The following is a 44,636-nucleotide window of genomic DNA, read 5'->3' as shown; positions in this document are numbered from 1 at the left end:
CGCTAGTGCATATGGCATAAAAAACAAAAAGGAGGTCCGCCGGCATGGCTGGACCTCCTTTTCTAGTTTTCACTTATTGTCCTGGCTCTCCCTAAACAAAAATGATCTCTTCAGTAGCCCTGTAGTCCCTTGGTGACAGACCAACATATTTTTTGAAGGTCCCGCTGAAATAGTTGGGGGTGTTGTATCCCAGTTCTTCTGCGATGGCTTCTACTGTGTGGTCGGTATGGCGCAAAAGCCAGACACCGCGCTGCATACGGACGAAGGTGACATACTCGACAAAGCTGCGTCCGGTTTCTTGTTTAAAGATGCGGCTGAAGTATGGCACGCTCAGATTGATCTGGTCGGCAACCTGCTTGATTGACAAGTCCTCCGTACAGTACTGGGAAATATACTCGACACACTTTTGGATTTGCATGTCCATCGTGATTTCCTCAAAATAACGGAGCTGAAGTCTTTCGTATGGCGATGTCCGCCTTGCTTTACAAGCTTCTTTATATGAATGGTGCAGCAGCAGCGGCTCACGATATACCGAGCCTACACCGATATAAAGCTGAATACCGTATTCATTTTCCAAAGACTCAATCGCCTCAAGTATGTGCCCTTCCCCCTCTTTCCAATGCTTCAATGAAACATACTCCGACGGCAATTGGAGCAGCATGAGCAGGTGTTTCCTGTAGGACAGGAAGGTGAGCTGATATCCTTCAAACTGCTTTTTCAAAAACTCCTGGATGACCATCGACGCCTGCCAGCCCTCTTGCATTCGTTTAGCCGGACAGCGTACGAACCCCTGGATAAAACAGACCACATTCGGAACAGCTTCTCCCGGCAGGAAAAAGCGGGATTGCAGCAGCTCCTCCTCTGTCTTCACATCCCCTGACAGCAATTTCCGTAAAAAAGCTTCCTTAAAAGGCAAGGTATTACTTCCGAGAGCTTGCTCTGTATGGAAATGATGGAATACTTCCTCGGTTTCTGTGAATCTGGCATTCTCACTCTCAATCTCATCGATCGCGCGTTTCAATGTACGTAAAAAAATCCGTTGTTTCACCGATTTTACCAGCAGGTATGTCAGTTTGAACTCGATTGCCAGCGGAGAGGTGTGCAAAAGTGACGGGTCCAGCAGCGGAATGATCCGGCAGCCTTTATTCCGTTTGCGGAACCGGTGTATTTTTACCCAATCATGCCATTTGTTCACCTCTATGATCGCGATATGTATATCACTCTCTTCGTCTACTAGCTTACAATTCTCCTGGCACTCTTCCAGTATCCATGCAGCCAGCTTCTCATACTCCTCTTCATCCTCCACCGCAAGCCAGATGGAATGCAACCAAACCACCCCCTTTTAATATTCACAACAGTGAATAAAAATTTAAATTATATTAAATATTTGTATATTTCTGATAATTTATTGTAAGGTATTGGACAATTCTCTATCGTACAATCAATTTAATCATATCATGGCTTGCATAAAGGAGGGAAATCTTGATAACGGGAAAGCCAAAATATTAACTAGGGGGAATCATAATTGGCAGGGGAGTATCGGGAGTATAATTATGTAGCGGCTGATACAATTGACGTCAGCGAGCTAGAGCCGCTTGATCCGGAAACAAAGCAAATCATGAAAAGTGAATTCAGTACTGGCATTAAACTTACGCTCTTTTATTATGTATTCATTCTTTCCATTCCTATTTTGAACTGGTATGCCGGAGAGTTCATGTTTTCCCGGATGTGGGGCGGCATGACCTACAGCTGGTTCTTCACAAGCATTGTCGCGATGGCGATGGCGTTCGTCATCGCCTTAATCCATACGACTTTATATGAAAAGCGTCTGAAGAAAAGTGGAGCCGAGCAATCTTCGAGTCCTGCTGACGGAAGGAGGATTGGCTGATGTCGACATTCCTTGAGCCGAAATTCCTGTTAACATTGATCCTGATGGGAACCATTGTCTATATCACCTATCTTACAAAAAGAAACGCGACAGCTTCTGACTACTTCGTCGGGGGACGCAGCTTCGGCTGGTTCACCAACGGCTCGGCAATTGGCGGCGACTATTTGAGCGCAGCCACCTTCCTTGGGATTGCCGGCCTGACCTATCAGCTTGGCTATGACGGTGCTTACTATGCATTTTGCTTCTCGATTGGCTTGACACTCCTGGCGATTTTCGTCGCTGGACCGCTTCGCAAGTTCGGAGCCTATACAGTCGCAGACTTTTTGGCCTACCGGTTCCACAGCCGGCGCGCCCGCCTTGCAGCCGTTGCTGTCGTTCTCGCTATTTCCGGTTTCTATGCAGCCCCTCAGCTGCTTGGCGCTGCTCAAATTCTAAGCATGTTTTTTGGCACCAGCTATGAATTCGGAATCATTTTTACATGCTCCGTGATGATTTTCTATGTAGGAATCGGCGGCATGAAGGGTACTACCCTCAACCAGGCGCTTGAACTATGGATTCGCCTTGGCGCGTTCCTCCTTATGGTCGGCGCGGCCATCTGGGGCGGACTTCATTATCAGGATATCCTGGCATCAATTAATGAATTCAAAGGAACAATCACAGGTACATCAAGCTTCACTGCTGATGGAAAAGACATTCCGTTCGACGGTTCGGTCTGGACAGGAACAGGCAACTACTTCCCGTCCTTCTGGCAGACGATATCAATGACAATCGGGCTTTCACTCGGTACAATCGGGCTTCCGCATATCCTGTTGCGCTTCTACACAAACCCAAGCGCGAAAGCAGCCCGCAGATCCGCCCTGATGGCGATCGGAATCGCAAGCGCATTCTTCCTGTTCGCTGTTTATCTTGGAGTTGTCGGACGCTCAATCTTCTTGACTGGCAACGCTGATCCGGCTGTTGTGAAAGATCTGATTGCCGGCGGGAATAACATGGTTGTTCCGTCAACAGCACAGGCCCTTGGCGGAGAATGGCTGCTTGGCCTTGTCATCGCCGGCGCATTCGCAGCCGTGTTCTCGAACCTTTCCGGGCTGTTCATCGCAAGCTCTGGTGCACTTGCACATGATTTGTACGCAACCTTCTTCCGTAAAAACATTACTGAAAAAGAGCGCGTAATCGCTGGAAAAGCCTCTATTATCGTACTTGGTGTTTTATATGGAATCCTTGGTCTGATGGTAAAGGAAGCCTCCATCGGCCACCTTGTTGCACTGGCATTCACCGTGGCGGCCAGTACGTTCACACCAATCTTCATCCTTGGGATCTGGTGGAGAGGAATGACGGAGAAAGGAGCCATCGCCGGCCTGGTACTCGGTCTCGTTGCTTCCATGTACATGATTTTCTTCAAAACGACACTGCCAGAGTTCCTGCAGTTCAACGTACCAGGAATCATCACCGTGCCAATCGGATTCCTGTCTGTCTACATCGTCTCAAAGCTCGACCGCAAAGTACCATCTGATGTAAATGAATTTATGAAACAAGTCCACTCAAAAGAGTCGGAAGCAGCTTAATAATATAGAGAAGCCTGGGATTTTTCCCAGGCTTCTCTTTTTCTGCTATATAGACTCCGCAACCCTCCCAGCAGTCTCTCCCTGTGTATCCACATAAAGTGTCCGGCTTGGAAACGCAACGGATACGCCTTCTTCTTCGAGGATTTCCATGATCGCGAAATTGATTTCTTCCTTCACTGACAGGTATTCCGCCCAGACTGTCGTTTTCGTGAAGAAATAAAGGAAGATATCGAGGCTGCTGTCATTGTACTCATCAAACTTAACAAAAATCGTATCCGGATGGATGTCATCGTTTGACCTCAACATTTCTTCAATCCTGTGGATCGTATTTTGCAGCTTCATTCTCGGCGTGTCATATGTAACACCAAGTTTGAAGGTAATTTGTCTTTTCCCCATCTTGCTCCAATTTGTGATTGATTCATTTGCTGAAATTGCATTCGGAACCGTGACAACGGCCTGAGCGAAGGTGCGGACTCTCGTGCTTCTGAAGGAAATATCCTCAACCGTCCCCTCGACACTCGGCGTCTTGATCCAATCACCTATCGTAAATGGTTTTTCGGTAATAATGATGATCCCGCCGAACAGATTCCCGATTGCGTCCTTTGCAGCCAGCGCGAACGCCAAGCCGCACAATCCAAGGCCAGCAATAAATCCATTTACATCATATTCAAATACCTGCGCAATAATACTGAGGCTGATGGCGACAATGATAAACCGAATCGCCTTCGAAAAAAACAGAATCAAAATCTGGTCGATCTCCATATTAAAACGATCATTAATTTTCATAAATAATAGCGATGAACCCGAAGATAGGTTGTATAGCCCCCATGCAATCAGCATGATGATTGAAGCTCTGATAATCTTTAAAAATAGCGGACTCGATTGCTCCATGAACGGAAAATAATCCGCAGCCACATAGATTCCTATAATGATAAACAACCATCGGATCGGCTGCTCAAATGCCACGGTCATACTGGTGAAAAGCTCAGTCGGCGTTTTCTGGCCCAGCTTTAACATCAGCCTGAACACATATTTTGTGAAAAGCTTCCTGAACAAAAGGAATAAGAAGAAGATTCCTATGGAGATTCCCAGATTTTTCAGCACTTCATAAGACAAAAGATATTCCCGTCAGGTCATTTCGTCATTCCCCTCTCTATTTTTTGCTCGTTCCATCATAACAATGAATTTCTTTTAAAAAAACGCCAAGGAATGATTTGTATCACTTCTTTGTGTTTGGATAAGTGTTATTTTTAGCATGAGAAACATTATCAGTTATAACCTATACACACTCTAGGAGGAAATATAATCATGAGTGAAATGATAAATAACCGTGAATTGAAAGCAATGGATCCAGCAAGGCGAAAGGCAACTTTAAAGCAGCTCTTCAAAGATCTGCATGATGGGAAAAACGTGAATGAGGTCAAGGCTCACTTTGATGCTTTTATTGGAAAAATAACCATCGAAGAAATAGCCGGCCTACAGCATGTCGAGCTGATTGAAGGCGATATATCCGTTACGGAAATGCAGCGTATTTATGCAGCACACGCCGACCTTTTTAAAGGAGCAATCGAGGAGAAAGACTCAGTGTACGGACCTGAAAACCAGCCTGGACATCCGGTCCATACATTCGAACTGGAAAACCGTGAGATTGAACAGCTTTTACAAAATAGGCTTCGCGTTCACCTTGAACAGTTTGCTATGGAAGACAGCGCTGAAAATATCAACCTTTTGCTAGAAGATTGCAACCTGCTTTATGACATTGACAAGCACTACAGCCGCAAGGAAAACTTGATCTTTCCTTACCTTGAAAAGTACGGGATTTACGGACCGACGACGAATATGTGGCGCATCGATGATTTCATCCGCGACGGAATCAAGCTGGCTAAGAAAAAGCTGGCAAATTATGATGGCGATAAAAATGGCGTCATTGAAGAGGTGCAGTTTGTCCTCAGAGAAGTGAGCGACATGATTTACAGGGAGGAAAACATCCTCTTCCCGATGGCCTTGCAGAATTTTACGGAAGATGAATGGGTAAAAATAGCCCATGAAAGCGACGAGATCGGTTACTGTCTGACAGCACCTGCCCAGGAATGGAAGCCTGCGCGGAATCCACTTGATGCTGATGCGATTTCGGAAGGCTATATTAAAATGGAGACAGGCATCCTGTCATTGAAGCAGCTAGAATTGCTGCTGAATCATCTGCCTGTTGATATTACTTTCATTGATCAGGACGATGTCGTTCGCTATTTTTCACACGGAAAAGAAGGATCTTCGCGCGCACAAAGGCAGTCATTGGCCGCACTGTCCAGAATTGCCACCCGCCGAGAAGCGTCCATGTCGTCGAGGATTTGCTGCGCGACTTCAAAGCTGGCAAAAAAGACACCGAAGACTTCTGGATCAAGGTCCGCGACAAATTTGTGTACATCCGTTACTTTGCAGTCCGGGATGAGGATAATCAATATATCGGTACCCTTGAATTCACACAAAACATCAACCCGATTCAGGCGCTTGAAGGAGAAAAACGGATATTGTCCTAAACCGACACTAGGCAACAGCCCCACGGCTGTTGCTTTTTTCTCCTTCACCATCTTTATCATTTCCTTTATAAGACCCTGAAAAAAGAAAAAGATTTAGATTGTTCGGCAGGTATTCCCAATTATATACAGAATATCAGATGAGAAATAGTATATTGGGAGGTTATGAAGATGGTTGCAACACAAGCGATTTTAGCGTGGACGTTTATCTCTGAATGCCCGATTCCAAATGATGTGAATGAACTGTTAGTAGAAGGTGAAAAGGCGATCGCCGCTTATAAAACCGTTCGTGACAGCGCGATTTTCACTAATAAACGACTGATTGTCCGGGACGCACAGGGTCTCACTGGCAAAAAAGTGGAGATTTACTCCCTTCCTTACTCATCCATCAATATGTGGTCCACCGAGAATGCCGGCAGCTTGTTTGATGTTAACGCCGAGGTCGAATTATGGACCAGGGCCGGCCATATTAAGGTAAACCTGAAGAAAGGTGTAGATATTCGTAAGTTTGATAAGCTGATAGCTGAAGCGATATTGTAATTTCCATAAGCATTCCTCGTCATGACGGGGAATGCTTATGTTTTATTTGCATGCCCATCCACAGAACAAATGCGTCAGAAAGATAATTTCTATCGGACAATTTTCCCTTCTTGCCCGCGCAGTTTGTCCGATAGAGCACATTTGGCGGCCCACTTGATTAAATATTTTCTCCCACCCTGTCCTTTTCCCCTCCCCGCCTGTATATAGAAGGTGAAAGGAGGTGAGGCAAATGGCAATGGCGATGTTGAAGGATTCTAATATCAGGCTGATGTTTGAGGCCGGTGTTGATGAGAAAGGCGAGCCGATCTTCAAGGCTAAGACTTACCGCTATGTGAGAAAGGAAGCTACTGCTGACCAGGTTCAGCAGGCGGCTGTGGCTCTTGGCGGCCTTAGCGCGAACTTGTTAAGCTCTGTGGAGCGTAACGACAGCTTCGATATCATCTAATCTGGCAAGCTACTAATTCTATAGGAGGTGAAAAACATGGCTAAAACACTTGAGTTGCAATTCGCTACGGCTCTTGGCAAATACGCCAAGCTAACGGTTGATAACCCCACGGAACCAGTTGATCCAGCAGCAGTCAAGCTGGCAATGGAGCAAATTATCGCTTCCAACGCATTCCTGCCAACGAATGGAACCCTTGTTTCCGTTCACAGCGCACGCGTAGTCGAACGCAATATAACCGAATACGAACTAATCTAATGAAAGTGAGCCGGTCTTCTTCTAGAGACCGGCTCTTGTTTTAAAAATCCCAGGAAGGAGGAAACGCACATGGAGCAGCTGATTCCGTTCATCAGCGATGTTGGGTTCCCGATCGTCGTGACACTGTACTTGCTTCACCGAATCGAAGCAAAGCTGGATACAGTCGTCCATTCGATCCAGACCCTGCCCGCGCGATTGCAGGAACGGCAAGACCCAGAGCCGGTTTATACCCAAAAGGCAATCCGGGAAATCAATCACTAAACATCTCAAACCATCACTCTTTTAAAAAGAGGATGGTTTTTTCATTTGATCAAACGTTTGATTAAATTTTTTAACATAATCACGAAAGAATTATTGGAATTTTATGTTAAATATAATCAATGATTATTCGGCTTGCTTTGCTTGGCTGACTGACATGAGGGCTTAAGGGGGGGCAAAAATGGCATCTATTATTTATAATGTCATATTAATTGCTAGTTTCATATTTTTATTACGAAAAAAAGAAGATACAGAATCCTAAAAGCTTCAACCCAGACAGAATGAAGCTTCCAAACGACAAAGAAAGCGGCCTATCGCCGCTCTCTTTTTTCACCATTGGCAGTACCCACGCTTACTTAACCTGAATCCACACTTCAGTAGACTGTAAGCAAGGCTCAAGACACCGTAATAAGTCCCATCAACTGCTATTCTGACATTTGAACAATTTTGCAAAGATGCACCTTGAACAAATCTACTTATGATACATCCCAACCAGCCGTCTTCGGTTCTCTCTCTTAATCAGCTGCCACATCGGGACATATGTGATGCTAAATACGATCAGTGCCGCAACTTCTAGATTCAGATAATACATGATGCCGCTGCCAAAGAAGGATAGGATGGTTTTCGCTTCTGTCGGACTCGCCAAATAGAAGAAGTTCGTATCGAACAGGAAATTGAAAATGAAGATTGGAACGGCAATTATGTTCACGACAACATAAGTGAAAAGAATGGCTTTACGGGGAACTCTGTAGTCTTCAAAAAGGATGAAATACAATGCGGCAATCGGAATGGCTGAGTGGTTGAGGAAGTATTCAATATAGTCGAAATGAGGAAAGGTGTAAGACATTTCAGGTGTAACCATGCTAAAACTGCCGGCAAGGTGCCAATGAAGTAGAGTACATAAAATCCTTTCACACTCTTTCTTAAAAACAAATATATCGCCAGGAAGGAGCTGAGCGAACACATGTGTAAAGGAAGGTCACCGATTTGCCATTGCCCGGTCAGGATGAGCCACAGCTGATGAGAAACCTGGCATGCCACCAGAGTCCAAAATATGATCCATTTCAAAACATTCTTATGCGGCCTGATTTGGTTTCTGAATCGCACCAATCCCAGACAAACCGCAAAGAAAATCCCCAGAGTAATCAAATGCTCGGCAGAAAACAATTCAAAACCCTGCATTCCCGTAACAGAAAACATGATGTCATCACCTCGCTGTACATTAAAATGCTGTTAACTATATATGTATGCGCGTAAACATCGGATGAACACCGGATTTTGTACAAAAACCGTGTAAGCGTGTATACAAAAAAGAAGCACAGAGTACGTTCCATGCTTCACTCCTGTCTCAGATATAAAGGCAATCTTAAGTAAATTTGCTGCCTGCTTCTCTTATTTACCATGCTTCAAATATAAAGGCAATGTAAAAGTAAACTCGCTCCCTTTGCCCGACTCGCTTACAGCCCGGATCTCGCCACCGTGCGCTTCGACGATATATTTTACGATCGCAAGCCCGAGCCCGGTACCGCCGGATTCCCTGGATCGGGATTTTTCGCCGCGGTAAAATGGATTGAAGATGTATGGCAGATCTTCTTCTGTGATTCCTTGTCCATTATCCCTTATGCTTACCTCGACAAAACCGCCCTGTTTCTCGATTTTCATGACCAGTTTCGTTCCACCGTACTTCACCGCATTATCAATCAAGTTCGCCATTACCTGCCTGACCCTACCGCTATCAATTTTTAAACTGACAGACGGCAGCGGATCAGCAAGCACGAAATCTACCCGCTGATAGTCCAATTGCGCACTATGAAAGACCTCCTGGAAAAACTCGCGGCTGTTCACAAGATTCTTATCAATTGAAAGCTGCTCGAGCTCAAACTTGGAGAACTCAAACAGGTCTTCGATCAATCTATCCAGCTGGTCTGTCTTTGATTTGATGACTGAATAATATTTCTTCTGCATCTCCTCATTCTTGGCAATTCCGTCTCCCAATCCTTCCACATAGCCCTTTATCGAGCGAGCGGTGTCCTTAAGTCATGGGAAATGCTGGCGATCAGTTGCTTTCGTGCCCGTTCATATTGCTGCTGCTGCTCAATTGACTTTTTCAAGTGGTCACGCATCAAGTTGAATCCCTGGATAAACCGGCCGATTTCATCCTTTTTTCCATACCTGATCGGATAATCCAGATTCCCTTCAACCACTTCCTCTGTCGCATGATATATTTCCTTCAGAGGCAGAAGGATCGTCTTGGAAATATACCATGTCCATATTAAAATCAGCGCAAGCAGTACCATCAGGCCAATCGCAATCGCTCCGAGGATGGCATAAATCATTTCTTTGAACTGACTAAATGGAGGTGCGGAGAGAGAATTAGCCTGGATTTCCGCTGACAACTCGCCATGTTCCTCGGTCAGTATGTCCACATTGAATTTCCCGAGCCTATCCGGCCATATGGATGCTTCGCCACTTCCTTGATGGGCTGCAGAATTAAATACCGTATCTTCTTCAGCAGAAAAAACGATCAGCTCAATATCATATTTTTCCAGAAGCGGCCTTGCCTTTTCGTAAAAAAGATCTGGTTCTGCAAGATACCCTGCATTCTCATCAACTGTTCTTTTGACCTCAGACAAGAGAATACCCAATTCATCCTCATTGCCTGCCTGCTCTTCCATACCGGCTGAATAAAAGGTCATGAACAAAATCGCTGCCGCAATCGGCACAATGATAATGCTGATAAAAGCGAGGACTAACCGCGGTTTCAACCCCCACCTCATTGGCTTCCACCATCAAATTTATAACCGATTCCCCAGACAGTCTTGATAAACCGCGGTTCTGAAGGGTTCGTTTCAATTTTTTCGCGAAGCTTCCTCACATAAACGGTGATTGTGTTCGTATCACCGACATGCTGATAGCCCCAAACGTTTTCCAGCAGCTGTTCTTTTGTGAATACCTGGCCTTTATTGGCTGCCATGAATGCGAGCAGCTGGAATTCCTTTGCTGAAAGCTCGACAACCCTTCCGTCTCCATGAACGGTATATTCTTTTAAATTAATCTCAAGTCCTGGGAACCTGATTATACTTTCGGGCTCCTTCTGGACAGACAGATGTTTGAATCGCCTAAGCTGCGCCTTGATCCGGGCAACAAGCTCTCCCGGACTGAACGGTTTGGTGACATAATCATCTGCCCCAATCCCTAGACCGATAATCTTGTCGGTATCGCTCTTCTTCGCGCTCATGATGATGATCGGAATATTAGACTCAGCCTGATCCTCCGGCAAAGTTCTATTCCGTCCATTTTTGGCAGCATGACATCGAGCACTGCCACCGTGGGCCGATGTTCAATAAATTGATTCAATCCGTCAAGCCCGTCAAAGGCCAGAACACTGCGGTATCCCTCAGCTTCCAGATAATCACGGACAAGCTCGGCAATTTCACGTTCATCTTCCACAATTAAAATCAAATCTTCTTCCATGATAGGTACCGTCCTATTTTTAAAAATAAAGGAAACCACAAAATGCGGTTTCCTCTTTCATAACATAGTCCTGCTTAAGCTGCAACGTCACGCTTGTTAAAAATGAACAGTGATAGAAATGCAAAGAACGCAAAGTAAATCAACAGCATCACAATGGAGAATGTCATTGTCATTCCTTCAACGAGCGGTGTCCCCGTCGTGTACTGTTGTAAATCCGTGTTCGCAAACAGGATGTATTTCACCCAATCGTACTGGCTTAAAAGCTGGACGATCTGCGGGCCCGTGAACATCAGGAACAAAGAAATTCCGATGGCGAGTGAACTGCTGCGGAATACAGTCGATATCATGAAAGCCAGAGTAACCATCATAATCAAATCAATGCTCCTGAATCCAAACAGCTCAATAATATGTGTGACCATATTCTGCTCGATAACCCTGCCATTGCTATAAGAAAGATACGGAGTTTCCGCCCCGCTGAAGCCGAAAAAGATCATTCCAAACAGGAAAGAAGTGCTGAATAATAAAACGAGCATCAAAAGTGCGAACAACAAAGTCGAAGCATATTTGGCAAGAAGGACCTTCGTTCTGCTCACTGGGCGAATCAGCAGCAGTTTCACTGTCCCCCAGGAAAATTCACTTGCTACCATCCCCGCAGCAATGACAATCGTAAACAAGGCCGCAATCCCGGTGAATGTCGTCGCATCAACCATATAGCCCCAGAGTGAATCCCGTTCAATTGGCGCAAGATCATGTTCGATCCGGTATTCATTTAAGGCAATCCTTTCCTGCAACAAACGCTTTTGTGCTTCAAGCATCGGCGCTGATTCCAGGCTCTCTGTCAATTGAGTATTTTCAGTGGTCAGCTGTGCTTTCCAGTCAGCATTACTGTCAGGGTCTAATACAAACTTTGTAAAAATGCCAACGAGGGCAACGACAAAAACCAGGATTCCAATCATCACCCATGTTCCCATACGTTTATAGATTTTTATATTCTCATTATGAATCAGTCTAAAAAATGGCTCATTTACTTCCCCTCCGTCATTTCCAGGAATTTTTCCTCCAACGTACTATTTTCAGAAGAAACCTGATAAATCTCGAAATCATTTTCCGCCAGCACCTTAACCAGTGATGGAACCTTCTCACGGCTGGCTGAAACAAACATCTTAGCTCCATTTACCTTTGGATTGAGTTCAGGGAACGTTTGCTCAATAAACTCCCTGGCTTTTTCGATCGGCTCAATTTCAATTGCCGTACTTACTTTTTCCCCGACAAAGTCTCCCACCGTTTCCACGCTGACCAGACGACCATCCTGGATAATCCCAATCCGGTCACACATCATCTGCATTTCCGAAAGCATGTGACTGGATACAAAAACGGCAATCCCTTCTTCATGTGCGACCTTGCGGATGTAAGTGCGAATCTCCCTGATACCGGCAGGATCCAGGCCGTTTGTCGGCTCATCGAGAATCAATAAAGCAGGCGAATGCAATAAAGCCTGCGCCAGTCCCAGCCTTTGCCTCATCCCCAATGAATAGCCCTTAACTTTTTCTTGAATTCGTTTCTCAAGCCCGACAAGCTTCACGATTTCATCGATTCTTTCTTTTTTCACAGGATCCGGCAGCATCCGCGCATATTGAAGTAAATTATCGTAACCTGAGAGGAACTTGTACATCTCCGGATTTTCAATGATTCCGCCAACATGCGAAATCGCCTTCTCAAAGTTCTTTTCGATACTGAAACCATTGATCAGTACCTCGCCCTCAGTGATGCCCATCAACCCGACCATCATCCGGATCGTCGTCGTTTTGCCTGCCCCGTTAGGTCCAAGAAACCCAAATACCTCACCCGGAAAAACATCCATGCTGATCCCATGGATAATCGTTTTATCTCCAATCACTTTCTTTAAATTTTTAATCTCAACAATCGCTTTTTTCATAGATCATTGCCTCCCTTTCACAACCTCTATTCTGTCAGCGAATCCCTAAAATGCTCTTATGAAATTATTAATAAATTATTAAAATGACCGAAAACACACGCAAAAAAAGAGAGCGACATCTTGCAGTCACTCTCCATTCTCCACATTTTCAATAGCTTTTAACCTAAAACAAACCTCACTTCAACATCCTCCACAAACCCCAATTCACCGCAAACATCAAAATTGCATACCCACCAACGCCAAAGGGCAATTTCAATGCTAAAAAGTGAAGTCCCACAAAGATCGGGATGATGAAGAAAAGCAGAAACACTTTGATATCGCCACTCTGCTGGACGGCATCGAACGGCTGTGAAAAGGCGAGCTCCTTTCCTCCTGCCAGAAAGCACACCGCTGTATAAATCAACGCGGCGAATAATACCGCAGCCAGGTCATCCAAAATCCTCAGGCCAAACAAAAAGCTGAACATAACCGACACGAGCAGGAACAATGGCAAGAACAGCTGGAACAAAAAGGCCTTTAATGCCGCTTTATTGATCAAGCCCAGATTTTTTACCGGTGCGACCTGATAAATCCAGCTACCTTTATAGGAACCAGAATGCGCGAGCATGATGACTGATGTGGGGATGACCAGCATGATTGAATACATGCTCAAATAGGACCGACTGGCAGCGAATTCCTCAAAACTCATTATCGAGTAGCTATTGAACATAAACACGAACGGAACCACCACGGCAAACCCAAGTGAAGGGTAGACCTTCAGCTTGAAATCGCGCTCATTTTTCATCATGATCCTGGCGAACCGGAAAAATGGCAGCTCATCTTTGGAAACCAGCATGTGCATGGAACGGAAAACCTTCAACTTATTGCTGGTTTTCTTCTTGCCAGTCTGGCTCGAGAGTTTTTGGAGATTACGTTCGAAGTCCGGGATCATCTTCAAATACACAAGGATGGATACGACCGGTCCAAGCACAGCCAAACTCGCCAATATCATATTCCCGTTGCTTCTGCCTCCCCCAAGCAGCACATCGAACAAGCCGCCAAACCACATCGGCGGTAGCAATACCTGCCACCAGGCAAAATCAATTGTATAATCGAGATTCACCAGTTCAAAAGAACGCGCCACCACCTGGTAGCCAATCATCATCCCGACAGTGAGGGCAATCTGGACATAATTGATAATATCCTTAAGCTTTTCACCGTCAAAATAGCGCAAAATAAACAGGTATAACAACGCTGTGAAAGCAATGATAAAAATGTCGGCCAGCGCGAATGAGACAAGGAATAATAAAGTGAACAGGATGCCCTTGAAGAACAGGCTGACCAACAACGGAATAATCGTTGTTGCCAGGGTAATGTACAGCATGTAAATCGTCACATGCAGCAGCTTGGCCATGCTCACAGTTTTCAAGTTGACAGGTTTCGTAGCAAGGACACTTTTATCCCGTAAGTCGAGCAAGACCGATGAAAAATCGGAAATCAGCGTCGTCATGATGATGAACATGAAGATGCTGAACAAGATTGACACTTCAAACAGGTAATTATTATTCAAAAATAAAAACGGAATCAGCATCAATCCAAAAAAACCGTACATCCACAATGATTTGAAGAATTCATTCTTCTCAGGTTTATCCTTCTTTTTCCTTGACTGGTTGAACACCGTTGGCTTCCGGCGCTGATCCATCGTCAGCTTGACCTGGAGAATTCGCCGCATCGTCGTATAATCTACACCCATTTTTAAAAATAATGGCTTAAAAACATCCAGCAGCCTTAAAACGAAAAAATTGTCCATCGTCACCCCTCCTTAACGATGGATACAAATTCAGAGGCACGATCCTGATGCTCATGGAATCCGGTCATCTGATTGAAGATATTCTCAAGAGATCCCTCTTTGCTCTGACTCTTCAATTCTTCAAAACTGCCATTCGCCACGATATGGCCGCCATGCAGCAAAACGATCCGGTTGCTGATCTTCTCGACGACGTCCATGATATGGGACGAATAAAAAATCGTCTTCCCTTCAGCAGCGAAACGTGCAAGGATCTCCTTAAACACCATCACGCTATTCGCATCCAGACCCGTCAGCGGCTCATCAAGGAACAACAGGTCAGGGTTATGCAAGAAACTCGAAACAATCAGCGTCTTCTGCCTCATCCCTTTCGAAAAAGAAGAAATCCGGGATTGATAGACCTCAGCCAGCCCGAACACATCGAAAAGCTGCTTCGCTTTCCTGTCCGCATCGTCATAATCTATCCCATACAGCTCGGCAGCGAACGTTAAATATTCCTGGGCCGTAAGCGAATCATACATTTCAGACGTCTCGGGAATATAACCGATCCTCCGCTTGTAGCTTTCACCCTGCTTCGCAATATCCTCTCCAAAGATCTCAATTTTTCCAGAATACCCTTCTTCAAGGCCAAGCATCAGTTTTACCGTCGTACTTTTACCCGCACCATTTGGCCCTATGTATCCAATGATTTCACCTTTATCAACTTTTAAATCTATCCCTTTCAGCACCTCGTTGCTGCCATACGACTTTGTCAGGCCGGTGATTGATAATACTTCCGAAGACATGACTCTCCCCCTTTTAAAAATGGTTCAAAATACCATATTCTCATTCTAACATAGTAGTAAAATACTGGAATGGCTTGTGGGGTATTACGCAAATAACCCCCTTATCAATAAAATAAGGGGGCATTCTGCTACACCACTTTTTCGAAAAAAATCTGTACGACAAGTGCAACTGTCATCACCCGCAGAATTGGTTTGACATAATTCGGGTTCAGCTTGCTGGCAATCCTGACGCCAATTTGCGCTCCTGTCACCGAACCCAGCATCAAGGCAATCGTCAGCGGCCAGATAACAGCCCCGGTAGAAATATAGGTAATCGCTGCACCTAAACAGCTCGAAAACGTGGCAAGACGGACATACCCGACTGCCCGAATGTAGGCGATGTTCAAATAACCAAACAAATAAAGCATAAGCGTCCCTTGTCCCGGCCCGAAAAGCCCATCATAAATTCCGATTGCATATAAACCTGGAATACTTTTACCAGAAGGCTTTAATGGCTGATCTCCAGACATGCTCCCTTTCCCCATGAATGAGGCGAAGAAAGCAAAAATCAGCAAGCCAATCGCCACTACATACATATCATCACTTGAGATTTTCGCAGCAATGAAGCTGCCGCTGACTCCGCCAATCAGGCTGACAGGGATAATCCAAAATGATTCCTTAAAAGTGATTTTCTTTTCTTTATAAAGATGGTAAAAGCTGGAGAAGGAGCTGATCGTATTCGAAACTTTATTGGCAGCAATCGCAGAATGGACCGGCATGCCAAGAACAAGCATCGCTGGCAAACTGATCAATCCCCCACCTCCAGCCAGAGTTCCAACCGTCGTCGCAAAAATCCCAATGAAAAAGAGAATGATATAATCCATTTTCTTACACCTCCCGAATTTATTATATTCCCGAGAGATTGATTAGAAAATTTAATGTTTTGAATAAAAAGGCATAAGAAATTATTATGTTAGGTAGAAGCAAAGGAACGAACTATTTGTTTCTTTCATGCAGTTTCATCCCCTATACTACAGATATCGATTATGTGACCGTTAGCTCGCTAATCCTCCAAGTTGGGGCACATAAATCCTGTTTATGTTCCCGTAAGCCCGCAAATCTATCGAGTTGGGGCACAAGAACAAGTATTCACTTAATGTTTTACCAAAATCTCCATTCGCATTCTCACCTCATCCTAATTCCTTTGAATTATCAGTAAAGTCTTATATGATTGAAATACAATATATTCAATTGGAGGGTGTTACGATGGAATTAACTGTTTATTTGGCAGGGCAGATTCACGATGATTGGCGCGAACAGGTGGCAAAAAAGGCGAAGGAAATGAACTTGCCTTTGGTCTTTGTCGGACCGCAGACAGACCATGATCGCTCGGACAATATTGGCGAGGACATCCTCGGAGAGCAGCCAGGCAATGTGTATAAGGATGACGCTGCATCTGATATCAACAACTTCAGGACACAGGTATTAATGCAAAAATCGGATATCGTCATCGCCCTGTTCGGCGAAAAGTACAAACAATGGAACACAGCAATGGATGCCAGCGCTGCGATCACAATGAACAAACCAACCATCATTGTCCGTCCAGAATCCTTGATTCATCCATTGAAAGAACTATCCAATAAAGCGAACGTAACAGTAGAAACCGTTGACCAGGCACTGAATGTCATCAGTTATATTTATGAATAGAATTGAATCATAGGGTGTGTGCCCTATGATTCTGCTATGCTTCTTCCTTTTATACATCGAACTCCAAACCATCAACTTTCCATTGGTCATTGTATAATTTGAATTTCAGATTCAAGAATGTTGGGGGACTGACTGGCTCACCGTTTGCATCACTGAAAAATTCTCTTATATGGACAGTATAAGTATCGTTTTCAGGATTATACTGAAACCCTTGAATGACCCAGTCATCCAACTGATGATTATCAGCTGAATATAGCAGCCATTCGACATTATCGTTATTTTTAACAAATAAATTATTGTCCCTTTCCTCCATTATAAGTTCTTCAGACAGCAGAGCCTGCAGGGTTTCTTTGTCACCTGTAGTATGTGCTTTTACAAACTCCATTGATAGGTAACTCATTTGGGAAAACAGGTCGTTTTCTTTTTGATTCGTTTCAAGTTGTCCCTCCATTTCTGATATTTTTTCGTTTAACCTATCAATTTCCGCTTTATTCTCAGCAAGATCCATGGTTAATGTTTCTTTCTCACTCTCGAGCTGGTTGACTATTTCTGTATCGGTACAAGCTGTAATGATTGGAATGCAACAAACAATCAATAACATTCCTTTTTTAAACATATTCTTCCCCTCCTCTTCGCATTTGTATATTTCTATCAAAACATTACAAAATCCTTCTACAGCCATTCCTGCCATGATTAAGTTGTGTTAATCAACAATGATTACGAATAAAGCCATATATTAAAGAGAAGGTCCCTCGTTTTCATAAAACGAGTGAACCTTCTCTCGGACTAATTTATCTCAATAAATTCCTAAACTGATGTTCGAGGTTACGCACTCTGCGTCTGTCCCTTTTCCTTCGACATGAACCAGCCAGCTGCTGCTATCCCAATGAGTACCGTATAGAAGAACAGCTTCCATTCTACAGAATGGGCGAATTCGTAGGAGATGACTCCGATATCCTTATGCCCAAGCGTCAACACTGCAAGTTTTACGCCTACCCAGCCAACAATCGCAAAAGCGGCGATTTCTAGACCAGGTCTTGATTGGAGCAATTTCACAAAGAGGTTCGCAGCAAAACGCATGATAATCAATCCGATTAATCCACCAGCAAAAATGACAAGGAACTTGCCGCCATCCATGCCGCCGATCTTTGGCAGATTGGTGTTCGGGAGCGTCATCGCCAGGGCTACAGCTGCAAGAATTGAATCAACTGCAAATGCGATATCTGCCAGCTCTACCTTAAAAACAGTTGCCCAGAAACCAGATTTCTTTTTCTCAGCAGCATGGTTTTCATTCTCTACTTTCTTGAAATAAAGCTTCCTGACTATGTGGTTAATGGCGATGAACAACAAGTATAGAGCCCAATCGCCTGTACCTGCCAGACATCGACCAGGAAAGAAATGATGAACAATGAAGCAAAGCGAAAAACAAATGCTCCTGCCAAACCATAAAATAGTGCCTTTTTCCGCTCTTCTTCCGGAAGATGCTTTACCATAATCGCCAATACCAATGCATTATCAGCTGCAAGCAATCCTTCAAGAGCGATTAACAGCAGCAATACCCAACCGTATTCAAATAAAATCGACAGTTCCAATCACTTTTCCCCCTTTTAAAATTAAGATGCGTTCCCGCTTTTTTGAGCCAAGCGCCTGGATTCAATCCGCTCGTCGATTTTTTCAAGCAGCTTCTGATCCTCCAAAAGCTCACGCCTGTTCTCCTTCAGCAATTCCTCAAAAGACACCTTTTTCTTTTTCACTTGATCAGCTCCTTTTCAATAGTTTCATATTATTGAAAGTTCCAATTCGTCTGCGGCCGGCCTGAACATAGAAAAAGACCTTTACCAGACATGGTAAAGGTCTACAAAACATAAAAACACCCTTACCAAAATAGGCAAAGGTCTTGCTAACAACGACAACGTTGCCAACAAAGCCGGGAGATGCGTGACCTCCGAAATGACGACTCTGTTGTAAAAGCTACTCCCCTTTAGGAGAACTATTCAATTAATGTAAGTACAATATAATTCATGTACTAGCACTGTGTCAATAAGTAATTGAGAGTCTGAAAATTTATCCCCTGTGAATCCAGGCCCACTGTGATAAAATCAAAATAAAACTCTTTCCGGGGGTTTAACATGCAAACCGAATCAACAAATAAAAAACCTTTACGATATAAAATCGGCATGTTCCTTATTATTTCATCCTTCATTATATGGGTGACTCCACTTGGCATTCCCTTTCTTCCGCTTTCCAGCAAGATGAAGGTTATCAGTATCACAAGCTGTTTAGTCCTTGCTGAAGTTGCCTTCTGGCTTGGAGCGATTATGGTCGGAAAAGAAGTCGCAGGTAAAATCAGAAAGTACTTTAACCCTAAAAATTGGAGAAAACAACACGAAGAAAAACAAGAGGATGAAAAGGAAGCATAGGGACGTACCCTATGCTTCGTTTTGAGTCAGTCCCTTATTTGCGTCTAACCGGAATCCATATTTCACTCCGATACTTCGGTGAGGCCATATCTTTATTTTCATTCCACAGAATTTCCGGTTCTTCTACTTGTTCATAACTCGAGGAAGGAAACCACTCGGAGTAAATCCGCCCCCAGACATTTTGAAGAGTCTCAGGGAATGGGCCGACTGCTTCAAATACCGCCCATGTGGTTGGTGCAACTTCAAGTGAAGCTAGATGCCCCGGACACTCCTTCGTTGTCGCAGCGCCAATATAATGATCCAGGTCTCCCTTCCCCTCCATCCGGCCCTCGGAAAAATTTGTGGACGCACTGATTAATCCGTAAGGCTCAATATTCGAAAGGTCCTTCAGTTCCTGGATTTTTTCCATACTCAAGCTCTTCCACATCTCGGCAATCTCTGGGTTCACTCCATGATAAATAAGCGGCACTCTTTTCGCGATGCCGACAATGCGGAATGATTCCTTCTCGACGATTCGATAATTCATTTCAGTTCCTCCCTTCCTCCCTTTATTGATAACTGGAAGGTCATCGGCGGATAGGCCTTCAAGGATTGACCATGATTCCTCGCTTCCGAGGGAGTGATCCCATGCATGGCATGAAAGGCTCTGGCAAAAGAATCAGGAGAAGTGTAACCATACTTCATCGCAACATCGATCACCTTCATATTGCTGTCCTCTAAATCAAATGCTGCTAATGTCAGCCTCATTCATACTCTGCAGCAAATCCATACCACGACCTCCTTCTACGTTAACAATAACAGGACCAAAACCATCCCACCCGACAATTCGTGCACAGCTTTTGCAGGAAGAAACCTGCACTTCTAGCGTCTGAAGCATGCTTCATAAGCAACATTGGAAACGTGAGAAACGGCCCTACATAACCTCAGAAGCAAGAGAACATCCCCTGTGGTTCTCAATCTTTTTCAACTATGACTTCACCTGTGATAGCATCAATATAACGGATTTGGGTTCGGCTACTTTTTTCACATGGTGTGTATATGAGTTTTTGTGATTCTTGATCATAGTCATACTCCCAGGCCAGTTCAAAATCAAGATGGTCAAGATAGCTTGCAACCGCCTCTTCCTCGGAGATTTCCGCTTCTTTTGGGAGCTGTTTCAACTCTTCTAATTCAATCGTTGGACCGCTGTAATAATCGACAAAGCCGGTACTGCGGTTCACAGCGACCATGATGATTTCTGATTCAACCGAAATTCCATGTCCATTATGGATGCTGAATACGAACGATTCCTTTTTAGAAAGCTCACCCTCATCGTCACGAACGACTTGCTGTAAATAGGGGTAAAACTCTGGTATGACATCTCGCAGGAAGCGAATCGCTATTGGATAACATTCATTACGGCTCAGATTAAGGCTGCCTGTCCTTTCATAAAACCAGGCAAACCTAAGCACCTTCCCAGTGGCTTTAGAAATGAACGATTTTACCGTAGATTCAGTCTGCTGCTTGAAGAAATCGTTCATTGTCTTCCCTTTTTTCGGAACGTCCCATCCTTGATCCCGCCAGACAATTCCCAGCTCCTCTCCCATATCCACTTCACGAATGATTTCCATTCCAGGAGTGATTCCGATGATTTCCTCATTCGGAATGTGTTCAGCGTTTAACTTGAAAACTGGCAGCGGTTGATACGTCTCCGGAACCTCATCATCTTCACGCTGGAACTTAAATGTCGGCTGCATTTCGTCCGCCTTGTATTTTTCGTTGCCAGATACCGGCTCATACACAAGGCGCAGACCTTCTTTTTCTATATCAAACAAGAAATTGGCGACATGTGTAACTGTAAGTTCAAAATCCAGCTTGCTCTGTACATCCCTCCTCAAAGCTTCAACCGGAATGATGCCAGCAGGAATATCAGGTAACGGCTTGACGCCTTCATATGTAAAAGTAAGGATTTTGCCGGTGGCGTCCACGTCAATATAGCAGCCAGAATTGTCCAAAGGCAGCTCCATCACCAATTGTTTATAATAAAAACGGTCACGGTTATCCATTTTCTTGTTCAAATGGTAGGTAAAATCCTTCAGCGCGTCAGGATAATGCTCCAAAAGGAATTGCTCGGCACGCTTCTTTTTTCCGTCAAAACCATTGGCTCATCAACGACAGTAGCGAGATTTAAGTCAAGAATCATCGCAGTCAAATTGCCTGCTGAATCCAGTTTCACCGTAATGGAGCTGTCTTCCTCTTCATTTATCCAGACAAAAATAGCCTCACCCTCTCCATTTCCATCCTCACTAAAATCCTCGATAAACACTTCGAAGGTGTCCGGAACATCTACAATTTGCTGTGCCCTAGCCTTCAAATACTCTTTTCTCATTCAAGCAACCTCCGTTAGAAGCAAAGTGACCTAGCCTTTGCTTTGGTAGTGCGACTAATTATTCATAGGCACGGGAAGAATTCCCCTGCACCGTACTGTTCGTTCTTTTCTTCATTTTACCAGATAGAAGATTACCCTTGCTGCCAGCATGATAAAGTTAATTGAAATATTTTACTATATTTTAAAAATTTCCAATGTTAACCTTATAGTAGAGATGGTTAGGGGGATAAAAATGAAAAACTTAGAAGAAGTTATTGAAGAGCTTCAGTCCAAGGTTGATTTTTCAGGAGCGGTCATGCTTCAGAATGGGGACGGCCATGCCGAAACTGCAAGCTTTGGCTATGCAAATCGGGCTGACCTATTAAAAAACAACCTCGAAACCCGTTTCGGAATCGCTTCTGGCTGTAAGCTTTTCACGGCGATCGCCATTTGTCAGCTCGTCGAGGAAGGCCGGCTAACCTATAATACAAGATTGAAAGATTGTCTTGATATAGAGTTTCCTAGTTTCAGTGAAGGAATCACCATCCACCATTTGCTGACTCATACTTCCGGTATTCCTGATTACTTTGACGAGGATATCATGGATGATTTTGAGGAGCTGTGGATTAAGCGACCGATGTATCATATCAGGAGCCTTAAGGATTTCCTGCCAATGTTCCAGAATGAGCAAATGAAGTTCTCGCCAGGAGAATCCTTTTACTACAATAACGCAGGTTATATTTTACTGGGCTTGATTGTGGAGCAAGCCTCCGGGATGGAATTTACTGAGTATGTACAGGAAAAAATCTTCAAAAAAGCAGGAATGAATGATTCTGGCTACTTCTCCTTTGACGCTCTTCCATCAAACACAGCTTTAGGCTATATTGACCTTCCTGACGGGAGCTGGAAAACCAATATCTACTCAGTGCCGGTAAAAGGCGGCTCTGACGGGGGCGCGTATGTCACAGTAGAAGACATGACCAAACTGTGGAAGGCGCTTTTTGGCGAACTTTTACTAAGTGAAGATACCTTGCACAAACTACTCATTCCTCATGCTCAAGTCAATGAAACAGGCTATTACGGGTATGGTGTCTGGATCAAGAATCATGACAATCAAATTTTGAAATACCATGTAATGGCTATGACCCAGGAGTTAGTTTCCATTCCGCCTATTATCCAGCTTCGCAAGCCATTGCCGTAGTTTGCTCCAACAAGTCAAGTGGTGCATTCGATATCATGAAGACAATTGAAGATAGTTTAGGATAAACAACAGACTACAGGGACGATTTCTGAAATGAAACCGTCCCTCTGTTGTTCTGATGGCTCTATGGATTCAAGTGTGTAAATCCTATTGTGACCCACATATCTGGTGTTCTTTATCAATCTCCTTCATTTGCTCTCTGTGTATCTCTAATATTCTTCTGAACGGTTATCCTCTTTAAAATAAAGGGCATGTGTGACGAGGAGTACAACTGGCAGCGTCGATGGCCAAACACCAACATACACCGTTTGATCCACAACCATAATAACCAAAAAAATAACCAAAGAAATGCCCCAGCCTAAAATAGATTTATCGATCCCCTTCAACATCCTCTATCCTCTCAAGCCGCTGCCCATCCTGCGTACGGCTAATTTTTAACTCCTCAATCTTCTATAAGCAGTGATCAGCACTTCGAAGAAAACAGTTACTCCAAGGAATGTAAAAAGGAAGAAAAACGGAGAACCGGTCATACCGAAAGCTACTTCGGTTTGAAGAGTATCAACGCTTTTCCAGGAGTCTTCGATAACCGGTGTGTAATTGAGCGTTTTGATGTAACCAATTACCAGTATGCCAACAAAATAGATAACATGAATGGCGATCGAAGCAATTGCTGCCTGAATAAATAGCTTCATATTTTGGCCTCCAATGCGACTCATGTAAAAAACAGAAACCTTCTCTATGACGCTTATCAATCAAGCGAAATCTTCACAACATCATCCAAATACTTCATCGAACTATACCCGTAAAGATCCAGTCTTTTAGGGATGACGTTGTCTCCATCTAACATCAAGGTCTCAACGGTAATAAAATGGCGTGGCTGTTCAATTTTTTCATAATCGAATGTGGGTGACTTCATATCGTATTGAACACCATTCTTATCCACGATCACTCCCTCATGGTCCATCCCCATTGAAATTGATTCATGATCACCTTCACCTACAACATTAAAGTGCAATCTTTCAAATTCCCGGTTTTCAACTTCATGGTTGCTGATGACAATGATTGTAGGCTGGCCAATTTCAATTTTATCAATGCTGATGGTACTTCCGGCATATTCAAACGTCTGGGGAAACGACTGGTTTAAATCAAGCTCGATGCTTTTTTTGTCATCGAATGAAAAATAGGCTGATTCGAATTGAACTGTTATGTCTTTCGGTTTTTCCCCATAAAACGGATCATAATACATTTGGTATCTTTGCCAATTGGCATCAGGCTGTAAATAATTATAACCACTAAAATGGTCCGGTTTTATTTTTACATTGTTCACTTCTAAATTGCCAAATTGAATCCTATCAATTCTCTTTTCCATCTCTCCCATAGGATGGCCATATTCCAAAAGCGTTGCAGTTGGAGCCATGATCAATTTATCCAGGCGAATTGGGACCCCTTCGATTTCTGCTTTTTCATTCAATTCAAATTCAATGGATGGCTGCTTAGTTACCGGGACTTCGAATTTCCATTCACCCGTTTTAAATCCATTGTTCTGGTAACTAAACCCCCACCTTGCCTCTTGTTCGTCGAGAGCCAGCTCCTGAATCCTTTCAATATTCAGTTTAAGAACACCCCTATTTTCCTCGAGCGGCCGCAGTCCAACCACTCCATAAAACACATTCTTTTTCTTTTTATTCATCTTCGCTTTTGGGTTCGGAGGATAATGACGTGGATATGTATCGTGGTTCTTGAGTTCACTCTCGTTTTCTATAAAAACCCCGTCTTCCGGAAAAATAACATATTGTTTATCCTCATTTGTATCTTCAATTTTATAAAAAACAAGCGTCTGATAATCATCAGCAACCACGCCCTTGATTTTAATTTTCACACCGTCGCTTTCCGCTTCCAGATTGAGCCTTTGCCCCAGATCATTTTGCAAAAAGGGACGTAATTGCTCGTTTTCTTCTGTCCATCCATAGTAAACATTGGCAAATGCTCCAGTAAGGAAACCGATGCCGAGAACGAATGCAAATACACTTGCAAAAACAAGGGCAACTTTCTTATGCTTCTTACTCCTTTGCTTCCTGGATTTCTCTTTTTCTGTCAGTCTCCCTTTAATATTCGAGATAAAATGCTCCGGCACTGGCAAGTCACTCATCCACTCAGCATAATGTAACATCAAGGTGATATCCTGAAAGGCAGCCAAATCCTCCTGGCATTCCCGGCAATTATAGAGATGCATCTCAAACTCTATTTTTTCCGGACGTCCATGGACTTTTCCAGATAATCAATGTAGTTACTCTGATATTCGTTACAGCCGTTATAAGTTGACCCATCGAGTTGTTTTCTTACCGACATTGCTCCGGAAAACATAAGCTCCTTCAGTTTCCCCATAGAAACCCGCAGAATTTGCGCAGTTTCCTCTTGGGAAAACCCTGTTCCATATGTAAGGATCATCGCTTCCTTTTCATCGCCCTCAAGTTGATCGAGTGCTTTAAGTAAGTCCTGATGAGGTGTAATTTCCCCCGACGCTTGTAAAACTTTATCTTGAGAAAGCTCCCGGCAATTATCAATGAATATTGAGGTAACCCACAATTCGAATGAGATTTCCCTTTTAAATCGAGGCAATTCCTTATGCACCTTTATAATCGACCGGTAAAATAACTCTTCCATTTGCTGCTGGTTCTGAAGATAAAACCACCCCAGTGCATAAAAGGATTGCTTATGCCGATCGAACCAGTCAACGACAGAATGAATCCCTTTTTCCTGTATAGTGGCAATCGTAATCGATTCCATTTCTGGGACCATACTTGTTCCCCCCCTTTTAACACGCTCTATCTCTTATTCTATTTTACCTTTAATTTCCTGTTATGCTAGATGTCTTTTGCCTTTTTGGAGTGATCGGTACCCTTACGGAGGGGAAGTTGATTGCATAAGGGTATCTTTCCGCTTGATTGGTACCCTTATGGAGCTGAAGGTGCTTGTATAAGGGAATCTTTCGGATTATAATTCCTTATTCAACCAAAAAAGCACAGGGTACGTCCCCGTGCTTTTGCTCTAGTAGAATGCATATGTAAAATCAATATGGTTGGAGTACGGCTTTGGAAAAGCAAAACTACTTGTCATTTGTAGTGACTTACTTTACTGGACTGGGTATAATAAATTCATAAAGAAGGAGGTGAAATGAGATGGAGAAAATATTGAATAAGATTTTAGATCGTTTGGATTCTATGGACAAGCGCTTTGATTCTGTTGATGCACGTTTTGAGTCTATGGAGGATCGATTTGAGTCTTCAGAGAATCGGTTTGACAATTTAGAAAAAGGCCAGCAAACTATACTATCTGAACAGAGCGAAATGCGGAGGGAAATGGGCTTTTACTATGGCAGCTTAATGAAAAAGCTTGATGAAACGAAAATAGAACTATCTAGTGAAATCAAGCATGTTTCCAATGTTCAGAAGCAGCATCAGGATGTTTTAGAGATATTGAATGAAAAACAGCAGTAAGATTAATTAATTTATACACTCTCTTTAATATCCCTCTCACATAATACTTCTTAGGAATCCTCGTGAATATATTAGCTTCCCTTAATTTATCCAAAACCAAAAGTGCCTGTTCCCAGGTGCAACATTACTCCGGGAACAGGCACTATTTTTGTGTTTACTACTCTAATCCTTGTATCACTAACTCTTTCACTGGCAGGAAGGTTTCGCCGGTATCCATGTATTTGAGATTAACCTGGTCGCCCTCTTTTACATAGATCGCCATTGGGTTCGTTTCTGATGAAATGATGTAGTTCTTTTTGTTGTCCAGCAGAATTGAAACGATTGTGAAGTCTCCTGTTTTTTCTTTGTAGACGCGCAGCACGGTTCCACTCGTTTGCTTTTCCTCTGCCTTCGAACTTCCATCCACCGTTCCACCGCCATGCTGCAGTGCCGTTTTATACTTTTTCAATGCTTCATTAGGCGTATTGCCATACACTGAAATTTCCGGGTTAGCAGCTGATACAATAAAGTAATTTTGCAGGAAGCCATTCGAATCAAGAACAGGCGTCAGCCAGCTGGCTTCTCCATAGAAATTGTAGAGAATCGGCATTTCGCCATGCCACTTTTTCTCGATGAATTTCTTTTCAATAATCTGCAGCGTGCCTTCGGAATCCATATAGGACTCTTCAAGATTGCCAGTATAGAAGGTCGCTTTCCCAGTCCTTGCGTTCGTCAAGGCATACCCAAGCATGGAGTCGACCCCTTCTTTCGGGCTGGTAAAATCGGTGAAATAATACATATCGCCATTTTCATCGAAAATTGGGCTGACCTGCGCTTCGGTTCCTTCATCTGAAGGCAGTTTTATATCCGTCTTGCCAAACACGCTGTTCCAATAACCATGAATGTAATTACCATAATAGCTGTTTTGCAGCTTACTGCTTCCGGCGAAACAGCGCCATCAATGAATTCTGGAACATCGGCCAGCGCATAGGATTCCGTCTTTCCTGAATCAGGATCGACTACGACAACCCCTTTAACATCAAAACCGTTCCTGGCTGAGATGAACTCACCGAAGGTCCTGATATAATAAGGCTTTCCTTCATCATCAATCTCCAGCTGCGTGTCTCCGTAGAAAATCGCCTCAGGATACTGCAAACGGATATGGCGTTCGACATTTTTATTGAAGAATGAAGAAGGTGTATAAACCATGTCTGATTTCTTGAACTTTGGATTTGCTGTTGAATCCGTGGCACTGATTGTAAAATAACCCGGTGTGGACTTGCCATTCCACCATTTGAAAAAGCCAGAAAATTCAACAGGAGCGATATAGACATATTCTCCATTGACCTTTTGGATTTGCAGATTCCCAAGCTCATAATAACTTGTATTCGGAACCTGGCCGAACGCCTTTTTCATCTTATTGCGCGCAAAATGTGGAGGGACACTCGCCGGCGTTTCCTTTTCATCGAAAGTCGAGATTTCCATCTTCTCCGCCATTTTCGCAGACTCATATTTTTCCTCTGCATTAAAAAGAAACGCGATGATGAAATACACACCCAGGAGCAAGGTTAGCAAAAACAAGCTCCCTTTAATCATTCTTTCCTTGCCAGCCGCAAAAAATGTTCCGGCAAGCGTGATCACAATCGCAAACGGCCACAAAGAAGAAAGATTGCGATCCAAATTAAACGCATAATAAAACGAAAAAGTCCCAACCGTAAAAAGAACAATCGCAGCAATCAAAAAGGCAGAGGTCATTTTCCTGTCCTTCTCTACCCCTTTAGAAAAAGGAGTAAGAATCAGCAGAAGCCAATCCAACCAAAAGAGCAAATAGAATGATATTTCCCATAGAAAAATCCCCTTTTATTTTTGTCCTCTACATATACGTATCAACTGATGTAAAGTTTCATGGGGGCGTATTATGCAAAGTTATAATGGTGAAATTTGTTTAAAAGTGCAATTGTTACTCCTTACTGTGCAATTCCAGGCTGCTTTCACGTAATTAATGCAGAGGTCGGTGCAATTATTAGGTTTTACAGTGCAATTAACCCTAATTTATTGAGAGAATACTGAAGAAGCACAGGGTCGCCCCCATGCTTCGGTCAATAATTGGATTCAGTTCAATGTCCCCGTTCCTCTTGCCTCCATTTAAAGAGATTCCCGAATGACTTTCTTTGAGTGCACCACTGATAGTACAGCAAAGATGGAGTAAAGTGCTGTATAAAGTCCCATGACAATCAGCATCGGCCACCATAGTTCTGTGCCGAAGAAGAACCATCCGGATTTGACGGCGAAGTAGCTGTGCAGCAGCCCGATTGCTAGCGGGATGCCGAAGTTGAACGCCTGCTTTGCCTGGATTCCTCTCAGCAAATCTCCCTGGGTGAACCCCAGTTTTCGCAAAATCGTATAATTCGTTTTTTCGTCTTCTGTCTGGTCCATTTGCTTGAAATAGAGAATGCAGCCTGATGTGACAAGGAAAGTTAGTCCAAGGAAACCGACAATGAACATCGTAAGCCCCATCTGCTTCTTTTGGATATTTTCACTGTCCAGGCGTGATTCATTCATATTTGCTTCATGGTATTTATTTTCATTGAACAGGTCATTCGCTCTCTCCAAATCGGCCTCATCCTGAATATCAATCCCGATATATAGAGAAGAGCCACGCTGTATTTCAGGGTCCGTATCCTTTTTCAGCTTCTCGAATACAGTCTCATCCACCACTGCTACAGGAGATCCCCCGAAATACCGGGAAACCGGATATTCTTTTTCCATTCCAAGATATTGCAGCGGAATGGAGTGATTTTTCCCGATGATCTCAATCGGCCCTGAGTCCTTCATAGAGATGAATTTCATCATGATATCGCTGTAGCCTGTCATGTAGCTTCATCCTTACTGACTTCCCTCTGGCCAACCGACTTATCGCTGATGACCGACACACTCATGGCCCGTGGATCCTGTGTGTATCCCTCCATTTTCAGTCCAATGATATCTTCCGCGTTCATGACCGCCTGGAGTACCTCAATACTTTTTTCTGTAAAAGCGATCTCCTCCGACTCCAATTCCGCCAAAAATTCAGCAGCAGTATCACCATCAACAAAGGCAAAGTTGTCTGGCACCATATTTTTCGCAGTCTGCTCAGCGGAATAATAGGAGATATAGCTTAACGACAACAACCCGATCGCCAATGCCGACACCGTCGTGATAATCGTCAACAGCAGCGCATTCGACTTCATCCTGAACATAATCGAGGAAAGCGAAAGCACCTCATTGATATTCAGATAGCCATCCTTCTTTTTCCGGATAATATTGGCGATGAAGCTGACAGACCCTTTGTAAAACAGATAGGTCCCGAAGATGACTGAAGCTAAAATGAACACCATGGCCGAAAAGAGTTCGTTCACCGACGTGAAGTCCCCTTCGAATAGCATGGAGGATACATAATAGCCGATTCCAATCAGCCAATGCCAAGGACTCCGATCACTATCTCAAAGAAAGAGATTTTCTTTACCCGGCCTTCTGTTTTTGACACCACCCTGAATAAGCTCAGGATGCTTTGTCTTTTTATAAAAATAAAGTTCAGCACCTGCAACAATACGTAGATCAGCGAAAAAACAATCAGTGTCTGGACCAGTGCTGTGCCGGAAAAATGAAGCTTTGCGATCCCGTCGACTTGCGTGAGTTTGAACAGTACCATCATGATCAGCTTGGAGATGGAGAACCCGAGGAAAACACCTGCTAGCAATGAACCAAAGTAAAGCAGAAAGTTCTCCACACTCAGGATGCGAAAAATTTTCCCCTTCGTCATCCCCACCAGCTGGAATAATCCAATTTCCTTGCTTCTTCTCTTTATAAAGATTCGATTGGCGTAAGTCAGGAAAATCGCGACGATTCCGACAAGCAGAACAGAAGCAGCCTTTATTGCCGCCTCCCCTTTAATCGAACCCTTTGTTTCATCCATAGACGGGTCATATTGGAGAGTGACGAATGCGAAATAAAGCGCGACACTGAACATCAGCGCAAACACATACAAATAATAGTTTTTCAGGTTCTTTTTCAAATTGCGGAGGATGAGTTGATTAACGCTCATGATGCACACCGCCCAATACGCTCTGGGTTTTCATGATGTCCTTGAAAAATTCCTGTCTCGTCTGGTCGCCTTTATTCAATTCTGTGTAAATCAGGCCATCCTTGATAAAAATAACCCGGCCGCAATAGCTTGCCGCAACAGGATCGTGAGTGACCATCAGGATTGTCGCCTGCCGTTTTTGATTCAAATCGCTCAGTTTGTTCAACAGGTCTGACGCTGATTTCGAATCAAGTGCACCCGTCGGTTCATCGGCAAAAATGATACTCGGATCATGGATAAAAGCGCGTGCAGCCGATGTCCGCTGCTTTTGTCCGCCGGAAATTTCATTCGGATACTTATCTTTCAGCTCGATAATCCCCAGTTCACTGGCAATCTTTTCGAACCTTTGATTCGCTTCCTTCCTCGGCGTCTTGCTGACCGAGAGCGGCAAAAGGATATTTTCCTTCACCGTCAGCGTGTCGAGCAGATTGTAGTCCTGGAACAAGAAGCCCAAATGCTGCTTGCGGAATTCCGCCAGCTGCTTCTCCTTCATCCCGGTAATGTCTTTCCCTTCAATCTTGATCGACCCGTTGGACACCCGATCGATTGAGGAAAGCACATTCAGCAGCGTCGTTTTTCCCGAGCCAGAGGCACCCATGATGCTCACGAACTCTCCTTTGAAAATTTTCAAGTCGAGCCCTTTCAACACTTCTTGTTTATTGAACTTATTTCCATATGTTTTATGAAGTTTGGCAGCTTCCAGTAAAATCATATCCGCACATCCTTTCTTTGATAGTTTCATTATAAAACCCTGGCTCTATGCCTTCCTTCGATTCAGGTAACAAATGAGCAAAGGCATGTGACATTTTTGTCACATGCCTGTTATTTGGAGAAATTCATTGTTTTTCGGGAAGATAAGAGTAAACGTGCTTCCCTTGCCTGGTGCGGATTCTACATCAATCCTGAGTTTCAGCGGTTGTGCAGCTTTACTTGCCAGGTATAAGCCCATTCCTGTTGCGGCACTGTCCTTGTGATAGGCAGTGGATGTAAAACCTTTTTCGAAAATGCGCGGGAGATCCCTGGAATCAATCCCTCTGCCCTCATCAGCAATCTCGAGGATGATCTGTCCATCCCGCTGTTCACTTTTAATCCGAACATCTGATGCATCGCTATATTTCACAGCATTCGTCAACAGCTGCCGCAGGATGAATGCAAGCCACTTGGCATCCGTCATCACCTCAGTATATTTCAGGTCAATATCGAAGCCAATCCCTTTTTGGATGCACCAAGACTGCAGGGTTTTGACCTCATCGAAAATAACACTCTCCAGATCGGTCTGTTCAATAAACAAGTCATTCTCCATGAAAGGAATTCGTTTTAGATGCAGCTGCTGGTCCAATAAAAGATGGATGCGCAGCCATTCATATATCATTTCCTTTTTTAAACTCTGGTCATCAAGCCGGTCGATCATCAAACTTAAAGCCGTCAGCGGCGTTTTCACTTCATGGATCCAGGAAAGCAGTTCATCCTTTTCTTCGTCCAGCCTGTGCTCATTCTCGGAAACGGTTTTTTTCAGAGCTTCAAAATGATGTGCAATGCTCTCCGCTACCACCACTTCAAACGGACTGAGGTTTTCCCTGTCTGAAAAATCAAGGAGATCCTCAGCCTCCTTCAGCCCCTTGTAAAATTTCATTTCTTTCTGGTAACGGATCAGGATAAAAATCACAAATATGATCGCTGACAGAAAAACATAATAAAGAGCCGACTCGATCGATACAGCGGAATCTATATAAGCAATAAAAACGAGTAGAAACTGGAGCAGTAAGAATACCAGAATCCAGCTCCGCCGTTCCTTTAGATAAGTCATAAACATCAGGCATGTTCCTCTTCAACGGCCATGTATCCCTGTCCAATCTTCGTTTCAATTTTACTGCCCAAACCAATCTCATCCAGCTTTTTCCGCAGGCGATTGACGTTGACTGTCAGCGTATTGTCGCTGATGAACCGCTTATCATCCCATAGGCTATTCATCACTTCGTCGCGGCTGACGATTTTGTTTTTCTGCTCAATCAGCAACTTTAATATGAAGATTTCATTCTTGGTCAATTCAATCCGGCCATTTTCATTGTCAACCGTATTTTTATCATAATCAACCGTTGCCCCGCACCACGTCTTCAACTGGTTCTGTACCGCATTATAATTGTAGGCACGGCGCAGGATCGCCTGAATTTTCGCAATCAACACCTCAAAGTGGAACGGCTTTTGGACAAAATCATCCGCCCCGAGCTGCATCGACATGACCATATCCGTAGGGTGGTCCCGTGATGACAGGAAAATAATCGGGACATTAGAATGCGACCGGATCATCCGGCACCAATGAAACCCATCAAACCTCGGCAGCTGGATATCGATGATCACCAAATCAGGCTTCACTCTGGTAAAATCATTCATCACATCTCCAAAATCCGTCACCCCATGCACCTCATACGACCACTGAGTCAGCCGCTCCCGAATCTCTTGGAACAAAGAAGCATCATCCTCAATCAGCAAAAGCTTCAACACCATAACCACCACACTTCCACTTCTATCTTCTTTATTTTAAAGGAAGTATTTTCTATATACCAGAATTAGTGGGGGTGATAAAGGGAGAGAGTAGGAGCGGGGGTTGTTGGCGACCTCTTTTTCCAGTTTCTGGAGTTTCAGGACGCCAATCGGCTTTATTGGTGACCTCTTTTTCCGGTTTCTGGAGTTTTGGGGCGCCAATAAGACTCATTGAAGACTATTTTCCCCAGTATTTAATAAGAGGCACTGGGCATCATTTAGGGCTAATCGTAACCTTATGCAGGAGGTTTGGCTTTCCATAAGGGTACATTTCGGGCTTATCATAACCTTATCCAAGAGTTTCGGCATAAGGGTATTCAAAAGAAGGATATGAACTCCTTATAATAGAATCAATATGAAACAGGAGGTTAAGTTTTGACAGAGTTTATTGAGGGGCAGGAATACCTGGTCTATAAATCGCTTATAACCATCATGCGTGACCGGACCAACAGATTGAGTGCTTTACAGGATGATCTGGAGGTTTTAGGTGCAGGAGAAGCTCCAACGGATCAATGATACAATTAGATTATCTAATCCTGGGGGTGTTACCATGCCAACTTGTCAGAATTGCAATCGGACATGGACCTGGAAACAGACGTTTAAAAAGTCCTTTACATTGGGCAGTGCAATAATTTGCCCTTACTGCGGAGCAAATCAATATGTTACAACACGGACAAGAAAAATCTCCTCTATGATCACTACCATCACAATTGCCGTGATTATGCTTATGAATGTCTTGTTTGGTCCATCCCTTCTTTTTTTCGTGGCTTTAATCGCAGCAACTCCAACCTATCTTGGGATATATCCATATTTAGTAGAACTGACGAATCAAGAGGAACCTCTTTGGTAGCGGCAATTCTGCATTCGTATAAAAAGCAATGGTCGCTTTATCTTCATCACTCGGGAACTTTGTATGGAAACTAGGAGGAATAATAATTGAAAAATAAAGTAATTTTATTGTCATCCGATCAACTTGGAAACGGCGAGCAGAATTAGGTGAGGGACTATTAGAAACCTTTTTCACGCTCCTGAAGCAAAAAGAAGAATTGCCTGCCGCTGTGTTCTGCATGAACAAAGGTGTGTTCACACTAACTGAACGCTCATTTATTTCCCTGCAATTGAAGGAGCTGGAAGAACGAGGTTTGGAGGTACTGGCTTGTAAAACATGCGTGGATTATTATGAGCTAAATGATAAACTCATAGCTGGTAAAATCAGCGGGATGGCACAATTCATAGAATTGGCCTCAAAGTATGAAGTATTGACATTGTCGTAGTGGGCGGTCTCGTTCCTGATTTTAAAAAAATTTTCATCCGTGCCCTGGTTTCTAAGAGAAGCACAGGTACGTCCCCTGTGCTTTTCATAAAAATTACTCAAACGGATATTTCAATCCCCATTGTCCACGAATTTCGTCCATCAGTTTCATAATTTCCAAGGATTCATCTAACGGAACAACAGGGCTTTCTAAAAGCCTTGACTCAGGCATCTTCCTACTTCTTCAATTTCAAACGCATAACCAGCCGATTTTCTGTCATCATTAAATGTTTCTACTTCCTTACCATCCTTATATAAGGTTGCAGATTTGGCACTATGGAATGAAGGGATTCGAATATATCCTTCTGTTCCATGTATGTATGCTTCGTTCGTTAAACCAATTCGAAATGCTCCGTTAAGAGTGGCGGTCTTTCCAGAAGGATAGGACATAAGAATAGAAAACTGTTCATCCACACCTGTTTCACCGATATGAGCAGTACTCAGAATCTTCTCTGGTTTTGTTCCGAATATCATTGATGCAAATGTAACTGGATAAATCCCTACATCAAGTAACGCTCCACCTCCAAGGGCGGGATTAAGTAATCTCCACTCAGGATCCCATGGGGCACGGAAACCAAAATCCGCTTTTACTAAAAGGACTTCGCCAATTTCCCCGCTGTCAATCCATTCTTTCACCTTAACAATCGGCGGCAGGAAACGTGTCCACATCGCCTCCATCAAAAAAAGCTTTTGATCTCTGGCAAACTGAATGATTTCTTCTAGTTCCCCGCTATTAATCGTAAAAGGCTTCTCGCAAAGCACAGCCTTACCAGCACGAAGACACGCCAATACATTATCCTTATGAAAAGGGTGTGGCGTAGCAACATAAATGGCATCCACATCCGGGTCCTGCACCAGTTCCTCGTATCTCCCATAAGCACGGGAAACACCATGCTCTTCCGCAAACTTTGCAGCGCTCTCTTTTGTACGTGACCCAACAGCAAATTTTTCGGTATTCTTAGCAAAAGCCAAATCCCTCGCGAAAGCATTTGCTATTCCACCTGTCCCTAAAATTCCCCATTTGAGAGTTTTTTCGTCCATTGATTGATCCTCTCCTTAATAAGCACTAGTCAGAACAACAAACCTTGTTAGTCCATTATACTATTAATATTGGTTACTAGAAGGTCGTTCGATGGATTTGCCTCACCAAAAAGCATGGGTAAGTCCCCATGCTCATGTGGCTATTCTTCCATCTGCAGCTGAAATCCCTGGTCTCTTAACTTCTTCTCTAGCTGCTCTATATGTTCATGGTCCTTCGTTTCCACTGATAACTCCAGCTGAGCAAAGCCTGGATAGATATGCTTGCCGATCCGGTTAAGGTTGACGGATTGTATGTTCGCATTAAGTTCCGTCACGGAGCTCAATACTCTTTGCAGCTCCCCTGGCTTATCTTTCAAAGTAATCGTAAAATGGGCAAACCTGCCGGATTCAACCAGTCCACGTTCAATGATCCGGGAGATAAAATTGACATCCACATTTCCCCCGCTTAAAACAACGGCAACCTTTTTACCGCTAAGCTTCATTTTATCGTAAAGCAGTGCAGCAAGCGGGCTTGCACCTGAACCCTCAACCAGCAGCTTATTTCGCTCCAGGACGAGAAGCATCGTTCGGGCTATTTCCATCTCGTCGACACAGAAAATGCCATCCACATAATTTCTAATGATTTCAAAAGTCTTTAATCCGGGCTTTTGAACAGCAATTCCATCTGCCATCGTGGGGGCTGCTTCAACAGCAACAGGTCTGTTCTCAGTTAACGACTGTTTCATACTCGGACATGCAAGCGTCTGGACACCATACACCTTAATGTCCGGTTTCTTCTCTTTCACCGCCAACGCGACACCCGCAATAAGCCCTCCCCCGCCAACAGGGCAGACAATCGCCTCGACATCCGGCAGTTGATCAAGAATTTCCAAACCTACTGTCCCTTGTCCGGCAATGACTGCCTCATCATCGAAGGCATGAATAAAAGTGGCGCCAACCTTGTCTTTAAGCTCCAACGCAAAGGCGAGAGCCTCATCAAAAACTGCACCTTCGAGTATGACTTCGGCTCCGTATTGCCGTGTTGCCAGCACCTTGCTGAGAGGAGCACCTTTCGGCATGACAATCGTGCACTGAATGCCGAGCATCTGGCAGGAATAAGCCACGCCCTGGGCATGGTTGCCGGCTGAAGCCGCTACAACCCCATTTTGCAGCTTTTCAGGAGGCAAAGATATTAGTTTATTATAAGAACCCCTAACCTTGAAGGACCCTGTCTTTTGCAGGTTTTCAAGCTTCAAATATACTTCATTATTTGAGAGAGTGCTAAACGTTTTAGAATAATCAAGAGGTGTCGTATGCACAATTCCCTTCATTTTTTCCCGCGCTAAAATGACATCATCCAAGCTCATTTCCAATCCCCCTGATTCCCATTTAATTTCTTTTTATGTTGCTCAGGGAGAGGAAAAGTATGTAAAAGAGAGACAGAGGGAAGGTTCACTGTCTCTCAAGTTCACTTATTTACGATTGAGCGTCCACTTCAATTAAACCTCGGCAATCATTATGTTACAATACTGAAAAGGGATCATCCCTAGAGGAGGATGGGTAAAATGGCGTTTTTCTTTTCGCTTATTTTCATTGTGATTTCGGTATTCATTTCCCTCATTTTTAAAAATGAACTGGAGCGGATGTTTCTTAGAGGAAAGGAGTTTTTTCCTTTTCACATCTGCAATTTGCTGATTATCTTAATGGTGGCTTTTGCATCCCAGGCAGTTATGACGAGATATGTTTTCGAGCAGCCACAACATATCATCAGAGATGTACTGATCCTCATCGCCCTCATTTTACCTGTATACATTTCCGGGCACTTGGCCTTCGAAAAATACAAATCCGTCTACCGTAAATTTTCAGCCGCCGAGAATGGAAAAGTACTCGTACTGAACGAAAAGTACTTGAAAAAGAAAAAGCGGTTTAAAAGCCTCAAGCAGTATAATGCCATGTCCAAGGAGGAATAACTTATATGCAGAAAAGACAGCGAGAAGATTTCGCTGTCTTAAAAAATGGCTCTTAATCCTGATTTTGTGTTGATAATTATATTTAGGCTTTTGTGTGTTTTATCTGTATTCTCCAGCCTATTTCAGAACCATCAGAAGAATACGATTGGCTTCTCCTGAAAAGTGACAAAAGGAATGGAGTATACAATAACGCCCACCCCAGAATTCCAATGAGTATTATATAATAGTTAGAAACCTTTTTCCGTAAAAGAATCTCTTTATCTGTCATATTCTCGTCCCCTTCAACCTTATAAAAGGACCGGAACTGACCGAAAAAATCTCCTTGCCATTACCGGTTCCTATTTTCCAGCACAAGCAGTTTCACTCTTAATAATAGATTACAAATAATTTTCTGAAAATTATACAAATTTTTAAAATAACCGAGATAGATGGAGACAGAAGGCCGGTTCCCATGTCCCATGTTGGTTGTTCAGAAGAGCCATCTTTTTCCTTTCATCTCATACAAAAATCTTGTAATATTAGGTTAAGGTGGTGAGGGCTGTGAGAAAAATGATTTTGGAGCGAATTGACGAAACGATTGAATCGAATAGAAAGATAGCAAATCTTATGGTAAAGATTTCAGCCAATCAAGAAAAAATTCGAAGCAGAAGATTCCGTTCCCGTAGCAAAGGTGAGGTTGAAGCCCTGACTCAGATTTCGATTTCTCGTTGGAACAGATAAACTGCCTACGACGATTGGCTTTATGTTTTCCTGTTCGAAGTATGATGTCAGGATTGAAGCAAAGTCAAGCATCTTTTGGAACTTAGGCTTATCCTTAATAAGCTCAAATTCTTTTTTTAAATCCTCAATTGTAATCATAATATAGTACCCGATCTCCCCCTCATATTTTCTTAATAAACCGTCAATGATGACAGGTAATGAGCCATTTCTGGGATGTGAGAGAATGAGAAAAATTAAGCTGAGTGATTTGGATGAACAGATAAAGAGAAATAGGAAAAAGGTCAATAAAAAAATAGCAGAACTTTCGGCCTCTAAACGTAAAAAGAAAAGTCGGCCAAGAAGCAAAGGTGAAAGAGAAGCATTAAACCAAATCTCCATACAAAAATAGAAAAAAGCCATAGAGAGCGGGAAAGTCAAAAAGATTAGTGACCGAGTTTGGTATTATGACCACCGGGACTAACTCTTGAGGAATTGAGACGAGTGACAGAGGGATGTCCCACTGAATATTCGAACGGGTTTCGCATTCCCACTACATTATACATTTTCACTGTTTGTCCGGCTTAAAAATCATAAATTAAAAAGACAGCGAAACGGATTCGCTGCCTGATATTATATGATTTACGAGACACACACCTCTCCTAATCCACCACAATATAAGTGGCTTTGACAGGTCCGTGGACTCCGACGATCAGGTTCATCTCGATGTCGGCGCTGTTGCTTGGGCCGGTGATGAAGCTGACGTATGATGGGACGTCTTCTCCCCTGGCCTGGGCTTGATGGATGTGTCTGGCTGCCTGGGTCATCCTTGGCACGAGGGTGCTTTTCGGGATGATCGCGATAAATGTCCGCGGCAGCAGGCTGATCGAACGGCCATTGTCCTTAGTGTTGAACGATGTCACGGTGCCAGACTCGGCAAGTGTGATGTCGCTGAACACGATGCCACATCGGCGCGTTCTGCAATCTTTTGATTTTCCTTGCCTAGTGCCGATTCCCATACATGGACATCCAACTGATCCTTCTGCTCTTCAAAAAACTCAGTCACTCCATACTCCTGATAACGCGCATCTTTGGACGTGATGATTAACTTGCCTTCATAAGCCTCCAGCGTTTCGTTCAACACCTTGGACAGTCCGTCACGGTCCGTCCGTTTAAAAGTGGTATGGATGACTTTGCAATGTTTTTCAAGCACTTCAACTAATTCGTCCTGGCTCATGCCTTTGAACACTTCATCCTGTGGGGTGACACTCCACTGAGGGCGCTCCACTCCTGATGTCCGTCGCTCCCGCCCAAGTCTGGACGCCAGCTTATCTAAAAAGGCTTCTCGGTTTTGGATGCTCATTTGGATTCACCGTCTTTCTGTCTTTGCTTGAACCACGAACGGAACGATTGTCCCTGTGGCGCGTAAAATCACGTACTTCCGTCCATGCTTTTAATGGTCCCGGTCCATTTTTAATCATCCCGTCTTTTGTCCATGGACCAAGAGCTGGTTTGGCCATTTTCGCACTCATATTATAAATCGACGGGTTAGAACCCCATGCCGCAAAACCTTTCATCATCAACTTTTCAGCTGTTGGGGCCATATTTTTTTCCACAATGATCTGGCGATGGCGAATCAGATGCTCATGCAATGGAATTTTAACCGGACAAGCCTCGGTACATGCCGCACACAATGTCGATGCATATGGAAGCTCTTTATGATCCTCATAACCCTCCAGCAGCGGAGTGATGACCGCACCGATTGGGCCTGGATAAATCGAGTTATACGCATGTCCGCCGATATGGCGGTAAACAGGGCAAGCATTGATACAAGCCGCACAGCGAATGCAATGCAGAGCGGATTGGAACTCAGTTCCGAGTATTTTAGAACGGCCATTGTCGACAACAACAAGGTGGAATTCTTCCGGTCCATCAATCTCTTCATCTAGACGTGTTCCGGTAAGCGCGGTAATATAGCTTGTTAGCTTTTGGCCAACCGCCGCGCGCGTCAATAAGCTGACAAGGACCTCCATTTCTTCCCATGTCGGCACGATACGCTCCATGCCCATCACCGTGATTACAGTATCTGGAAGAGCTGTCACCATTTCGGCGTTCCCTTCATTTGTGACCAACGTGATCGACCCCGACTCAGCAATCGCAAAGTTACAGCCTGTCACACCGACATCTGCAGCTAAAAAGTCCTGGCGCAGCTGCTCACGGGCAAAGGCAGCCAGTTCTTCAGGAGTATCTGATCCTGTATAGCCTTTTTTCTTCGCAAAAGTCTCACGGATTTGCTGTTTGTTTTTATGCAGCGCAGGTGTAACGATATGGGATGGCGGATCTTCATCTAATTGCAGAATCCATTCGCCCAGATCCGATTCCACCACTTCAGCACCGACTTCCTCCAGCGCCTTATTCAATCCGATTTCCTCGGTTACCATCGATTTCGCTTTGACGACTTTTTTCGCTTGCTTCTTTAAAATGATGTCTTTAACGTACTGGTTTGCTTCTTCCGCTGTCTCAGCAAAAAACACATGCCCGCCGCGTTTGGATACTTGCTCGCTTAATTGCTGCAGATAGTAATCGAGGTTTTCCAGCGTATGGGTACGGATTTCCTCACCCAAATTGCGCCAGTCCTCCCAGTTGCCGAGCTCCTCAGCCTGTGTGAGCCGGCCAGTCCGGAATCTTCCTTGCGCGGAGGAAACAGCCTGCCGCATAAAATCATCTTTTATTCCTTTTTGGATACGCTCTTTATAAGGAATCTCACCAATTTTGATGCTCATCTTTTTTCCCTCCGTTTCTTAGTGAGTATTTAAAATCTCTGTGATGTGAATGATCTTTACCTTTTTGCCCTCGCGCTCCATGCGGCCGCCAATATTCATCAAGCAGCCCATATCCGCGCCAACCAAATATTCAGCTTGAGTTTCTGCCACGTGGCGAGACTTTTCACTTACCATCTCCTGCGAAATCACCGGATTCTTAACGGCAAACGTTCCGCCGAATCCACAGCAATCCTCTTCCCACGGCAGGTCAACCAGTTCAACACCTTTGACATTGCGCAACAAGATTTTCGGCTGTTCTTTTACACCAAGAAGGCGTTTCATATGGCAGGAAGAATGGAAGGTCACTCTACCCTTAAAAGTCGAGTCCAAATCGGTTATACCCATGACGTCGACAAGGAACTCCGTAATTTCGTAACACTTAGCAGCGAAGACTTTCGCTTCTTCTTCCCACTCTGGGTCACCGGCAAAAATATGCGGATATTCCTTCAACATGCTCACGCAGGATCCTGAAGGTCCAACGACATATTCCGAATGTCGGAAAGCCTTCATCATTTGCTTCATCGCTGCTTTCGCCTCTTCTAAATACCCACTGTTATAGGCAGGCTGTCCGCAGCATGTCTGCTCCATCGGATAGTCCACTTCACATCCAACTCTTTCAAGGATTTCAAGCGTATTTTTCGCCACATCCGCAAAGAGAATATCACTTAGGCACGTGCTAAATAATGAAACCTTCATGTTTGTTCACCTCATGTAAAAGTCGTCCGACGGCCGCCCGAATTACTCAATATATCTAAAAAGCCGGTCCTGGACATTTTGCAAATGCTCAAGCATTGCTTGGCGCGCTTCGTTTGGCTGTCGGTTTTTAATTGCTTCAAAGATTCGTCGATGCTCAGAATGCAAGTCATCGACAATGTTATCCGAATACAGGAGCACCTTCCGGGTTTCCTGAATCGTTTGCGAATTCAGCGCCGAGACGCTGCTCATCAGATTAATTAACAATTTGTTATGTGTCGCATTCGCGATCGCAACGTGGAAATCAAGATCCGCTTGGGAAGCGAGCTCTTCATTTCCATTGGCATGCTCCATCACGATCAATGCTTTTTCCATATCAAGCAAATCTTCTTCTTCGTGCACAGCAGCTGCCTGTGCAGCGGTGCCGATTTCTAGAATCTTACGGACTTCGTACAGTTCCTTCACATCTTCAAGCTTCATTAAAAATGCGCTAGTCACGGGCAACTGGAATTTCGACGGATCAAAGGTATCCACAAACGTCCCTTCACCCTGGCGCATTTTCACCAGCCCCATTGTCCGTAAACCACTTAATGCTTCCCTAATCGTGGAACTCCCAACGTCGAAGCTTTTTGCCAGTTTTTCGACTGAATCTAATTTATCACCTGGTTTCAATTCACCAGTTTTAATTAACTCAATGATTGAATCAGCAACTTGTTCATAAACTTTTTTTGCTTGCACTCGTTTATATGGCATATCCTTCATCTCCCATCTATTCCTTTTTATTATACAGAGAATTTAGCTCTCCGAAAGATAGTGGGACCTTTTGGCAGCTTAAAGCAAGTTCAAGAAAATAAAACCAGACACTCCCGCAAGAATTCCATACAGGATTGCAGGCGCCAATGTTTTACGGATGATTTCTCCTTCTTTACCGGACACCCCAACAACCGCACTCGCCGCGACAACATTATGCACACAAATCATGTTTCCCGCAGCTGCTCCAATGAGCTGGACTGCCAGCACGATATTCGACTCCAGGCCAACGGCATCCGCAACATTGAATTGGATTGGCGAAAACGTTAGTGTCGAAACCGTTGCGCTTCCAGTAATGAACGCTCCTAACTCACCAAGGAACGGAGCAACGAAAATCCAGACAGAACCTAGCGAGCCAGCAAAGGATTCAGCAATATACTGTGGCATACTGACTAATTCATTTAGATTCATGCCCGAGTTAACAAATACTTGAACCATTGACAGCGTCGCAATCAAGGCAATCGATGTCATTTTCATCGTCGATAACGACTCTTTCGAAGCATTGGTAAAAGTCTGGTACGATTTTCGCTGGAATAAGAACGCTAAAACTGCCGCCGCAGTAAGGATCGTTCCTGGAGAATACAAGAATTCCCAGGCCGATGTAACGCCCTCAACTCCTAAAATATTGCTCCAGGTAAAATCAATCGCTGTCCTCGCAAACTCTTTCAGCGCCGGAACAATTCGTGTGAGCAGCAATAAAAGAACGACAACAACATATGGCGACCAGGCTGTCACAATGCTCATCTTTGACTTTTCAGTCGAAACGACAAAATCTTTTCGCATCGCAGCTTTCCATTCTGTTTTTGGAAGCAAGAAGCCTTTTTTCGCAGTTACCGTCGCCACCGCAAGGGTGATGAGCGCTGCAAGAATCGAAACAAACTCATGCCCGAAAAGGGTAGCTACCAGTAACGCACTGCCTGTGTAAATAAATCCAATCATCAGTGTCCATGGAAGCATCGGCAACGCATCCCTGATACCGCTTCCAAAAAAGACCGTCAGCACTACCATTAAAATGAACGGAATGAACGAACCCGCTAATAAATCAAGACTCGTCACTGTAACGGCAATATCATGGAAAAACGGAGTGTCTGCACCGGGAATATTGCTCAATCCCACTGCCACCGGTGTTCCAACCGCTCCAAACATGACCGCGGTACTGTCAGCAATCAAGGCGATCGTTGCAGCCGCGATTGGCTGGAACCCTAAAGCCAGCATTAACGGTCCGGTAACCATTGCAGGCGTTCCAAATCCTGCAGCACCTTCAATAAGTGAACCAAATAAAAAGGCAACGATAATGACTTGCACTCGCATGTCACCAGAAATACTTTGAAATCCCTGGTTAATCCGCACAACCGCTCCCGTATTCCGAAGCGTGTTCAACAACACCAAAGCACCAAATAAAATCCAAAGAATAGTCAATGTTTTATGTACCCCTTGAAAAATCGACGCCAATACCACTTGTCCTTCCATCCCCCAAGTAGTAAGCGCTACCAAAATGACGATCAGTGAACTCAAAGCCATCCCCTTAGCCGCCGGCATCCGCATGATAACAAGGAATAAAAACGGAGCGATAATCGCACTTAACGCAATCAGCAATAACATTAGATTCCTTCCCCCTAGTTGCTTGTAAGCTTGATAGTTTCATAGTTTTTAAGATATTTAGTTTTAAAATACGCAACAGATATCTGGTCATCAGATGACCTCATTATTTTTTCATACTTTTTAAAAGAATTCAATAACAAAAATCACAAATGGGTAGAAGGATGTGATGATGTCGCATAAATCAGAACAACCCTAAACAGGATGTCCCTTGAAAAGGAGTATTCTTTTCGACCATAAAGAATGCGATAAAAAAAAGCATCCCGGAGGATACATCGTTCGTATGATATTGTTCAAATCGATCTGAATTATGATGGATTCTTGACAGCTTTGACCTCTAAATCTTCAAACCTGTCAGAATAACGGTGTTTTCTTGACAGCTTTTGCTCCTTCTCCTTCAAACCTGTCACAATAACGGCGGTTTCTTGACAGCTTTGACCTCTTATCCCTCAAA

At 43.9% G+C, this 44,636-nt stretch carries 41 protein-coding genes and 12 pseudogenes; 16 read left to right on the top strand and 37 right to left on the bottom strand.

Annotated features, from left to right (window positions below; genetic code table 11):
• Positions 1 to 91 precede the first annotated feature (91 nt).
• Entirely contained in the window at positions 92 to 1,327 is a 1,236-nt protein-coding gene (locus tag JCM21738_RS09270) for a helix-turn-helix domain-containing protein (protein WP_023625934.1), read from the bottom strand.
• A 198-nt stretch (positions 1,328 to 1,525) separates the two neighbouring features.
• Here JCM21738_RS09270 and JCM21738_RS09265 point away from each other — a divergent pair, with 198 nt between their 5' ends.
• Both JCM21738_RS09265 and JCM21738_RS09260 read left to right on the top strand, forming a co-directional pair.
• Positions 1,526 to 1,888, top strand: a complete 363-nt coding sequence (locus tag JCM21738_RS09265) for a hypothetical protein (protein WP_023625935.1) — start codon at positions 1,526 to 1,528, stop codon at positions 1,886 to 1,888.
• Complete coding sequence (locus JCM21738_RS09260; RefSeq protein WP_023625936.1) at positions 1,888 to 3,453, top strand: sodium/solute symporter; 1,566 nt, start codon at positions 1,888 to 1,890, stop codon at positions 3,451 to 3,453. The genes JCM21738_RS09265 and JCM21738_RS09260 overlap by 1 nt, the downstream gene beginning before the upstream one ends.
• Positions 3,454 to 3,498: 45 nt before the next feature.
• On the opposite strand, the gene JCM21738_RS09255 is transcribed toward JCM21738_RS09260, so the two are convergent.
• Positions 3,499 to 4,569, bottom strand: coding sequence for a mechanosensitive ion channel family protein (locus JCM21738_RS09255; protein ID WP_023625937.1), 1,071 nt, complete (start codon positions 4,567 to 4,569; stop codon positions 3,499 to 3,501).
• A gap of 192 nt (positions 4,570 to 4,761) precedes the next feature.
• Here JCM21738_RS09255 and JCM21738_RS09250 point away from each other — a divergent pair.
• From JCM21738_RS09250 to JCM21738_RS09230, 5 genes and pseudogenes are all read left to right on the top strand, one after another.
• Positions 4,762 to 5,990, top strand: a pseudogene (locus JCM21738_RS09250) (DUF438 domain-containing protein).
• A 168-nt stretch (positions 5,991 to 6,158) separates the two neighbouring features.
• The gene (locus JCM21738_RS09245; RefSeq protein ID WP_023625939.1) at positions 6,159 to 6,527 is read left to right on the top strand and encodes a PH domain-containing protein; all 369 of its coding nucleotides are present in this window, start codon (positions 6,159 to 6,161) and stop codon (positions 6,525 to 6,527) included.
• A gap of 229 nt (positions 6,528 to 6,756) precedes the next feature.
• Positions 6,757 to 6,972 (top strand): DUF1659 domain-containing protein, encoded by a 216-nt coding sequence (locus tag JCM21738_RS09240; RefSeq protein WP_023625940.1) that lies wholly within the window; start codon positions 6,757 to 6,759, stop codon positions 6,970 to 6,972.
• 36 nt (positions 6,973 to 7,008) lie between these two features.
• Positions 7,009 to 7,227: a DUF2922 domain-containing protein gene (locus tag JCM21738_RS09235; protein WP_023625941.1), complete on the top strand. Its 219-nt coding sequence runs from the start codon at positions 7,009 to 7,011 to the stop codon at positions 7,225 to 7,227.
• A gap of 69 nt (positions 7,228 to 7,296) precedes the next feature.
• Positions 7,297 to 7,488: a YvrJ family protein gene (locus tag JCM21738_RS09230; protein ID WP_023625942.1), complete on the top strand. Its 192-nt coding sequence runs from the start codon at positions 7,297 to 7,299 to the stop codon at positions 7,486 to 7,488.
• A 469-nt stretch (positions 7,489 to 7,957) separates the two neighbouring features.
• On the opposite strand, the gene JCM21738_RS26715 is transcribed toward JCM21738_RS09230, so the two are convergent.
• From JCM21738_RS26715 to JCM21738_RS09190, 11 genes and pseudogenes are all read right to left on the bottom strand, one after another.
• On the bottom strand, positions 7,958 to 8,347 hold the full coding sequence (locus JCM21738_RS26715) for a TMEM164 family acyltransferase (RefSeq protein WP_256360193.1): 390 nt from the start codon (positions 8,345 to 8,347) through the stop codon (positions 7,958 to 7,960).
• A 110-nt stretch (positions 8,348 to 8,457) separates the two neighbouring features.
• Positions 8,458 to 8,667: pseudogene (locus JCM21738_RS27700) on the bottom strand (YwaF family protein); the annotation flags it as partial.
• 210 nt (positions 8,668 to 8,877) lie between these two features.
• Positions 8,878 to 9,480: a sensor histidine kinase gene (locus tag JCM21738_RS22400; RefSeq protein ID WP_052019633.1), complete on the bottom strand. Its 603-nt coding sequence runs from the start codon at positions 9,478 to 9,480 to the stop codon at positions 8,878 to 8,880.
• Positions 9,481 to 9,497: 17 nt separating this feature from the next.
• Positions 9,498 to 10,250 carry a HAMP domain-containing protein gene (locus JCM21738_RS22395; protein ID WP_159101424.1) on the bottom strand — a complete coding sequence of 251 codons (753 nt, stop codon included), beginning with the start codon at positions 10,248 to 10,250 and terminating at the stop codon, positions 9,498 to 9,500.
• An 8-nt stretch (positions 10,251 to 10,258) separates the two neighbouring features.
• Positions 10,259 to 10,459, bottom strand: a complete 201-nt coding sequence (locus JCM21738_RS27275) for a winged helix-turn-helix domain-containing protein (RefSeq protein ID WP_369385694.1) — start codon at positions 10,457 to 10,459, stop codon at positions 10,259 to 10,261.
• Between the two features lie 216 nt (positions 10,460 to 10,675).
• Positions 10,676 to 10,959, bottom strand: a pseudogene (locus JCM21738_RS27270) (response regulator); the annotation flags it as partial.
• Between the two features lie 74 nt (positions 10,960 to 11,033).
• On the bottom strand, positions 11,034 to 11,930 hold the full coding sequence (locus tag JCM21738_RS09210; RefSeq protein WP_052019629.1) for an ABC transporter permease: 897 nt from the start codon (positions 11,928 to 11,930) through the stop codon (positions 11,034 to 11,036).
• Between the two features lie 53 nt (positions 11,931 to 11,983).
• Entirely contained in the window at positions 11,984 to 12,895 is a 912-nt protein-coding gene (locus tag JCM21738_RS09205) for an ABC transporter ATP-binding protein (RefSeq protein ID WP_023625947.1), read from the bottom strand.
• 175 nt (positions 12,896 to 13,070) lie between these two features.
• On the bottom strand, positions 13,071 to 14,684 hold the full coding sequence (locus JCM21738_RS09200) for a hypothetical protein (protein WP_023625948.1): 1,614 nt from the start codon (positions 14,682 to 14,684) through the stop codon (positions 13,071 to 13,073).
• A 2-nt stretch (positions 14,685 to 14,686) separates the two neighbouring features.
• On the bottom strand, positions 14,687 to 15,466 hold the full coding sequence (locus tag JCM21738_RS09195) for an ABC transporter ATP-binding protein (protein WP_023625949.1): 780 nt from the start codon (positions 15,464 to 15,466) through the stop codon (positions 14,687 to 14,689).
• 128 nt (positions 15,467 to 15,594) lie between these two features.
• Positions 15,595 to 16,329 carry a sulfite exporter TauE/SafE family protein gene (locus tag JCM21738_RS09190; RefSeq protein WP_023625950.1) on the bottom strand — a complete coding sequence of 245 codons (735 nt, stop codon included), beginning with the start codon at positions 16,327 to 16,329 and terminating at the stop codon, positions 15,595 to 15,597.
• 382 nt (positions 16,330 to 16,711) lie between these two features.
• On the opposite strand from JCM21738_RS09190, the gene JCM21738_RS09185 reads away from it, so the two are divergent.
• On the top strand, positions 16,712 to 17,152 hold the full coding sequence (locus JCM21738_RS09185) for a YtoQ family protein (protein ID WP_023625951.1): 441 nt from the start codon (positions 16,712 to 16,714) through the stop codon (positions 17,150 to 17,152).
• A 49-nt stretch (positions 17,153 to 17,201) separates the two neighbouring features.
• Here JCM21738_RS09185 and JCM21738_RS09180 read toward each other — a convergent pair whose 3' ends face one another.
• The 3 genes and pseudogenes from JCM21738_RS09180 to JCM21738_RS09170 form a co-directional block, all read right to left on the bottom strand.
• Positions 17,202 to 17,768, bottom strand: coding sequence for a hypothetical protein (locus JCM21738_RS09180; RefSeq protein WP_023625952.1), 567 nt, complete (start codon positions 17,766 to 17,768; stop codon positions 17,202 to 17,204).
• Positions 17,769 to 17,977: 209 nt separating this feature from the next.
• A pseudogene (locus JCM21738_RS09175) lies at positions 17,978 to 18,744 on the bottom strand (TerC family protein).
• Between the two features lie 21 nt (positions 18,745 to 18,765).
• Entirely contained in the window at positions 18,766 to 18,906 is a 141-nt protein-coding gene (locus tag JCM21738_RS09170) for an FbpB family small basic protein (RefSeq protein ID WP_023625954.1), read from the bottom strand.
• Between the two features lie 375 nt (positions 18,907 to 19,281).
• On the opposite strand from JCM21738_RS09170, the gene JCM21738_RS09165 reads away from it, so the two are divergent.
• The gene (locus JCM21738_RS09165; RefSeq protein WP_023625955.1) at positions 19,282 to 19,572 is read left to right on the top strand and encodes a transporter suffix domain-containing protein; all 291 of its coding nucleotides are present in this window, start codon (positions 19,282 to 19,284) and stop codon (positions 19,570 to 19,572) included.
• A gap of 34 nt (positions 19,573 to 19,606) precedes the next feature.
• Here the strand turns inward: JCM21738_RS09165 and JCM21738_RS09160 are convergent.
• The 3 genes and pseudogenes from JCM21738_RS09160 to JCM21738_RS25675 all read right to left on the bottom strand — a co-directional run.
• Positions 19,607 to 20,316, bottom strand: a pseudogene (locus JCM21738_RS09160) (AraC family transcriptional regulator); the annotation flags it as partial.
• 209 nt (positions 20,317 to 20,525) lie between these two features.
• Positions 20,526 to 21,671 (bottom strand): YcdB/YcdC domain-containing protein, encoded by a 1,146-nt coding sequence (locus JCM21738_RS09155; RefSeq protein WP_243462966.1) that lies wholly within the window; start codon positions 21,669 to 21,671, stop codon positions 20,526 to 20,528.
• A complete protein-coding gene (locus JCM21738_RS25675) occupies positions 21,647 to 21,940 on the bottom strand; it encodes a YcdB/YcdC domain-containing protein (RefSeq protein WP_243462965.1) in 294 nt (97 codons plus the stop codon). Before JCM21738_RS25675 ends, JCM21738_RS09155 begins: the two co-directional genes overlap by 25 nt.
• A 232-nt stretch (positions 21,941 to 22,172) precedes the next feature.
• Between JCM21738_RS25675 and JCM21738_RS09150 the strand changes: the two are divergent.
• Positions 22,173 to 23,185: pseudogene (locus JCM21738_RS09150) on the top strand (serine hydrolase domain-containing protein).
• Positions 23,186 to 23,329: 144 nt separating this feature from the next.
• Here JCM21738_RS09150 and JCM21738_RS09145 read toward each other — a convergent pair.
• Genes JCM21738_RS09145 through JCM21738_RS25670 form a run of 4 tightly spaced genes read right to left on the bottom strand, consistent with a single transcriptional unit; the run spans position 23,330 to position 25,919 of the window.
• Positions 23,330 to 23,509 (bottom strand): hypothetical protein, encoded by a 180-nt coding sequence (locus tag JCM21738_RS09145; RefSeq protein WP_023625960.1) that lies wholly within the window; start codon positions 23,507 to 23,509, stop codon positions 23,330 to 23,332.
• A gap of 45 nt (positions 23,510 to 23,554) precedes the next feature.
• A complete protein-coding gene (locus JCM21738_RS09140) occupies positions 23,555 to 23,812 on the bottom strand; it encodes a hypothetical protein (protein WP_023625961.1) in 258 nt (85 codons plus the stop codon).
• Between the two features lie 56 nt (positions 23,813 to 23,868).
• Complete coding sequence (locus JCM21738_RS09135; RefSeq protein ID WP_052019627.1) at positions 23,869 to 25,317, bottom strand: DUF4179 domain-containing protein; 1,449 nt, start codon at positions 25,315 to 25,317, stop codon at positions 23,869 to 23,871.
• A gap of 44 nt (positions 25,318 to 25,361) precedes the next feature.
• Positions 25,362 to 25,919, bottom strand: coding sequence for an RNA polymerase sigma factor (locus JCM21738_RS25670; RefSeq protein ID WP_052019625.1), 558 nt, complete (start codon positions 25,917 to 25,919; stop codon positions 25,362 to 25,364).
• 380 nt (positions 25,920 to 26,299) lie between these two features.
• Here JCM21738_RS25670 and JCM21738_RS09130 point away from each other — a divergent pair, with 380 nt between their 5' ends.
• The gene (locus tag JCM21738_RS09130; RefSeq protein ID WP_023625963.1) at positions 26,300 to 26,617 is read left to right on the top strand and encodes a hypothetical protein; all 318 of its coding nucleotides are present in this window, start codon (positions 26,300 to 26,302) and stop codon (positions 26,615 to 26,617) included.
• Positions 26,618 to 26,774: 157 nt separating this feature from the next.
• Here the strand turns inward: JCM21738_RS09130 and JCM21738_RS09125 are convergent.
• The 5 genes and pseudogenes from JCM21738_RS09125 to JCM21738_RS09105 all read right to left on the bottom strand — a co-directional run bounded on the left by JCM21738_RS09125 (position 26,775) and on the right by JCM21738_RS09105 (position 33,221).
• A pseudogene (locus JCM21738_RS09125) lies at positions 26,775 to 28,442 on the bottom strand (hypothetical protein).
• 299 nt (positions 28,443 to 28,741) lie between these two features.
• A pseudogene (locus tag JCM21738_RS09120) lies at positions 28,742 to 30,680 on the bottom strand (ABC transporter permease).
• Entirely contained in the window at positions 30,670 to 31,431 is a 762-nt protein-coding gene (locus JCM21738_RS09115; protein ID WP_023625966.1) for an ABC transporter ATP-binding protein, read from the bottom strand. Before JCM21738_RS09115 ends, JCM21738_RS09120 begins: the two are co-directional and overlap by 11 nt.
• A gap of 99 nt (positions 31,432 to 31,530) precedes the next feature.
• Entirely contained in the window at positions 31,531 to 32,532 is a 1,002-nt protein-coding gene (locus JCM21738_RS09110; protein ID WP_023625967.1) for a sensor histidine kinase, read from the bottom strand.
• Entirely contained in the window at positions 32,532 to 33,221 is a 690-nt protein-coding gene (locus tag JCM21738_RS09105) for a response regulator transcription factor (protein WP_031308088.1), read from the bottom strand. Before JCM21738_RS09105 ends, JCM21738_RS09110 begins: the two co-directional genes overlap by 1 nt.
• Positions 33,222 to 33,635: 414 nt before the next feature.
• Here JCM21738_RS09105 and JCM21738_RS24330 point away from each other — a divergent pair, with 414 nt between their 5' ends.
• The 3 genes and pseudogenes from JCM21738_RS24330 to JCM21738_RS09095 all read left to right on the top strand — a co-directional run bounded on the left by JCM21738_RS24330 (position 33,636) and on the right by JCM21738_RS09095 (position 34,534).
• Positions 33,636 to 33,776, top strand: coding sequence for a hypothetical protein (locus JCM21738_RS24330; RefSeq protein WP_023625970.1), 141 nt, complete (start codon positions 33,636 to 33,638; stop codon positions 33,774 to 33,776).
• Positions 33,777 to 33,810: 34 nt separating this feature from the next.
• Positions 33,811 to 34,110 carry a TIGR04104 family putative zinc finger protein gene (locus JCM21738_RS09100; RefSeq protein WP_023625971.1) on the top strand — a complete coding sequence of 100 codons (300 nt, stop codon included), beginning with the start codon at positions 33,811 to 33,813 and terminating at the stop codon, positions 34,108 to 34,110.
• A gap of 86 nt (positions 34,111 to 34,196) precedes the next feature.
• A pseudogene (locus JCM21738_RS09095) lies at positions 34,197 to 34,534 on the top strand (DsrE family protein).
• Positions 34,535 to 34,627: 93 nt separating this feature from the next.
• On the opposite strand, the pseudogene JCM21738_RS09090 reads toward JCM21738_RS09095, so the two are convergent.
• Together JCM21738_RS09090 and ilvA are read right to left on the bottom strand one after the other, a co-directional pair.
• A pseudogene (locus JCM21738_RS09090) lies at positions 34,628 to 35,613 on the bottom strand (Gfo/Idh/MocA family protein).
• Positions 35,614 to 35,753: 140 nt separating this feature from the next.
• Positions 35,754 to 36,959 (bottom strand): threonine ammonia-lyase, encoded by a 1,206-nt coding sequence (gene ilvA, locus JCM21738_RS09085; RefSeq protein WP_023625974.1) that lies wholly within the window; start codon positions 36,957 to 36,959, stop codon positions 35,754 to 35,756.
• 198 nt (positions 36,960 to 37,157) lie between these two features.
• On the opposite strand from ilvA, the gene JCM21738_RS09080 reads away from it, so the two are divergent.
• Complete coding sequence (locus tag JCM21738_RS09080; RefSeq protein WP_023625975.1) at positions 37,158 to 37,562, top strand: hypothetical protein; 405 nt, start codon at positions 37,158 to 37,160, stop codon at positions 37,560 to 37,562.
• Positions 37,563 to 37,644: 82 nt separating this feature from the next.
• Here the strand turns inward: JCM21738_RS09080 and JCM21738_RS09075 are convergent, their stop codons facing one another.
• On the bottom strand, positions 37,645 to 37,830 hold the full coding sequence (locus tag JCM21738_RS09075) for a hypothetical protein (protein ID WP_035209249.1): 186 nt from the start codon (positions 37,828 to 37,830) through the stop codon (positions 37,645 to 37,647).
• 350 nt (positions 37,831 to 38,180) lie between these two features.
• Positions 38,181 to 38,420, bottom strand: a complete 240-nt coding sequence (locus JCM21738_RS09070) for a hypothetical protein (RefSeq protein ID WP_023625977.1) — start codon at positions 38,418 to 38,420, stop codon at positions 38,181 to 38,183.
• Between the two features lie 85 nt (positions 38,421 to 38,505).
• Between JCM21738_RS09070 and JCM21738_RS24325 the strand changes: the two genes are divergently transcribed.
• Entirely contained in the window at positions 38,506 to 38,670 is a 165-nt protein-coding gene (locus tag JCM21738_RS24325; protein WP_023625978.1) for a hypothetical protein, read from the top strand.
• Between the two features lie 250 nt (positions 38,671 to 38,920).
• On the opposite strand, the pseudogene JCM21738_RS09065 reads toward JCM21738_RS24325, so the two are convergent.
• From JCM21738_RS09065 to JCM21738_RS09045, 5 genes and pseudogenes are all read right to left on the bottom strand, one after another.
• Positions 38,921 to 39,621: pseudogene (locus JCM21738_RS09065) on the bottom strand (LutC/YkgG family protein).
• Positions 39,618 to 41,041, bottom strand: a pseudogene (locus JCM21738_RS09060) (LutB/LldF family L-lactate oxidation iron-sulfur protein). The pseudogenes JCM21738_RS09065 and JCM21738_RS09060 overlap by 4 nt, the downstream one beginning before the upstream one ends.
• 18 nt (positions 41,042 to 41,059) lie before the next feature.
• Positions 41,060 to 41,776, bottom strand: a complete 717-nt coding sequence (locus JCM21738_RS09055) for a (Fe-S)-binding protein (protein ID WP_023625981.1) — start codon at positions 41,774 to 41,776, stop codon at positions 41,060 to 41,062.
• Between the two features lie 42 nt (positions 41,777 to 41,818).
• Positions 41,819 to 42,526, bottom strand: a complete 708-nt coding sequence (locus JCM21738_RS09050) for a FadR/GntR family transcriptional regulator (protein ID WP_023625982.1) — start codon at positions 42,524 to 42,526, stop codon at positions 41,819 to 41,821.
• 78 nt (positions 42,527 to 42,604) lie between these two features.
• The gene (locus JCM21738_RS09045) at positions 42,605 to 44,185 is read right to left on the bottom strand and encodes an L-lactate permease (protein WP_023625983.1); all 1,581 of its coding nucleotides are present in this window, start codon (positions 44,183 to 44,185) and stop codon (positions 42,605 to 42,607) included.
• Between the last annotated feature and the right edge of the window lie 451 nt (positions 44,186 to 44,636).

The sequence above is a fragment of the Mesobacillus boroniphilus JCM 21738 genome, assembly GCF_000517385.1.
Classification (GTDB): Bacteria; Bacillota; Bacilli; order Bacillales; family Cytobacillaceae; genus Mesobacillus; species Mesobacillus boroniphilus.
The sequence above is the reverse complement of the archived record's forward strand: the minus strand, read 5'-3'. Positions and strand labels throughout refer to the sequence as shown.

Coding starts and splice junctions, on each gene's coding strand:
- JCM21738_RS09260 (WP_023625936.1), top strand. CDS start 1,888: ATGTCGACATTCCTTGAGCCGAAATTCCTGTTAACATTGATCCTGATG.
- JCM21738_RS09245 (WP_023625939.1), top strand. CDS start 6,159: ATGGTTGCAACACAAGCGATTTTAGCGTGGACGTTTATCTCTGAATGC.
- JCM21738_RS09240 (WP_023625940.1), top strand. CDS start 6,757: ATGGCAATGGCGATGTTGAAGGATTCTAATATCAGGCTGATGTTTGAG.
- JCM21738_RS09235 (WP_023625941.1), top strand. CDS start 7,009: ATGGCTAAAACACTTGAGTTGCAATTCGCTACGGCTCTTGGCAAATAC.
- JCM21738_RS09230 (WP_023625942.1), top strand. CDS start 7,297: ATGGAGCAGCTGATTCCGTTCATCAGCGATGTTGGGTTCCCGATCGTC.
- JCM21738_RS26715 (WP_256360193.1), bottom strand. CDS start 8,347: ATGGTTACACCTGAAATGTCTTACACCTTTCCTCATTTCGACTATATT.
- JCM21738_RS27275 (WP_369385694.1), bottom strand. CDS start 10,459: ATGGCAGCCAATAAAGGCCAGGTATTCACAAAAGAACAGCTGCTGGAA.
- JCM21738_RS09210 (WP_052019629.1), bottom strand. CDS start 11,930: ATGGGAACATGGGTGATGATTGGAATCCTGGTTTTTGTCGTTGCCCTC.
- JCM21738_RS09205 (WP_023625947.1), bottom strand. CDS start 12,895: ATGAAAAAAGCGATTGTTGAGATTAAAAATTTAAAGAAAGTGATTGGA.
- JCM21738_RS09200 (WP_023625948.1), bottom strand. CDS start 14,684: ATGGACAATTTTTTCGTTTTAAGGCTGCTGGATGTTTTTAAGCCATTA.
- JCM21738_RS09195 (WP_023625949.1), bottom strand. CDS start 15,466: ATGTCTTCGGAAGTATTATCAATCACCGGCCTGACAAAGTCGTATGGC.
- JCM21738_RS09190 (WP_023625950.1), bottom strand. CDS start 16,329: ATGGATTATATCATTCTCTTTTTCATTGGGATTTTTGCGACGACGGTT.
- JCM21738_RS09185 (WP_023625951.1), top strand. CDS start 16,712: ATGGAATTAACTGTTTATTTGGCAGGGCAGATTCACGATGATTGGCGC.
- JCM21738_RS09180 (WP_023625952.1), bottom strand. CDS start 17,768: ATGTTTAAAAAAGGAATGTTATTGATTGTTTGTTGCATTCCAATCATT.
- JCM21738_RS09165 (WP_023625955.1), top strand. CDS start 19,282: ATGCAAACCGAATCAACAAATAAAAAACCTTTACGATATAAAATCGGC.
- JCM21738_RS25675 (WP_243462965.1), bottom strand. CDS start 21,940: ATGAGAAAAGAGTATTTGAAGGCTAGGGCACAGCAAATTGTAGATGTT.
- JCM21738_RS09145 (WP_023625960.1), bottom strand. CDS start 23,509: ATGTTGAAGGGGATCGATAAATCTATTTTAGGCTGGGGCATTTCTTTG.
- JCM21738_RS09140 (WP_023625961.1), bottom strand. CDS start 23,812: ATGAAGCTATTTATTCAGGCAGCAATTGCTTCGATCGCCATTCATGTT.
- JCM21738_RS25670 (WP_052019625.1), bottom strand. CDS start 25,919: ATGGTCCCAGAAATGGAATCGATTACGATTGCCACTATACAGGAAAAA.
- JCM21738_RS09130 (WP_023625963.1), top strand. CDS start 26,300: ATGGAGAAAATATTGAATAAGATTTTAGATCGTTTGGATTCTATGGAC.
- JCM21738_RS09115 (WP_023625966.1), bottom strand. CDS start 31,431: ATGATTTTACTGGAAGCTGCCAAACTTCATAAAACATATGGAAATAAG.
- JCM21738_RS09110 (WP_023625967.1), bottom strand. CDS start 32,532: ATGTTTATGACTTATCTAAAGGAACGGCGGAGCTGGATTCTGGTATTC.
- JCM21738_RS09100 (WP_023625971.1), top strand. CDS start 33,811: ATGCCAACTTGTCAGAATTGCAATCGGACATGGACCTGGAAACAGACG.
- ilvA (WP_023625974.1), bottom strand. CDS start 36,959: ATGAGCTTGGATGATGTCATTTTAGCGCGGGAAAAAATGAAGGGAATT.
- JCM21738_RS09080 (WP_023625975.1), top strand. CDS start 37,158: ATGGCGTTTTTCTTTTCGCTTATTTTCATTGTGATTTCGGTATTCATT.
- JCM21738_RS09075 (WP_035209249.1), bottom strand. CDS start 37,830: ATGACAGATAAAGAGATTCTTTTACGGAAAAAGGTTTCTAACTATTAT.
- JCM21738_RS09070 (WP_023625977.1), bottom strand. CDS start 38,420: ATGATTACAATTGAGGATTTAAAAAAAGAATTTGAGCTTATTAAGGAT.
- JCM21738_RS24325 (WP_023625978.1), top strand. CDS start 38,506: ATGAGAAAAATTAAGCTGAGTGATTTGGATGAACAGATAAAGAGAAAT.
- JCM21738_RS09055 (WP_023625981.1), bottom strand. CDS start 41,776: ATGAAGGTTTCATTATTTAGCACGTGCCTAAGTGATATTCTCTTTGCG.
- JCM21738_RS09050 (WP_023625982.1), bottom strand. CDS start 42,526: ATGCCATATAAACGAGTGCAAGCAAAAAAAGTTTATGAACAAGTTGCT.
- JCM21738_RS09045 (WP_023625983.1), bottom strand. CDS start 44,185: ATGTTATTGCTGATTGCGTTAAGTGCGATTATCGCTCCGTTTTTATTC.